Raw genomic sequence first — 56,328 nt, 5'->3', positions numbered from 1 at the left:
CTGCTGTGGCAGCAGGTTGCCGGCCGTGAAGACCAGCAGCAGAAAGAGGTTGAGGCGGAAGTCGAAGCGGCTGACGTAGAAGGCGACCATCGAGGACAGGAACAGCGTCAGCAGCACGGCCGGCACCGCGATCAGCAGGGTGTTGACGAAGTAGTGCGTCATGTCCGACTGCTCGAACGCGTTCTTGAAGTTGTCGAAGTTCAGGGTGTCCGGCCAGGACACATAGCCCTTGGCGCTGGTCTCGCCGTACGGGCGCAGGGCCGAGAACATCGCCCACAGCAGCGGGGCGAGCCAGGCCAGCGCGGTGCCGGCGAGGAAGACGTGCAGCAGGACGCGGGCGGGCCGGACGGGCGCGCGCCGCGCCCGCCCGCCGGCCGCGAGGGTGGGGGCGCTCACGATCGCCGCTCCTTCCGGAAGGTGGCCACCAGGTACGGGATGATCACGACGAGCGAGATGACGAGCAGGACCACCGCGATCGCGGAGCCGTAACCGATCCGGCTGGACTCGCCGATGATGTTGTTGGTCACCAGGATCGAGAGCAACTCGGTTCCCTGGGCGCCCTTGTTGAAGACGAAGACCAGGTCGAACGCGCGCAGCGACTCGATGATGGTGACGACCAGGACGACCGTGTTGGTGGGGCGCAGCGTCGGGAAGACGACGTGCTTGAACGTCTGCCACTCGTTGGCGCCGTCCAGCGAGGACGCCTCTCTGAGCGAGGGGTCGATGCCCTTCAGGCCGGCCAGGTAGAGGATCATCATGTAGCCGGTGTGGCGCCAGGAGGCCGCGACGAGGACGGCCCACAGGTTGAGCTTGGGGTCGCCGATCCAGTCGATGTAGTGGCCCGGCTTGTTGGCGCCGATGAGGCTGTTGATCAGGCCCGTGTCCGGGTTGTAGACGAGCTGCCAGACGAAGCCGATGCAGGCCATCGAGATGACGACCGGCAGGAAGAACGCGGTCTGGTAGACGCGGCTGAAGCGGATGTTCTTGTCGAGCTGGACGGCCAGGAAGAGGCCGAGCGGTGTCGGGATCAGGATGAGGACGACGAACCAGACGACGTTGTGCTGGAGGGCGGGCCAGAACTGCGGGTTGTCGGCGAAGAGTTGCCGGAAGTTCTGGAGGCCCACCCACTGGATGGAGTCGAACCCGATGCCGTCCCAGGTGGTGAAGGCGAGGGCGATGGAGGCGAGGGCGGTGACCCAGACGAGGGCCACGTGCAGGACCGTGGGCACGCCCGCCATGAAGGCGAGTGTGATCCGGTCACGGCGGGTCAGCAGGCGGCGGTGGCCCCGTGCGGCCCGCTTCGGAGCGGAGGCAGCACCCGAAGGCGGCGCGTCGGCCGCCTCCGGGGACTTCGTGGTGGTGTCGGTGGTCATGGTGTCGTTCACGCGGTCGCGAAGATCTGCTTCTTCTGGCGCTCGATCGAGGACAGCAGACTGTCCACGTCCTTGGGGTTCTGGAGGAACTTCTGGAGTCCGGGCTGCATCACCGTGGAGGTGAAGTCCGGGCGGGAGTCGCGGTCCATGAACTGGGTCAGGGACTTGGCACCCCCGATCATGTCGAACGCCTTCTTCTGGAGCGCCGAGTACGCGGAGGTGTCGGCCTTGCTGGAGGCGGCCACCACGCTCGGGTCGCCCTTGAGGTAGAGCTCCTCCGCGGCCGGACTGCCCATGTACTCCAGGAGCTTGAGGACGCCGTCGTGGTTCTTGGGGGCCTTGCTGACCATGAGACCGTCGGTGGGCGCCTCCACGGTGTCCTGCCCGTACGCGGAGTTGATCTCCGGGAAGGGGAAGAAGTCGAGGTCGTCCAGGTCGGCCTTGTTGGTGAACTGCTGGGCCACGAAGGTGCCGAGGAGGTACATGCCGGCCTTCTTGGCCACCAGTGTCTGGGCCGCGTCCTGCCAGGTGCGGCCCATGAAGCCGTCCTGGTGGTACGGGAGGAGTTCGGCCCAGTGGTCGAAGGCGGCCTTGACCTTGGCGTCGGTCCAGGATGCCTTGCCCGCCATGAGCTGGACGTGGAAGTCGTAGCCGTTGAGGCGGAAGTTGATCTGGTCGAAGGTGCCCATCGCGGGCCAGGCGTCCTTGTCGCCGAAGGCGATCGGGACGAGCTTGTCCTTCTTCATCTGCTTGCACAGGGCGACGAGTTCGTCCCAGGTGGTGGGGACCTTGTAGCCGTGCTGCTGGAAGACGCTCTTGCGGTAGAAGACCGCCCACGGGTACGTGGTCATCGGCACGAAGTAGTACTTGCCGTCCTCGCCCTTGCTGAGCTTCTTCATCGCGTCGGGGAAGTTGTCCCCGATCTTGGCCCACACGTCGTCGATGGGCGTCGCGAGCTTCTTGGCCGCGAAGAACTGCATGCGGTAGCCGGCGAACCAGTTGAAGACGTCGTCCGGGGTGCCTTGCAGATACGAGTTGATCTGCTCCTGGAAGGTGTTGTGGTCCTTCGTGTTGACGTCGACCGTGATGCCGGACTGCTTCTTGTAGGCCGCGTAGACGTCGGCGAAGGCCTTCTTCGGCACGGCGTCGGACGCGTTGGAGCCGACCGTGACCGTCTTGGGGTCCGACGCCGTGCCGCTGCTGCCGCAGGCGCTCAGCAGGGGTATGCCGGCGCCGAGGACGGCCGCGCCGCCGATTCCGCGGAGCAGGGTGCGACGGCTGGGGGTCGGGGCGGACGGACCCGAGAGGGGAAGGTACATGGCGGCTCCTGAGGGCAGGGTTCGGTCGAGTCGGACGGCGGGGAGGCCGGAAATCGATCAGAAACCAACTCGACCGAACAACGTGGGCGTAATGACAGCCTCATGTCGCCACCGCGTCAAGACCTCGCACTCGCCTTGCCCGAAACGTGACCGACACGTCACTGACCACCGGAGTCGGGTCTAACTGTCTGTACTGGCGCCCGAAATGAGGCGGGAGCGACGGGCGCGTGCCGTCCGGACCGGCACCTGGGCCGGTTGGCGAACCGGCGCGCGACAAGCCCCCGGGCCACGGACGACAGTGTTGGCTTTCGTGACGTCGGCAACCAAAAGCAAACAGGATCCGGTTGATTTTGTTTACAGGCAGCACAAATCAACTTGCGGGCCATTCACCGTCAAATGCGACAGACTGACGGCGGGTCATGGGGCTGTCCGTCCCCGGTCGGGCATGCGGCCGCCGTCCAGTCTCGCGCAACGTAATCGATTACGCCACCGTCGCTCGACATCGATCCGGCAAAGCCGCGGAACGGGAACAGACGTGGCGGGAGGGGCGTTTACCGGCCCGCGAGGGCGCCGGGCGGTGCGTGATTCGGCCAGGCGGCGGCCGGGCCGTGTCAGACCGAGCCGCGCGGCACGAAGACCGCGCCGACCCGCACGGTCCTTCTCGCCGTCCGGCCGTCGATCTGCTCCAGCAGCAGCCCGGCCGCCACCCGGCCCACCTCGCGCGCCGGGTAGCGGATGGTGGTCAGACGCGGCCGCACGAGCGAGGCGAACTCGATGTCGTCGTGCCCCACCAGTGACACATCGCCGGGGATGTCGAGCCCCAGGCGCTCGGCCGTGTCCATAGCGCCGACAGCCGTGATGTCGTTGCCGCACAGCACCGCCTCGGGCCGGAGCCCGGCGCGCATCAGCCGCTCGAAGCCCTCCGCCCCCGCCTCGCGCGTGTGCTCGCCGTGGACGATGTGCTCCGGCGCGATGCGCAGCCCCGCCTCGGCCGCGTGCCGCCGCACACGTTCCAGGCGGGGATCGCCCCCCGCGGCGTCCAGCGGCCCGGCGATGACACCGATGCGCCGCCGGCCGGTCGCCGCCACGTGGTCCAGCGCCTCACGGACCGCGCCGTCGGCATCGGGAGTCACCAGATCGACGTCGCCGAACGGGACGTCGGCGCTGACCACCGCCGGGATCCCCGCGCCGCGCAGCCCGTCGAAGGCGTCGGTCGCGAGGCGGAAGGGCGTCATCACCACGCCGGCGAACCGCTGGTGCACCGCTTCCTGGAGCAGCGCCTCCTCCTCGTCCCGCCGCGCCCCCGTGCTGCTCACCAGGACGTGGTAGCCCCGGCCGCGCAGTTCGTCCTGTATCGAGCGGGCGAGCAGCGCGTAGAAGGGGTTGGCGATGTCCGGAACGACGAGGGCGACCATGGTGGACTTGCCCGTCCGCAGGCTCCGGGCGACGGGGTTGAGGCTGAAACCGAGCCGGTCGATGGCGGATTCGACCGCTTCGCGCGTTTCGTCGGTGACCGGGCGTTTTCCGCTCAGTACGTACGAGACGGTGGCGGACGAGACTCCCGCGGCTCGCGCCACGTCGCTCATGGTCACCCGCTGCCGCATCCGCGTCCGCCCCTTCTCCGACCGCAACCCTACCGGCGCCGGCCGTCGGCGAGGTTCCGTCCGGTCGCGACCCGTCTCCCGTCCTCGCAGGTCCGCGCCCTCCGCGGACCCGGGGTCCGGAGCCGCCGGTCCGCGCGCGGCCCCGGACCCCGGCCGGGGGTGCCGTCCGGACGAGCCGGGCCCGCGATCGGCGGCGCGCTCCGGATTCCTCGCGATGGCCGCAATACGGTCGACCGTCAACGAAACGCCCATAGTCACCCGATGGCGGAGGTCCGTGATTCCAGGGGGCCTCGCCTCCCTGTTCGTGGCCAAAGGCGACCATACTGGGAGGGCACACCGCACCCCACCAGCAAAGTGACTCATGCCGAAGTCCTCCACAGAGCGTCCCATCGCCCCGGAAACAGTCTGGCTGGCCGCCGGGCGCCATACGGGCCCCGCGCCGCAGCACGCTCTCCGGGAGCACCTGCGGGAACTGAAGAACAGCGAAAGGATCCAGGATTTCCTGGAGAAGGAGAACGCCGCGACGCCGGACGGCCATGTCTTCGAGGCGCGGTGGTTCGTCGACGAGGACGTGACCGTACGGGCGCGGCTCGCGACCGACGGACGCGAGCAGGTGGACGGCGAGCGTCGCTGGACCCTGGCGGCCGAGGCGGAGAGGCCCTGGGATCCCGGGTGGCCCTCCCCCGCCTCGCTGCTCTGGCCCGAGCGGAGCGATCTGTCCTGGGAGCGTGACGCGGTGGCCGGACTGCTGCTCCAGGACATCAATCCGCTGCCGAAGGACGACGCGGCGCTGCGCCGGCTGGTCAAGGACGTCGCCCGGCACAGCTGGAGCATCAACGTCTTCGTGCACGAGGCGATGACCCCCGACGCCGAGGGCCGCCTCCCGCTGGTCCGGCTGCTGCCGCCCGCGCTGCGGCATCGTGTGGTCGAACACCGGGCCACGCCCGAGCAGTTCCACGCCGTCAACTGGGCGCTCGGCGACCTGGGGACGTCCGTGCCGCGCGGCGGGGCCGTGATCCTGTCCGGCAACCCCGCCCGGACCGGGTTCGACGAGCAGGCGTTCAGGGTGCGCAGCGTCTTCCTCGACGGTTCGAAGCCGACCGAACTCCTCGACAGGATCGTGCAGTTCGCCGCGCTGCCGTGGCCGTTGCCGGACGACGCGGCTGCGGCCTTCACGGCGCTGCGCGAGGACTGGCAGTTGCTCACCATGGAGGAGGAACTCGTCCGCGCGCGCACCCTGGTGGCCTCGTACTCCGAAGCGCTCGACGCGATGACGAAGTCGCGTGATCTGTACCGCGAGGCGACCGAGCTCGCCCACGCGGCGCTGGCCGAGATGGCCGAGTACCGCGACGCGGCCTCCGCCGCGCGGAGTTCGGCGACCGGGCAGGACAGACACCCGCTGACGAAGACGCTTCAGCGCGTCACGGACTCGCTGCTGCCCCGGCGGGCGCAGCGTGTCGACGCGCATCTCCAGGAAGCACGCGAGAGCGAGCGGCGGGCCCGCGAGGCCGCCGAGTGATCCCGGGCGCGGGACGGCGGACGGAGGTCAACCGCCGCCCCGCGCCGCCGGGTTCACCGTGTGCGCCCGGCCGTCGTGGGCTCCGGGCCGGCGCTCGTCCGCTCCGGGCCCGTGCGCGTGGACCCCTGGACGGTCCGCGCGTACCGCTGAGCCCCTCCTCGTCCGCTTCGGGCGGAGGCTCCCAGGACTCCGGAGCCGTCCGCTCGCGCCACAGGACCAGTCCTCGTACCGCTGGACCGGTCCGGCACGAAGCCTGAGCGACCGCGGGTCACGGTCGGGCCCGCGGCTCTCCGCGTGGGCGCCGGCAGCCCGTACCGCGGCACCCGCCGCCCGTCACGAAGCCTGGCCGACCGCGCATGACGGTCGAGCCTGCGGCTCATGGCGTGGGCGCCGTCAGCCCCGTACCGCGGGACCTGCCGCCCGTACCACTGCGGTCGGACGCCCGTACCGCCGCGGTCGATCACCTGCACCACCGGGGCCGGTCCGCCCGTGCCGCCGCGGCCGGTCACCCGTACCACTGTGGTCGGTCGCCCGTACCGTCGCGGTCGATCACCTGCACCACCGGGGCCGGTCTGCCCGTACCGCCGCGGCCGAGCGTCTCGTGCCGGCGCACCCGGCGCCTGACGGGCACCGCGCCGGGTCTGCCAGGCGCCGCGTCTGCCGGGTCCGTCAGGCGCCGCGCCAGATGTTGGCGAACGCCGCGTTCTCGATGGCCCGGCGCTGGCGGACGGCCTCCAGTTCCATCACCGCGTCGTGCACGGCGACCAGGACGGTGGTCACCGCCTCGTCCTCGACGGAGGAGGTGTCGTCGGTCTGGTCGGCGGGGATTCCGACGACCTCGGCGAGCGCGGCGAGGACGGGCTCGTCGGCCGCCCAGCGGTGCATCGCCCGGCTGCGGGCCGGCGAGTCCACCAACTCCATGCGCTCGCCGCCGAAGGGCAGCCTGCTCCGCCGCTGCCGGGTGAGCTGACCCGCCTGTTCGAGGTCGGTCTGATAGGCCTTGGCCAGGTCCCGCCCCCGGCGCCAGAGCCAGTCCTCGACCCGCTCGTACGGGACCTGCCGCACGAGCGAGGACGCCGCCTCACCCAGCAGCCGGTCGTCCGTCGCGGGCTGCCGCGCCGGTGTCATCCGGTCCCCGTCCAGGGTGATGACCTCGCCGGCGAGGAGGTCGATCACCTCGGCTCCGGCCAGGGCGAGCGACAGGTCGCCCTGGCCCACAGAACGTTCCGGTTCCTTGTCCATCGTGATGATGAACAAGTCCTTGGCCGTGGTCACGAACGGCTCCCTTCGGAGTACTTCGCCCGGCGCGACCGTCACGCATCGGATCCAGCGCGTCCACCGCACCGCCCTCCGCGGCGATCCGGTCGCCCGCGGAGGAAGGGCACGTCACGAACGTGATCGTAACTCCCGGCGGACCGGCGCGTCAGCGAGCCGCGGGCTCCGCCGCCAAGATGCCCGCCCGTACACGCGTCCGGTCCGGCCGGCGCGGGTGCGCCGGCCGGACCGGTTGCTCTCGCCCGCCGCGCCGTCAGCCCTGACGGGCCTTCAGCCGCGGGTTCTTCTTGTTCACGACGAAGACCACGCCCCGCCTGCGGACCACCTGGGCCCCCGGCTTGGACTTCAGCGAGCGCAGTGACTTGCGTACCTTCATGGCTCTGTCCTCCTCCTGCCGATCCCGGCCTGCTCCGGCGCTCAGTGCCGGTTCGGCGCGGTGCGGCCGTAGCGGCGCTCGAAGCGCTCCACCCGGCCGGCGGTGTCCAGGACCCGCGAGGTCCCGGTGTAGAACGGATGGCTCGCCGACGAGATCTCCACGTCGACGACCGGGTGCACCGCGCCGTCCTCCCATGCGACCGTCTCGCTGGAGTGCGCGGTGGACCGCGTCAGGAACGCGACGCCCGCGGCGCGGTCCCGGAAGACCACCGGTCGGGATTCGGGGTGGATGTGAGGCCTCATGCGGTTCCCTCCTCGGTTACGACAGGTGTGCCCTCGGTTGCGAAAGGCGCGTCCGCGGACACAACGGGTGCGTCCGCCGGGAAGACCCGGCGCACGGTCAGCGCTCCTCCCGGAACGCGACGTGCCTGCCCGCCTGCGGGTCGTACTTGCGCAGCACGAGCCGGTCGGGGTCGTTGCCGCGGTTCTTGCGCGTCACGTACGTGGCGCCGGTCCCGGCCGTCGACCTCAGCGTGACGACGGGGCGCGCGGTACTGCGTGCCATGAGGTCCTCCTTCGCCCACCCTGCGCAAACCTTTGATTCGCGCATGCCAATCAGTTACGTGAGCTGTAACAGCGCACCCGGTGTCCGCATTCCCGGCCTCCGGACGTGGTGTACGACACCCCCCGTTCCCTGGGTCCGGGCCGGGCCCGTTCCGCAGGTCCGGCGGAGGGGGTGCGGCCGGACACCGCGCGCGGGGCCGTGACACGCACGGCCCCGCTCCGGCAGCCTACGGACGGCTTCTCCGGGCGGCACACCCACCAGCGGTCAGGAAGGCTTCGACGCGGTGACCGCGGTGACCGTCACCTTGTTGTCGCACTCGGCCAGCACCCCGTCCTCCAGGGCGAGTTGGGTCGCTCCGCTGTCGGGCAGACCCACCACCAGGGTCGGGTACGAGACCGGGGTCGCCCCGGACACGCAGTAGCCGTCGGCCTCGCCCTGGACCTGGACGAACGTCAGCTTGACCCATGCCTTGGCGGCGGGGGCGAGCACCACCCGGGACGAGGGGCCCGACCGGGTCACGGTCAGCGGGTGGTTCTTCTCGGGGGAGCCGTTGGCCGCGCCCGCGACGGTCGGGTACCCCTGAAGGGCGCACTTCGCCCCGGACATGTTGGTGAACTCGACGATCGCGGCACCCGTTCCGGTGCCCGGGGGCCGTACAGCGGCCTGGTACATGAACGCCTTCAGGGACTCCGACGCACAGGTCTTCACCTTCGGCACCGGCGTCGCGGTCGCCGGCACCGATGCCGGCGCCTTCGTGGTGTGGTCGCCCGCGGGCTCGGCCGAGGCACCCGTACCGCCGGACGGCGCGGCGGACGCCGGGGTGCCCGAGGACGTGGCCGACGGCTTCTTCGCGGTGCCCGACGGCGAGGCGGCGGAGCCCGCGCTGTCCGGGCCCGGCTGGCAGGCGGTCATCAGAAGCGTGGCCGCCGACATGGCCGCCATGGCCAGCGCGGCTCCGCGGACACGCGGCCCGAAATGCGTCCCGTACTGCATGAGGTCCCCCGATTGCGATGTTCGGGTGCCGGACGTTCACCGGCACTCGTCGCTACAGATCGCCCGGCGGCCTCCGTGGTTCACGTGCGGACAGGGCTGTGACACGACGGTGACGGCGCGGCCACGGATCACCGGGGCCCACCGGTCCGCCGACCGGCTTCTAGCCGTTTCCCAAGGTCAGGGACAGGCGTTGCGCGGTGCTCGACGTCGCGGTGAACTCCCGGCAGTCGACCACGGCCCGGGTGACCCCGGTCGCGGCCCGGACGAGCTCCAGCCCGACCGTCGGACCGGCGCCCGTCAGACGGGCGTCCATCCAGGTCGTCGTCGCGCCGACGTCCGTGTGGCGCGTGCGCTTCCCGGTCAGCAGGCGTGTCGTGGCGTCGACCGACGTGGTGCGCAGGACGGGGACCTCGGGCAGGTCGGCCGCCAGCGTGCCGTCGCCGCGCAGTGTCCAGCGGGCACCGCGCAGCCGGGCGGCCACCTCCTGTGCCTGGGAACGGGTTCCCGAGAGGGGCTCGGCGGAGGTGACGGCGAGCGTGCGGAAGGTGCGCGGGCCGCGCGAGGGACCACCACCGGACGAGGGCTGCTTCCCGGGTGCGAAGGCCGGCAGGCCCGGCGGACGGCTCGGATCGGGCGGCGCGGAACGGCTGGGACACGCGGTCGCCCCGGACCCGGCATCGCTGCGGGTTCCCGTTCCCGTTCCGGTTCCGGTTGCGCCGCCGGGTGTCCGTGGGGCCGGGGCGGCCGGCCCCGCCGGTTCGTCGGCGAAGACACCGCCCGCCGGACGGGAGGCCAGGGGCAGCAGGCCGACGAGGAGCAGAAGGGCCGGGAGGAGGACGGCTGCCGTGTGGACCGTCGCGGCCCGGGCCGGCGCGGACGGGTCCCGCCCGGCGGGCCGGGTCACGGCCACCAGCGGCCGGACCAGCACGACGGCGAGGGTGGCCCACCACGCGGGCTGCCCCGCCAGCGACTCGTGGGCCAGTGCGAGGACCTGGCGGGCGGCCCGGTCGGCCGACGCGCCCAGCAGCACGTACGCGGGAAACGCCCCCAGCATCGTCAGGACCGACTGCGCGAGCAGCGCCAGGGGCCACAGCAGCGTCAGCAGAAGCCGGACCCGGGTGGTCTCCGCTCGCCGGACGCACCGGACACGCATCCCGACCGGCGGGTGGTGGAGCCGGGCGAGACCTCCGTGGTCGCCCTTCTCCAGGCGGTGCAGGGCGCGTACGACGGTGTCGGCGCCGGCCGCCCGGGCCGCGAAGCGGTCCGCGCCCAGCTCGGCCGACCACAGCGCCGCCACCACGAGGAGCAGCACCTTGGGCACCCCGCACAGGACCAGGACGACCTCGGCGAGCGTCAGGACCGCGGTCGCGTTGCCGGTGACGAACAGCAGGGTGACGGGAAGGACGACGAAGACCGCGAGGACGTACGGCCAGACGCGGACCAGGGTGGTGAAGGGACTCCCGAGCCCGGCGACATGGTGTTCTCCCCGGCGCAGATGGCCGATCTCGTGCAGGAGCACCGCTCGCGCCGCCTCGGTGTCCGTCTGCCACAGATGGACGAGCGGGGCGAAGACACCGATCCGGGCGGTGCGCGGGCCGCCCGGATAGACGCGGGCGGAGAGTCCGTCCCGTGTGCTCAGGCGGAGCCGGGCGCCCGGCGCGTGTTCCTGGACGAACGCCGCCATCTCGGCGGAGAAGTGCGGTGCGGGCCTCGGGTCACGGCTCCCCGGCGCGGGCGGCGCCATGAGCGGGTGGTCGGGGGCCAGGAGGCCGTACCGACGCTCGACGACGCGGCAGCGCGTCCGCGGTGCGAGGAGCGCGAGGACCGCCGCGAGCAGGAAGAACTGGGGCAGGAGCTGGACCAGGCCGAGCACCGCGGTCACCAAGGGGCCGCGTCCGGCCGCGCCGGACGGGTCGAGTCCCGTACCCACGTCCACGGCGTGTCCGAGCAGCGCGGGAAGCTGGGCGAGGAAGAGCGCAAGGGTCAGCCACAGCCAGGGCGGCGGCCCCCAGGAACGGGCGGTCTGGCGCGGACGGGCGGTCCGGAGCAGACGGGCGGTCCGGAGCGGCGGCGGCCTTCTCATGAAGCCCTGCTCATGAAGTCCTGCTCATGAAGTCCCGCTCACCGCTGGTTCGTCCCCTCGGGACCGGCCGACGGTCCGGGGCCCGTCGTGCGCGGGCGGCCGGCGCGGAGGAGCAGGCCCGACGCCGCCGAGCGCAGCCGCCGCAGTTTCCTGTACCGGGTGCCCCGCCCGTCCGGTGGCCGGGGCGGTTCGTCACCGATCAGCGCGTCGAGGAAGGCCGCGACCTCGGCGGGTTCGTCCTCGGTGACCAGCCGGGCCACGAGCCGGGCCGTCAGTTCGTCGGCTTCGCCGGGGTCCAGTCCCCGGGCCCGGAGCCGCGCGCTCATGCTCAGCGCGGCCCGGACGGTCTCCGGGGTGGGTGCGGCAGGACGGGGGTCGGCCGCGGCGGGCGGTGCGGGTGCGCCCTCACCCACCGGCCCGTCACCGTCGCCCGAGGGGGTGCCGTCCTCGCCGGGTCTTCGGGCCGCAGCCTCGGCGCTCCGCTGGGCTCGTAACCCGACCAGGAGTGCGGTGGCCGACAGGAGGTTGTTCAACTCGGGGCTCCCCAGGGCGGATCTGAGGGAGTCGGCGGCGTACGCCAGCCCGTCGAGCACGGCGGGAAGGAGGGAGACCGTTCCGCCGCCCATGCCGCCCGGAGCCCGTGCGGGTAACGAGAAGAGGTCGCGGCGGGAGGCGCCGCCCGCGGCGTACGCGCGAGCCGTCTGTGCCGCGAACGCCCTCTCCCCGGGAGCGGCCCGCTCGGCGATCCGCACGCTCCAGGTGTCCAGCGGGTCCGGTGTCGTCATCGGGTCTCCCCCGGTCCGGTCGCCGCGCGTTCGCCGGTCCCGGCCGCCTGCCGTTCCGCCCCGCGATCCCGCCGCCCCGTCGTGGTCGTTCCCGGGACGCGGGTCCGTAACGGCGTCACGACGCCGTGCCGTCGAAGGTGAACTTGAACGCGACCACGCCGTCGACGGTGCCGCCCTGGGCGGTGAGTGACGCGCCGGAGCCGTCCAGCCGGCCCGTGAACGTCGTGCCCGCGGCCAGTGCGTGCGGGAAGCCGCCGGGCATCTGGCCGAGGTCGGAGCGGCAGGCGACCAGCAGACCCGGCCAGTTGAGGAGGTTCAGGACGACTGCTTCACGGTCGTGCGGGTCCGTCAGCCTGGCGTTCAGCTCCCCGTCGGACCAGCCGATGTCCCAGTACGTCAGCAGGAGATTCGGATCCCGGTAGTGTCCCGCCAGGTCCTGGCTGGAGACGGTGCTGACCGACGACGACCTGAAGGACACCGCGCCCGCCTGGGCCGGATTGCCCGCCGCGAACAGCATCGAGAACGGGTTGTTCTCGGTCTGGTCGCCACCGGCCTGCGGCCTGCCCAGGTCCAGCGTGCTGTTCATGGAGTAGGTCCGGCTGCCCGCGAGGCGCCGGGAGCCGTCGGTGGTGCAGTAGTCGTAGACGTCGACCGAGATGCTGGCGGTGCCCGTGTATGCCTTGCCCCACAGGGCCGACGCGCCCGAACCGCCGGCCGCCACCGTCTCCTGCGCGGCGGCCGTCGTGGCCTCCTGCGTGGTCGGTGTGTCCGCCGGCGTCGACTGCTCGGCGACCGAGGGCGTCACCTCGGGCGACGACGCGGGCGCGGACGACGGCGCCGCGGACACCAGAGGATCGGCGGACGCCGTGGAGGCGTCGGCCGTCGCCGCTCCGCCGTGACCACATCCGGCCAGGCACGCGCACAGAAGCCCCGCGCCGACAGCCGCCGTCAGCCGGCCCCGGACGAACCGGGGCATGCTTCGAACTCGCGTCATGGCAGCCATGACACTCCCCTCCCAGCACCGGGTCACCCCCCACGAGCACCCAGGCAATGCGGGACATTACGCTGCGCCCACGTTCCTTGTTCCCGCCACGAAGTCCTTCGTTACCGTTTCGTGGCTGGCCGGATCCGGACAGGTGGACCGCGCCGGTCCGGGGGACGGACGGCTGGTGCACCATGGGCGACGAGACGGGCGGGACCGACCGGCCCGTTCCTCCGAGCTGGGGTGTGCTGATGGGCGGAGACCGGGGCCGGGTCCTCGTCGTCGACGACGACGCGGCGATACGGCGGTCACTCGAACGCGGGCTGCGGCTGGGCGGGTTCACCGTGGATCTCGCCGACGACGGGCGGCCCGCGCTGGACATCGCCCGGCGCACCCCGCCGGACGCGATCGTGCTGGACATCTCCATGCCCGGGCTCAGCGGGATCGAGGTGTGCCGGACGCTGCGCGAGGAGGACAACGACGTACCCGTGCTGATGCTCTCCGCGCTCGACGAGACCGCCGACCGGATAGCCGGGCTCCAGGCCGGTGGGGACGACTATCTGGTGAAGCCGTTCGCCCTCCAGGAGCTGGTGCTGCGGCTCCAGGCGCTGCTGCGGCGCCGTCCGCCGAGGGACACCGACCTCGTACGGGTGGGCGGGCTGTGTCTGGATCCCGCGGCGCGCACGGTGGACCTGGACGGACGCCGACTCGACCTGACTCGGCGGGAGTTCGAGCTGCTGCACGTCCTCGCGCGCAACGCGGGCATCGTCCTCACCCGTGACCAGCTCCTCGACCGGGTCTGGGGGTACGACTTCGACGTGCGCACCGACGCGGTGGACACGTTCGTGAGCTATCTGCGGCGCAAGCTGGAGGCGGCGGGCCGGGCCCGGATCATCCACACCGTCCGGGGCGTGGGCTTCGTGCTGCGCGACGACGGGCCGGAGGGCGGACGATGAGGCTCTCCACCCGCATCGCCCTGGCCGTCGGCGCGAGCGTGCCGGTCCTGGTGCTGGCCACCGGCTGGCTGCTGCTGCGGCTGGTCGCGGTGGATCTACACGACGAGCAGGACACGCACCTGCGCCGGAGCGCGGCGGCGGTGGCGAAGGACGCCCGCGGGCTGCTGCGCGCGAGTGCCGCGGAGCGGTCGGCCGCGGTCGAACGCACCCGTGAGAGGCGGCTGTTCACCTCCGCCCTGGACGTCGGGATCCGGCTGGTCGGCCCGTCGGAGACGTTCACGGGCGGCCCGCAGCCCGACGAGTCGGCGGCGCTTCCCGCGAGCGCGCCGGTGCCGGTCACGCTGCGGACCGGCGGACACTCCTGGCGGATCCTGTCCAAGCCGGTGTCCGGCACCAGGCCCGGAGTGCGCGGCACCCTCTGGCTCTTCGCGCCCGACACCGCCGCCGACACCCAACTGCGCCTGGTGCGACGGCGCGTGGTGATGGTGGCGCTGCTCGCCGCGCCGCTGTCGGGGCTGCTCGCCGGTGCGGTCGCCGGACGCGCGAGCCGTCCGTTGCGGCGGCTGCGGGACAGCGCGAGCGGTCTCGATCCGCGGACGACGTCCGCGCGCCTGGACCACTCGCCGGCCCGGATCGCCGAGGTCGACGATCTGGCGCACACCCTCCAGACGGTACTGAGCCGCTACGACGAACAGGCGGCGAGGACGGAGGAGGCGCTCGCGACCGCCCGTTCGTTCGCCTCGGCCGCCGCGCACGAACTGCGCACCCCGCTGATGAGCATGCAGACCAATCTGGAGATCCTCACCGAGCATCCGGCCCTTCCGGCCGCCGACCGCGACGAGGTCCTCGGCGACCTGCGTCTCGAACACGCCCGGCTGCTGGGCCTGTTGGTCATGCTGCGCGAACTCGGCCGCGGCGACCTGGTCGAGGCGGACGCGTTCGGTCCCGTGGACCTCGCGGACGTCGTCGAGGCGAGCGTGCGGGAGCAGCGGCGACGCCATCCGCTCGCGCACATCATCACGCACTGTCCGCCGGGGCCGCGGGTCCACGGCTGGGAGCCGGGACTGCGCACGGTCCTGGACAATCTCCTCACCAACGCGCTCGTGCACGGAGGGTGTGCCGACGGACGCCCCGCCCGCATCGAGGTCACGCTGTACGCGAGCGGCGACCGCGCCGTCCTGCTCGTGGACGACCGGGGACCGGGTATCGCGCCCGGGCGGCGGGCCACGGTGTTCGGGCGCTTCGAGCGCCGGCCGGACAGTCCGGGGTCGGGTCTCGGGCTCACGTTGGTCGCCCAGCAGATCGACCTGCACCGGGGCCGTGTCCGTGTCCTCGACGGGCCGGACGGGACGGGGACGCGGATCGAGGTCGTGCTGCCACTGCGGGACGGCGGGTCCGGCCCGGAGGCGACGCTTCCGGCGCAGCGCAACTGGGTGATCGCGACCGCCGGTGCCCGGCCACAAGAATTCCACAAAGAGGGCTCCTAGCGTGCCGGACGTGCGGGCAACCGCCCCGGAACGAAGAGGAGTTCAGCATGTCGAGGACACCGTCGAAGGCACCGAGGAAGCCGGCCGCGTCGAGGGCCAGGACCACCGTCGTCTCGCTGGTGGCGGCCGGCGCGCTGCTCGGCGCCGCGGGCGTCGCGTCGGCCGACGGCGCCGGGACGCATCCGTCGGGCGCGCCGACGGGTGACGGCGCCAAGGCGCTCTGCAAGCGCGCTCCGAAGATCGACCGGAGGATCGACCGCATCCTCGGCCGGCTGAACGGGGACGCCTCGCAGCGCGGCTCCGTGGCGCGTCTCGAACAGCGGGTGGCCAACGCCAAGTCCGCCGGGCACACGCAGGTCGAGACCTATCTCAACGACCGGCTGACGTTCCGGCGTTCACTCGTGCCGACGCTGGAGAGCCGCAAGAAGGATCTGGCGGACGTCGAGAAGTGGTGCTCGAGCCACGGCGACGGGGCCGCCTCGTGATGCGCGCCGCACGACTGGCCCTGGCCCTGGCCGTGAGCGCGCTGCTGCTGACCGCGTGCGGCGGATCCGGTGCCGCGGAGAACGCCCCGGCGTCGCCCGGCCCGGCCTCCACCGACGTCGCCCGTCTTCAGAAGATCGTCGACGGCGCGGAGTCCGCGGCCAGTTCGGCCGAGTCGGACATGGCCCACGACTGACGGCCCGGCCGCGGGCGCCCGTTCCCTGGAACGACCCCGTCCACCGGTCCGGCGCCCACGGCCGGCACGAAGGCGCGGAGCCGCATCGGCTTGCGGCTCCGCCACGCCGTAGAATGATGGTTTCGTGGACCAAAAGGACGTAAAGGACATGTCGCCCGACATGACCCCCTCCGGTGATCCAGCCGTCGACGTCGTCCCATGACAGCGGGGACGCCCGGCAGGACGCACGGCAGAGGTGATGTCCGGTGAACGCCGCCACTCCGCTGATGGTCGTCGACGGCGCGGGCGTCGTCGTCCGGTGGAGCCGCAGGGCACGCGAGATCTGGCTGCGCTCGGACTCCGAGGCGGTGGGCCGCACCGCCCTCGCCATGGTCACCCGCGACATCGGAGACTCCGGATCCGGCGAGGATTCCCGGTCCGGGCCCCTGGTCATCCACGACGTCGACGGAAACCCGGTCGACCTGCGGGTCCAGGTGGTGCCGCTGTCCGACGGCCTGGTCGCCTGGGGCGTCTACGAGGCGGACCCCGGCGACGCCCGCCACGGCATGCCGACCGCCGTCTTCGACATCCTGCACGCCAACACGCACGAGGCGTTCCTCGTCCTGGACCCGGCGCTGCGCGTCCTCAGCGTCAACGAGGCGGCCTGCTCGCTCTGCGGGGTCACGGCGGACAAGGCCCTGGACCGGCCCGTCGGCGAGGTGTGCCGGCTCTCCCGCCCGCAGGAGTTCGAGGACCTCCTGCGGGCGGTCCTCGCGGACGGCACGTCCGTCACCGACCACACCGTACGGCTCGATCCCGGGGACGGTTCGTCGCGGGAGCGCTTCGTGAACGTCTCGGCGTTCCCGCTGAGGGACGCGCGCGGTGTGGTGGTCTCCATGACCGACGTGACGCAGAGCCTGCGGTCCAAGAGGCGGCTGGACGCGCTCGGTTCGGTGCGCGAACGGGTGGGCCGGAGCCTGGACGTCGTCACGACCTGCCAGGAGCTGGTGGACGCACTGGTGCCCGGCTTCGCCGACATCGCGGTGGTCGAGGTGGTCGACGCGGTGGTCCGCGGCGAGGACCCTCCGCTCAGTCCCCTCGGGCGCGACATCCCGCTGCGCCGCGCGGCCTTCCGTATCGAGGGCCCCGTCGACCGGGCGCAGGCCCATCCCGTCGGCGACGTGCGGGCCGTGCCGACGCCGACGCCGTACTCGCAGGTCCTCAGCGATCTCCGACCGCGCACCGTCACGCTGGACAGCGGTGCCCCCTGGCTGGACGCCGATCCCGAGCGGGCCCGCGCCATCCGCGCCTCGGGCGCCCGGGTGCTGCTCACCACACCGCTGGCCCTGCGGGGCGCCGTACTCGGGCTGCTCAGCCTCTATCGCGTGGGACCGCACGACGCCTTCGACGAGAACGATCTCACCGTCGCCGACGAACTGGCCTCGCACACCGCGCTGAGCCTCGACAACGCCCGCCGCTACACCCGCGAGCACACCGTCGCGGCGGCGCTGCAACGCCATCTGCTGCCTCCGGAGCCTCCCTCGCGGACGGCCATCGAGTTCGCCCCGCTGCACGTCCCCTCCGACGTGGGAGCGGGCACCTGGTACGACGCCTTCGGTCTGCCCGGGGCCCGCACCGCCCTGGCGATCGGGGAGGTCGGCGGAAGCGGCATCGACGCCGCCACCGCCATGGGCCAGATCCGTACGGTGATCCACTCGCTCGCGGCGCTGGACCTGGATCCCGACGAACTGCTCGCCCGCCTCAACGACGCCGTCGTACGGCTCGCCCAGGAACGGGCGGCCCTGCCGTCGAGCGACCCGCTCCGCGGCCAGCCGCTCAGGGCCGGATGCGTCTACGCGATCCACGATCCGCTCCAGGAGACCTGTGTCATGGCCTCCGCCGGCCATCCCGCTCCCCTCGTGGCACATCCCGGGGGCCTGGTGGAGGTCCCGCAGATCCCCACGGGTCCGCTGCTGGGCAGCCGGGACGGACCGCCGTTCGCCACCGCCTCCGTCCCCGTGCCGCACGGCAGCGTCCTGGCCCTGCGCACCACGTCGTTCCCGGCCCCCGACGGTCCCGGCACCGACCCGGCGGACCCGCTGCGCGTGGCGCTGACCCGGCTGGACCGCCCCCTCGCCGAGCTGCGGGACGACGTGCTCTACAGGCTGCGCGACACGGCGGGCCTGCGCGACGTCCTCCTCCTGCTGGCCCGCACACGGACCTTTCCGCCGGACCGGGTCGCCACCTGGTCCCTGGACTTCGAGCCCACGGCCGCGGCGACCGCACGCCACCACGCCCGGGACCGGCTCCGCGTGTGGCGGGTGGGCGAAGAGACCGCCTACGCCACCGAGTTGATCGTCAGCGAACTGGTCACCAACGCCCTGCGGTACGGAGCGGCGCCGATCCGGCTGCGTCTCGTCAAGGACACCACGCTCACCTGCGAGGTCCGTGACGCGGGCGGGGCCGCACCGCGGCTGCGCCACGCCCGCACGGCCGACGAGGGCGGGCGCGGCCTGTTCATCTGCGCGCAGCTGAGCCACAACTGGGGCATCCGCTACTCCGCTCGGGGCAAGACGATCTGGACGGAACAGACGCTGCCCTAGACATCCCGGAGACCGAGGATCAGGGCTTCGCACGGCGCCTCACGAGACCGGACGGTGCCGCGCGGTGCCAGGCCGTGCCGCGGCTACCGTGCCAGGTCGGCCGCGACCTCGCGCGCCGCGCGGGCCCCCGACGCGAGCGCGCCCTGCACCGAGCCCGTGGCACGGTGGTCCCCGCACACATAGCGGCCCGGGGCCACCCGGGAGGACAGGCTCAGCGGCTGCGGGGGCGGCATCGCCGGCAGGGCGTCGGGAACGGTACGGACCGTGAGCAGGTCCCAGTCCCCGGTGTCGGTGCCGTACACCTCCGCGAGCGTGTCGCGCAGCCACCCCTCCTCGCCCTCCTGGTCGTGCCCGAGGACCGAGGTGGCGATCAGCGACATCCCCGGCGGGGCGTAGCCGCGGACCGCCTCGCTCAGGACGCAGGTGTTGAGGAAGCGCCTTCTCGTGTCCGTGACCAGGACGGGTTCGGCCAGCGGTGAACGGGTCGCGGCGTGGTAGTACGTCGTCACGACGCGGTACGCCGGAAGGCCGAGGCCGGGCAGCAGACGGGCGGCCGGTCCCGGCCCCGTGGCCACGACCACGGCCCGCGCCGCGAGTTCGCCCCCGTCGTCCATCTCGACCCCGCCGTCCGTGAGCCGCGTGACGGAGGTGCCGAGACGTACGACGCCTGGGGGCAGCGCCTCGGCCAGCAGCCGCGGCACGGCCCCGATGCCGGCGGCGGGCAGGCACAGGGTGCCGCGCAGCATGCTGCGCCAGACGAGATGGAACACCCGGCCGGACGTCTCCAGCTGGTCCTCGAGGAAGACCCCGGACAGGAAGGGCCGGAAGAACCGCTCCACGAACTCCTCGGAGAATCCGGCCGCAGCCAGCGCGGTGCGTGTCGTACGGTCCTCGCCGCGCTTGAGCCAGGAGGCGGGGGCGAGCATGTCCCGGCCCGACAGCGCGGCCAGCGCGATCAGGTCACGGGTCCCCGCGAGCCGCCCGGGGCGCAGGTCGCCCAGCCGCTTGCGCCCGCGGGTCGGGTCCTCGAAGCGCAGCGGCCCGTCCTCCGTGTGCACGAGGACGCCGGGCGTGAAGGGCCTCAGCCGCAGGTCGCGCAGCGCGAGCCGACGTCTGACCTGCGGATAGGACGTGTTGAAGACCTGGAAGCCGCGATCGACGACGAAGCCGTCGTGCGCGTCGGAGCGCATCCGGCCGCCCACCTCGTCCGAGGCCTCGAGGAGCCGTACCCCGAGGCCGTGCCCGACGAGGTCGCGGGCGCACGCCAGCCCGGCGAGCCCGCCGCCGACGATCAGGACATCGGGCACACCGCGCTTCGCGGTCATGGGAACCATCCTCCGAGCAGCCGGTCCGTGCGCGCGCCGGCGGGCGCGCGTGGGTGGTCCGGGCACGGGCCGACGGCACCGCGCCGTCGCACGCGCCCTCCTGAACCGATCTTCCCGCCGGGCCCGCCGGGCGGATGCGGGGCCACGCCGGTGGACGGGAGAGACGGGAGGAGTCGGGAGGGATCGGAGGGAATAGAACGGTAAGGCCCACTGTTCCCCGTATGTGACGCGGAGCGGCCTCCGCAACACCAGGTAAGCGGCCCCGGCTGGTCTCCCCCGTCCAGCCGGGGTCCCCTGTCTTCCCCCGCGGGTGCGTCAGTGGCCGGAGCCGTAGTGACCGCCCAGCTGGTCGCGGTAGCGCGGATCCCCGAGGTGCTTCTCCTCGTCGAATTCCGGTGCCGCCTTGATCTCGTCCTTGGTCAGGCCGACCTGGATCGTGCTGTCCTCGTGGCTGATCGCCGTGATCGTTCCGGCGGGCAGCAGGACCTGCTTGCCGAAGATCCAGACGCCGGTGTCGACAACGATGTACTGGGAACCGACCTCGTCGGAGTGCTTGTCGACCTTGCCGATATGGCCGTCGGAGGCCTCCACGCGGTATCCGGAGAGGTCGGCGTCGGGCGTGTGTCCGCTGGTCGGGCCGTAGCCCCAGAGATGCTCGTTCACGAAGAAGTCCTCCGACTCGTCCACTGAATCTCGGCTGAAGACCGACGGGTGTCCCGCTTCCCGGCCGCCGACACCCGCACACCGGGCGCGCGGCCGGGTTCTTCACATATCCGGCACACACCCGGTCTCGGCGTGGCCGAAAACCGATGCCGCAGCCGGAACTCGTCCCGGTATGGACCACGGGTACCCAGGAAGGGCGGATCCGAGCACTCCGGATCCAGTCCGGGCCGCACGGAGCAAGCACAGGAACGATTCACTGGGTAATCACTCGACCGCTCATGGTGACGATCGCGGCGCCCGGATCGGCCGCCGCTGGCCACTCGTTCGAGTTACACGCTTTTCCGTCACGTTTCGCATCGGGCGCACGAAAGCTCCACAGAGACACCACTATGTGACGCGACGAACGCGTGACGACCACGTCTGAGGGGGGCTGTGGCGTCACGTCAGGGGGTGACGGGCTCCATGAGAGCCGTGCTCACCCCTGCCCGGGGAGGGGACTTCACCGCATGAAGCGGACCATTCGCACGACTTCGCACGCCGTCGGCGTGCCCATCGACCCGTTCGGCTCGAACGACACCCGTCCGCCGGCGGACGCCACCGGGCGGACCGCCCACCGCGCGGACAACTGAGCCGCGCCCCGACCGAAGCTCCCGGCCGCCTCCTGTGCGGCCGGGACGGGCCCGACCACCCCAACCTCGGCCGTGGAGCACACTTCCATGCACGTTCCCCGCGACGCGCGCAGCCTCAACACGACGCGCGTCACGCTGCTCACCGAAGGCACCTACCCGCACAGTCACGGCGGCGTCAGTGTCTGGTGCGACCAACTCGTCGACGGCATGCCCGACTTCGACTTCGGCGTCATCGCCGTGACCGGCACCGGACGCGAACCGCTCGCGTGGGACATCCCCGCGCAGGTCCAGGACGTCGTCACGGTCCCCATGTGGGGGCCCGCGCCCGACGGCCGCCCTCCGCGCGGACGGCGCCGCAGGCAACTCGTCTCCGCCTACGAGCAGTTCCTGACCGCCCTGCTCGACCCGTGCGCCGAGGACCGGTTCGGCACCGCCCTGTACGCGATGGCGGGCTCCGCGGCGGACGGCACCCTGAGCGCCTTCCTGCGCGGCGACCGCGCGATCAGCGTGCTGACCGGGGTGTGGAACCGCCCGGGGCTGGCCGTGCGCGAGGCCCGGCCGACCCTGCACGACGCCGTCACCGCGACCGCCCTGCTGGAGCACGCGCTGCGCCCGCTGACCGCACCGCTGCCCGAGTACGGGGTGGCGCACGCCGTCAGCGGAGGGGTCGCCGTCCTCCCGGGCCTGGCCGCCCTCGAACGGCACGGCGTACCCCTGCTGCTCACCGAACACGGCGTCTATCTGCGCGAGCGCTACCTCGGCTACCGCACCGCCCCCTACCGCTGGCCGGTCAAGGCGCTGGTGCTCGGCTTCTTCCGGCTGCTCGCCGAGGAGACGTACCGGCGCGCGGCCCTGATCACCCCGGGCAACCGCTACAACCGGCTGTGGGAGGAGCAGGGCGGAGCCGCCCCCGGGGCGATCCGCACGGTCTACAACGGGGTGGACCCGGCGGCCTTCCCGCCGGCCGGTCCCGAGCCGGAGCGGCCGACGCTGAGCTGGGCCGGACGCGTCGACCCGATCAAGGACCTGGAGACCCTGATCCGGGCGTTCGCTCTCGTACGGGCCCAACTCCCCGATGCCCGGCTGAGGTTGTTCGGCGGCACGCCACGCGGCGGCGAGGGCTACCGCGAGCGCTGCGAGGCACTGGCCGCCGAGCTGGGCCAGGCGGACGCGGTCACCTTCGAGGGCCGCGTGGACGACATCAAGGACGCCTACGCGGCGGGCAACGTCGTGATGCTCTCCAGCATCAGCGAGGGCTTCCCGTTCACCCTGATCGAGGCCATGTCGTGCGGGCGGGCGACCGTGTCAACGGACGTGGGCGGGGTGCGCGAGGCCGTCGGCGACAGCGGTCTCGTCGTCCCGCCACGCGATCCGGAGGCCATGGCCGCCGCCGCGCTGGAACTGCTCGGCGACGCGGGACGGCGCGCCGCCATGGGCGAGACCGCCCGGCACCGCGTGATCGAGCAGTTCACCCTGCGGCAGACCGTCGACACCTTCCGGACCATCTACCTGGAACTGTCGACGCTCGGCCGGATCGTCCCGAGCGATCCCGGGCCGGACGACGCCCCGCTCGCGGTGCCCGGTGGCCGGGCGTCCGCGTCCAGGTCGAGGAGCCTGGCCGGATGAGCGGACCCATGGCTCTCGAACCGGGCGGCACGGGGGACGACACGCTCTCGCTGCGGCTCGCCGACCGCTCGCCCGCCCGGTCCGCACCCGGAAGGAGCGCGGACCGGGACGCGGTCGACCGGCTCGCCGCCGAACTGGCGGAGGGCATCGGCCCGGCGGTCCACCCGTACGAGGTGGCGGCCCTGCTGGAGTCGGAGGGGCTGACCGCCGAGGTCATCCGGGAGCGGTACGGCCATCCGAACCTCTTCTCGCTCGCCTCCGCGCTGTACGAGCGGGTGCCGCGCACCTTTCCCGAACCACCGCGGCCGGACAACCCATGGCGCCCGGACCATGTGCGCTGCGGGTTGCGCGGGGCGCTGTTCGCGCTCCCGGGCCTCGCCTATCTGCTGACCGGCGGGCTGTGGCACGCGGGCCGGGACCTCGACGTCCTGGTGCCGGCCGGTCTCGTCTCCTGGGCCTGGGGCCAGGCGCTCGGGCACCGCGCGTATCTGCGCATGGCCACGGGCCGCCGCGAGGCGGGCCTGACGCTGCTCAAGGGCGCACCGCTCGGCGCGCTCGCCGCGACGGGGTCGGGGGCACTGCTCGCCGGCTCCGGCACGGCGATCGAGGTCGCCGCGGCGCAGTCGGTGTACCTCTCGGCGGCGGGGGTGCTGCTCGTGCTGGGCGGGGAGCGGCTGCTGCTGGCCGCGCTGGCCCCGCTCGTCGCGGGTGCGGCGGCGCTGCCCTGGTGGGATCCCGGGACCGTGCCGCGCGTCGCCCTCCCTCTGCTGTCCGTGCTCGGCTCGGTCGCTGCGGCGGGCTGGGCGCTGCGGGCCGCGCTCGGAGTCTCCCCGGCTCCGGGCGGAGCACGCCCGTCGCCGCTGCGGTCGCTGCCGTACGGCGTGTTCGGGTTCTCCGCCGGGGTGCTGGTGCTGCTGGAGGGCCGGCAGCATCCGTACGCCGTGGTCGTACTGACCCTGAGCATGGGCCCGGCGGAGTGGCTGCTGTACCGGTACCGCGGGATGTCCGTGTCCGCGCTGCGGGCGACCGCGACCCCGGCGGCCTTCCTGCTGCGCTCGACCGGCGTCCTCGGGCTCTGTCTGCTGTCGTACGTGCTTCCGCTGCTGCCCGCGGCCCTGCTCACCGGCGCGGAGCCGGCCCCGCTGCTGCTGCTCGCGGCGACGTTGTGGACCGCTCTGCTGCTCCAGGCCTTCGGAGCGGCCTGGCAGCCGGCCGCGGTCTGTCTCGCGGCGGCCGTCGCCGCCGCCTCGGCCGTCGCGCTCCGTGCGCTGCCCGGCCCCGTCGTCCTGACGCTGTCCTGCGGCACCGCCTGCCTGTGTCTCACGGCCTGCGCCGTGCGGCTGCTGGGACGCCCGGCGCCGCACGCCTGAACCACCCCGCACGGCCCGCCCGGACACGTCCGGAGGGCCACCGTGCCTTCGTCCGCATCACCCATCACATGAGCAACCAACCGGAAGGACCAACGAGTTGACCACCCAACCGCTCGCCGCCGTCACCGGAGCCGAGGGTTTCATCGGCTCCCACCTCACCGAGGCACTGGTCGCCTCAGGGCACCGGGTGAGGGCCATGGCGCAGTACAACTCCTTCTCCTCGTACGGCTGGCTGGAGACACTGCACCCCGATGTCCTGGACCAGGTGGACATCGTCCTGGGCGACGTCCGGGACCCGGGTTCGGTCCGCGGACTGGCCGAAGGCGCCGACTGCGTCTACCACTTGGCCGCGCTCATCGCGATCCCGTACTCCTACCAGGCTCCGCACAGTTACGTGGACACCAACGTCACCGGCACCCTCAACGTGCTGGAGGCGGTGCGCGCGCTCGGCACACCGCGGCTCGTGCACACCTCGACCAGCGAGACCTACGGCACCGCGCAGACCGTGCCGATCACCGAGGACCACCCCATCAACACCCAGTCCCCGTACGCCGCTTCGAAGGCGGGCGCGGACCGGCTGGCCGACAGCTACCACGCGAGTTTCGGCACACCGGTGGTGACGCTGCGCCCGTTCAACACCTTCGGCCCGCGCCAGTCGATGCGCGCGGTCATCCCCACCGTCATCGGCCAGGTGGCCGCGGGCGAACGGGTCATCACCCTCGGCGATCTGCGGCCCACCCGCGACTTCACGTTCGTCGAGGACACCGCGCAGGCGTTCCTCGCCGTGGGCACGGCACCCGCGGACCGGGTCGTGGGCAAGACCCTCAACGCCGGTACGGGCGGCGAGATCTCGGTCGGCGACCTGGTGGCGCTCATCGGCAAGGTGATGGACACCGCCCTGGACGTGCGCGAGGACGCCGGTCGCATCCGGCCCGCCAACTCCGAGGTGATGCGGCTCGTCGCCGACGCGAGCCGGCTGGCCGCGGCGACCGGCTGGAGCCCCGGCCACGATCTGGAGCAAGGCCTCGCGCGGACCGTCGAGTTCTTCCGCGAACCGGCGAACCTGGCCCGCTACAAGACCGGCATCTACAACATCTGACCCGTCCAGCACCTCCCACGAAGGAAAAGAACCTCATGCACGCAGTGATTCTGGCGGGAGGCAAGGGCGTCCGGCTCCGGCCCTACACCACCGCCCTGCCCAAGCCCCTCGTTCCGATCGGCGACCAGCACGCCATCCTGGAGATCGTGCTCCGCCAGCTCGCCTCGTGCGGCTTCACGAGCTGCACCATCGCCATCGGTCATCTGGGCGAGATCATCCGCGCCTACGTCGGCGACGGCTCCCAATGGGGCCTGGCCGTGGACTACTCCACCGAGGAGAGTCCGCTCGGCACCATCGGACCGCTGCTGACGATGCTCGACCGGCTGCCCGAGTCGTTCCTCGTGATGAACGGCGACGTGCTCACCGATCTGGACTTCGGCGACGTCCTGAACGAACACCGCCGCGCGGGCGCGCCGTTGACCATCGCGACGTACGCGCGCAAGGTGCGCATCGACTTCGGCGTGCTGACCACCGACGACCGCAAGGTGGTCGCCTTCACCGAGAAGCCGAGCATGGACTACCGCGTCTCCATGGGCGTGTACGGCCTGTCGCGCTCCACGCTCGGGAACTACACACCGGGACTGCCGCTGGGCTTCGACGAACTGGTCCTCGATCTGCTGCGCACCGGCGACGAGCCGCACGCCTACGCGTTCGACGGGTACTGGCTCGACATCGGCCGCCCGGACGACTACGACCGGGCCAACGCCGAGTTCACCACCCGCAAGTCGCTGTTGCTCAAGGGAGCCTGACCACCGCATGCGCATTCTCGTCCTGGGCTTCACCGGCTATCTGGGCGGCCATGTCGCCGGGCACCTGCGCACCCTCTCGGGTGTGCGGGTGCTCGGCGGCGGGCGCTCGCCCGACGCGGAGTTCGGCATCGACCTGGCCACCGACCGCCGTGACCGGCTGGCCGCGACCCTGGCGGCGGCCGCGCCCGACGCCGTCATCAACTGCGCCGGCGCGACCGGTGGCGACGCCGTGACCCTCTCCGAGGTCAACTCCCGTGGTCCCGCGGTTCTTTGCGCGGCGCTGCGGGAGGCGGCACCGGCCGCCCGGCTGATCCATCTGGGGTCGGCCGCCGAATACGGTCCCGGTGTCCTGGACACCGCGGTGACCGAGTCCGGGGCCACCCGTCCCCTCACCCCGTACGGGGCCACCAAGCTGGCGGGAACGGTCACCGTCACCACCTCAGGGCTCGACGCGGTGGTACTGCGGGTGGGCAACCCCGTGGGTCCCGGGGCACCGTCCACGGGACTGCCGGGCAGGATCGCGGGGCTGCTCCACGAGGCCGGTCCCGACCCGGACGCGGTCGTCCGGCTGGGCGACCTCTCGGCGTACCGCGACTTCGTGGACGTACGTGATGTGGCCCGGGCCGCGGTGGCCGCGGCCACGGTGCCCGGGCAGCTGCCGCGGGTGCTCAACATCGGGGGCGGCAAGGCCGTCCCGGTGCGTGAACTGGTGACCGGCCTGGCGCGCGTGGCCGGGTTCCGGGGGCGCATCGAGGAGAACGGCGGCGGTTCGGCCCGCTCAGGCGAGGTGTCGTGGCAGTGCTCCGACATCGGCGCCGCCGAGGCGGCACTGGGCTGGCGTCCCGCGCTGACCCTCGACGACTCACTGGCCGCGCTCTGGGCGGCGACGGGGAGCGTCCCCGTCCCACGGGCCGAGGGCGACCGCACGCCATGAGCCTGCTGATCCCGCTGTACGTCCACCCGGGCGAGGACCCGGGCGCCTGGCACCGGCTGATCGGGGCGGCCGACCGGACGTACGGCGTCGTCATCAACCCGGCCGACGGGCCGGGCGACGGCCCGGATCCCGCGTTCACCGCGGCGACGGAGGCGCTGCGCTCGGCGGGGGCCAGGCTGCTCGGCTACGTCGACACCGACTACGGGGCGCGGGACCCGGACGTCATCGCGCGCGAGGTCCTGCGGCACCGGGAGTGGTACGGGACGCAGGGGTGTTTCCTCGACCGGGTGGCGCCGACCCCGGCGGCGCTGCCCGGCTGCCGGCGTCTGGTGCAGGGGCTGCGCCGGCTCGGCGCCGCTCCGGTGGTGCTGAACATGGGGGTGCACCCGGCGCCGGGGTACGCCCGGTTCGCCGATCTGCTCGTCACGTTCGAGGGGCACTGGTCCACGTATGTGTCGGCGTTCAGCAGACCGGTGTGGACCGCGCGGCACCCGCCCGAGCTGTTCTGCCACCTCGTCTACGGCGTCCCCGAGGCACTCGTCCCGCTGGCCGTCCGCACCGCGCGTGACCGCGGTGCGGCGGTGGCCGGGCCGGTGACGGGCGAACTCCCCAACCCCTGGGACCGATTGACTCCCGCCCTGAGCGAACGGGGGTCCTGAGCGGCAACGCCTCCCGGGCCGGCCGTGCGGCACCCCGGTTCCCGTGCGGCATCCCGGCGCCCGTGCGGGAACTCCGGCGCGGCCGCCCGGTCTCCTCCGCCGGAGTGATGGCATGTCTCGGTCAAATCTGCGAGGCTTTCCGGTGCCGTCGCCCTGACCCCAGGGTGACGGCACGGAAATCTCACCAGGCGACCGCGCGCACCCGCGCGCGGCCGCGGCCACCCAGCGGCGCACCCCAGTCGTCCCGGGCGGCCACCGAGCAGGCCGGAATCCCGGCCGCCTCAAAGGAGTTTCGTGTGAGACCGACCCCCCTCAAGGCCCTGGCGGCACGCGTCCTCACCGTCGCCGCCCTGGCCGCAGTCTCGCTCCCCGGCACCCCCGCGGCAGCCTCGCCGGGCACGGCACCGGCCGCCGCGGCCGCCTGCACACCCGCCCAGGTCGTGACCAACGGCGGCTTCGAGAGCGGCACTTCGCCCTGGACCCAGTCCTCGACGACCGTCATCACCAGCCGCACCGGCCAGAGTGCCCACGGCGGAACCAGCTTCGCCTGGCTGGACGGCACCGGTGGCACCCACACCGACACGCTCTCGCAGAGTGTCACGATCCCGTCCGGGTGCAGCAGTGCCAGCCTGACGTTCTGGCTGCACATCGACACGGCGGAGACGACCTCGTCGACGGCCTACGACAAGCTGACGGCGAAGATCGGCAGCACGACCCTGGCGACGTACTCGAACCTCAACAAGGCGTCCGGGTACGCCCAGAAGACGTTCGACGTCTCGGCGTTCGCCGGCCAGACCGTCACGGTCGCCTTCACCGGCACGGAGGACTCCAGCCTCCAGACGAGCTTCGTGCTCGACGACGTCGCCCTGAACACCTCGGGCGGCACGACCCCGCCTGCCGACTCCACCCGCACCCCCGCCGCCCCCGGCTACACGGTCAGCCTGACCAGCAACACGAGCGGGACCAGCTGGAGCGGTCACGAGAGCGTGACCTTCACCAACGCCTCCTCCACCTCCCTCAGCGAGGTGTATCTGAGGCTGTGGGACAACTACCACGGCACCTGCTCCGCCATGCCCATCACCGTGAGCAACGTCAGCGGCGGCACAGCCGGTTCGCTGTCGGTGGCCTGCACGGCTCTCCAGATCAGCCTGTCGTCACCGCTGGCGCAGGGCCAGAGCACGACGATCGGCTTCGACCTGGCCATCACCGTGCCCAGCGGCGCCGACCGCTTCGGCTACGACGGGGCCTTCGTCAACATCGGCAACGCGCTGCCGGTGCTCGCGGTCAAGGACGGCTCCGGCTGGCACCTGGACCCGTACACCAACAACGGCGAGTCCTTCTACTCCCTGGCCGCCGACTTCAAGGTGACGCTCGACCACCCGACGAGCCTGCTCGTCCCGGCCACCGGCACCTCGGTGGACACCGCCGGATCGAGCGGCCGCACGGTCACCACGGCCACGGCCTCCAAGGTCCGTGACTTCGCCTGGGCCGCGGGTCCGTTCACCAAGATCTCCGGCACCTCCCCCGCCGGCACCGCGATCAACATCTACTCCGTGACGGGCATCAGCTCCTCCAGCGCGCAGTCGATGCTCACCACCGCCAAGTCCGCCGTCGACGCCCACGCCGGGCGCTTCGGCGCGTACCCGTACGGCGAGCTGGACGCCGTGATCGACAACAACTACTGGTTCGGCGGCATGGAGTACCCCGGGTTCGTCCTCGACCTGGTCAGCACCACGGCGCTGACCCACGAGATCGGGCACCAGTGGTTCTACGGGATCGTCGGTGACGACGAGTACAACAGCCCGTGGCTCGACGAGGCGTTCACCGACTACGCCACCGACCTGGCGCAGAACATCACCGGCACCAACTGCTGGAACAACGTCTCCTGGGCCTCCTCGGCGGAGAACATCACCAACTCCATGGCGTACTGGGACGCGCACTCCTCCCGCTACTCCACCGTCGTCTACACCTACGGCAAGTGCGCCCTGCACGACCTGCGGCGTGTACTCGGCGACACCGCGATGGCCAACCTGCTGAAGAGCTACGCCACTTCGCACTGGTACGGCGTCTCGACCACGGCCGAGTTCAAGGCGGCCGCGCAGGCCGCCACGACCACGGACCTGACGTCGTTCTGGACGACCCACCGCATCGTGGGCTGACCCGCCTCACCGGTCCCTGTCCGTCGCGGTGGCGCCCTCGGGCGTCACCGCGGCGCGCATGCCCGGCCGAGTCGCGGGCAGGTTCCGCCGTACGGCGGCTCCCGGTCCGGGAGCACGGCGCCCGATCATGGGATCAGGGAGCCGCCGGGCTCGGTGCGAGGAGACGTCATGCTGTTGGTACCGCCCCCGTTCGACCCCGAACTGGACGCCGCCCTCGCCGCGGTCGGGCCCTCCGTGCCGTCCGGGCCGACCCTGGCGGACATCGCCGCCCTGCGCGCCGTACAGCGGGCCGCCGAACCCGCCTACGACCTCACCGACGGCGGCGCCTTCACCACCATGGATGTGACGGTGCCGGGGCCGGCCGGCGCTCCCGACGTCTCGCTGCTCGTCATCACGCCCGTGGGGCCGGCCGAGCAGGGGCCGCGCCCGGTGATCTACCACTCCCACGGCGGGGGCATGGTCCTCGGCACGAACCGGGCCGGGGTGGAGGTCGTCCTGGAGTGGGCGAGGGAGCTGGACGCGGTCGTGGTGTCCGTCGAGTACCGGCTGGCCCCCGAACACCCTTACCCGGCAGGAGTGGAGGACGTCTACGCCGGTCTGCTGTGGACGGCCCGGCACGCCGCGGAGCTCGGCGGCGATCCCGGGCGCGTCGTGGTCGCGGGCGCCAGCGCGGGCGGTGGCCTCACCGCGGCGCTCGCCCTGCTCGCCCGGGACCGTGGAGGCCCCCGGCCGCTCGGACAGGTCCTGATGTATCCGATGCTCGACGACCGCAACGACACTCCGTCCGCCCACCAGATGGCGGGCGTCGGCGCCTGGGACCGTACGGCCAACGAGACCGCCTGGACCGCCGTCCTTGGCGAGGCCCGCGGCGGTCCCGACGTGCCCGCCTACGCCGCACCGGCCCGGGCCACGGACCTGTCCGGGCTGCCCCCGGCCTTCCTCGACGTCGGTTCCGCGGAGACCTTCAGGGACGAGGTCGTCGACTACGCGACCCGGATCTGGCAGGCGGGCGGGATCGCCGAACTGCACGTGTGGCCGGGCGGCTTCCACGGTTTCGACGCCTTCGCCCCGCACACCGTGCTCGCCAGGACCGCCCGTGCGGCCCGGATGAACTGGCTGCGCAGGCTGCTGGCCCCATGAGGGCGCGGCGCACGGTGAGGGCCCCCGTACGACGGGAGCCCGGTGCGGTGAGGACACGGTGCGGTGAGGGCACGGGGCGGTGACGACCGGTCGGCCGAGGGGTCCGGCGTCGTTCAGACGGGCAGCAGCCGTCCGATCAGCGCGCTGAGCTGCTGGGCGTTGCGGCACTCGTGCATCTCCACGAGTTCGGCGTAGGCGAGGGCCGCCGAGTCGCCCGTGCCCCACTGCGAACGCCCCTCGGGGTTCAGCCAGTAGAGGCGGCGGGCCTGCCGGGTCAGCTGCCGGACGGCGGGCAGGTTGGGGTCGCTCATGTTCGTCCGCGCGTCGCCGAGCACGAAGACGGTCGTACGGGAGCCGACCGCGCCGGTGTACCGCTCGGCGAACTCGCCGAACGCGACGCCGTAGTCACTGCTGCCGTGCCAGCCCGTGATCTCCGCCTCGGCGCGGATCCGGGCGCTCAGTCCCTCGGGGTCGGCCGCGCCGGGCCCGATCAGACCCGTCACCTCGTCGACCCGGTTGACGAAGGCGAACACCCGGACCTTGCTGAACTGGTCGTGCAGGGCCTGGACGAGCAGCATGGTGAAGTCCGAGAAGCCCGACACCGACCCCGACACATCGCACAGCAGCACCAGTTCGGGCCGCACGGGACGGCGTCTGCGCAGCACGGGGCGCATCGGCACCCCGCCCGTGGACAGCGATCCGCGCAGGGTCCGGCGCAGATCGACGGTGCCGCGCCTGGCCCTGCGGCGGCGCGCGGCGAGCCGGGTGGCCAGCTTGCGCGCGAGCGGCTGCACGGCCCTGCGCAGTTCGGCGAGGCGGTCGCGGCCGGCGAACAGGAAGTCGACGCGGTCGGCGGTCGGGGCGATCGCGCGCCGGGCGATCTCGTCACGGTCGCGCCGCTCCGCGACCCGGCGCCTCGCCTCCGTCGCGACCTGCCTCCTGAACACCTCGACGCGCCTGCGGATCTCGTCGTCGAGCAGCCGGTCCGTGAACCCGTCCGCACCGCCGCCCGCGCGGACGGTGTCCCGCACCCGGGCGATCAGCGTCTGCGGCCGCAGCCGGTCGAGCGTCTGGTACGACGACCAGCCGTCCGACGCCGTCGTGCCTCCGTAGCCGCCGAAACCGTCGACGGCCTCGATCGCCAACTGCCCGATCAGGGCCTGGTCGTTGGCCGCCAGGGCGGCGGCGAGCCGATCGCGCAGATCGTCCCGGTCGGCGGGCGCGGTCCCGTCCGGGCCCCCGACGCCGTGCGGGAAGTACACGTCGAAGACGGGGTCGAACACCCGGCGCTGTCCCGGGTTGTGCAGCAGGGTGGCGGCCAGCCCCTCGCGCAGCAGCTCGCGGTCGGCGAACCCCAGCGCCTCCACCGCCCGCGCGGCGTCCACGGTCTCGCCGGTGCCGATCCGCACGCCGTGCGAGCGCAGTGCGCCGACGAGTCCCGTGAGCCGGTCCGCGACACCGTCCGCCCGCGCGTCCCCGTCCTTGGGCACGACGGCGTTCACACGGCGCCCAGGTCGAGCTTGGCCGCCGCCTTCGTCACGTCGTCCTGGTGCTTGAGGATCACGCCGAGGGTGTCCCGTACGAGCTTCTCGTCGAGGGTGCCCGCGCCCAGGGCGAGCAGGGTGCGGGCCCAGTCGATGGTCTCGGCGACGGAGGGGACCTTGCGCAGGTCCATCTCGCGCAGCGCCCCGACGACCCGCACCACGGACTCGGTGAGCGCCGTGTCGAGCCCCGGCACCTTCAGCCGTACGATCCGGCGCTCCAGTTCCTCCTCGGGGAACCCTATGTGGAGGAAGAGGCAGCGGCGGCGCAGGGCCTCGGAGAGTTCGCGGCTCGCGTTCGAGGTGAGGACCACGAAGGGGCGGCTGGTCGCGGTGATCGTGCCCAGTTCGGGGACGGTGACCTGGAAGTCGCTGAGCACTTCGAGGAGCAGGCCCTCCACCTCGATGTCGGCCTTGTCGGTCTCGTCGATCAGCAGGACCTTCGGGTCGTCGCCGCGGATCGCGGTGAGCAACGGACGCGGCAGCAGGAACTCCTCGGAGAAGATGTCCGTGCGCGTCTCGTCCCACGTCTCGTCGCGTCCGGCGGTGATGCGCAGCAGCTGCTTGGCGTGGTTCCACTCGTACAGCGCGCGCGACTCGTCGACGCCCTCGTAGCACTGGAGGCGCACGAGCCGGGCTCCGGCGACCTCGGCGACGGCCTTGGCGAGTTCGGTCTTGCCGACGCCGGCGGGACCCTCCACGAGGAGGGGCTTGCCGAGGCGGTCGGCCAGGAAGACCGTGGTGGCGACGGCGGGCGAGGCGAGATAGCCCGCGTCCGCGAGGCGGGCGGAGACGTCGTCGACGGATGTGAACAGCAACGGGGCCTCCAGCACGCGCGGACGAGGTCGGGCTCACTATCTAAGCGCTTGTTCACCCTCGCTGTCACGTGTGACGGCCCCCACGGATCAGCGGCGCCCGTCCGGGGCGTGCCGGGCGCGGCACGCGCCCCAGGCCCTAGGAGACCCGCAGGACGATCTTGCCCCGTCGGTGCTCGCGTTCGAGGGCCGCGTAGGCGCCCGGGGCGGTCTCCAGGGGAACGATCCGGTCGACCTGCGGGATCAGCCTGCCCTCGTCGACGAGCGCATTCAGCTCCTCAAGACCGGCACGGTCGGGCTCGACCACGAAGAACACCGCGCGGGCGTCCGCGTCCTCGGGCGGTTCCGGCGGCGCGACGACGCTGACCAGGACCCCGCCCGGACGCAGTACCTGCCAGGAACGGGCCTGTACGTCCCCGCCGACGGTGTCGAGGACGACGTCCGCGTCCTTCACCTCGTCCTCGAAGCGCTGCCCGGCGTAGTCGATCACGGTGGCCGCGCCCAGGCCCCGTACGAAGTCCGTGTCCCGGTCCGCGGCGGTGGCCGTCACCTCGGCCCCCAGTGCCGCCGCCACCTGGACGGCGAACGAGCCCACGCCACCCGCGCCGCCGTGCACCAGCACACGCTGTCCGGGCGTGACGCCGGCGTGCGTGACCAGGCCCTGCCACGCGGTCAGGCCGGCGAGCGGCAGCGCGGCCGTCCGTTCGTGGTCGAGCGACCCCGGCTTGGCGGCGAGAACGGCCGCGGGGACGGTCACGTACTCGGCCGCGGCTCCGTCCCGGGTGAAGGGGATCAGCCCGTAGACCGCCTCGCCGGGCCTGAGGCCGCTGACCCCGTGGCCGAGCTCGGCCACGACACCGGACACCTCCTTGGACGGCACGACCGGCAGGCGCGGGCGCCCGCCGTCGAGGCCGTCGGTCCAGGTCGCGTCCCAGTCGAGCTCCCCCGGGGTCACCGACGCCGCCCGCACCTCGACCAGCACGTCACCGTGACCGGGGACCGGCTTCGGCGCGACCTCGTAGATCAGCTCCTCGGGACCGCCCCGGCGATGACCGCGTACCGCGTGCATGGTGCCGTTCATCGGGTGCCTCCTCGTCGGGACGGCACGCGGCCGCCGTGGACCCGGTCCCGGCCCGGGCCCTCGGGGCTCCGGCACAAAGGGGCCGCTCTCACGATAGTTCCGGGACCGGCGGCTTTCCTGCCGGGCGGCGTACGGGCGAAGGCACCGCGGGCGGCGGAAGGAGAAGAGGTCTGACCCGTCACCACGGGGGGAGCGACGGGCCAGACCCTGCGTCCACGGTGCCACGCCGGAACCGCCTCGCGCAGTCCCTTCGCGAAGTCCCGGGCGCCGCTCAGTCCCTGAGCCGGTCGATCTGCCGGATCTTGTTGGTCGCGTCGAGCGCTGCGACCTTGTAGGACTCGGCGAGCGTCGGGTAGTTGAAGACGGCGTCGACGAGGTAGTCGACCGTTCCGCCGCAGCCCATGACCGACTGGCCGATGTGGATGAGCTCGGTCGCGCCCGTGCCGAAGCAGTGGACGCCGAGGAGCTTGCGGTCCTCGGGCGAGACCAGCAGCTTCAGCATGCCGTGCGAGTCGCCGATGATCTGCCCCCGGGCGAGCTCGCGGTAGCGGGAGATGCCCACCTCGAAGGGCACGCACTCCTCGGTGAGCTGGTCCTCGGTCCGGCCGATGAAGCTGATCTCCGGAATGGTGTAGATGCCGATGGGCTGCTGGTCGAGCATCCGGTTCACCGGCTCCCCGCACGCGTGGTACGCCGCCGTACGGCCCTGTTCCATCGAGGTGGCCGCGAGGGCCGGGAAGCCGATGACGTCACCGACCGCGTAGATGTGCGGCACCTCGGTGCGGTAGTGCTCGTCCACGCTGATGCGCCCGCGCGGGTCGGCCGACAACCCCGCCTTGTCCAGGTCGAGTTCATCGGTCAGGCCCTGCCGGCCCGCCGAGTACATGACCGCGTCGGCGGGTATCTTCTTGCCGCTCTCCAGGACCGTGAGCGTGCCCCGGGCATGGCGCTCCACGGCGGCGACGGTCTCGCCGAAGCGGAAGGTGACGGCCAGGTCGCGCAGGTGGTACTTGAGCGACTCGATCACCTCGACGTCACAGAAGTCGAGCATGGCGGACCGCTTCTCGACCACCGTGATCTTGGAGCCGAGGGCGGCGAACATGGAGGCGTACTCCATGCCGATCACACCGGCGCCGACGATGACCATGGAGCGCGGCACCTGCTCCAGGTTCAGGACGTTGTCCGAGTCCATGACCGTCCGCCCGTCGAACGCGACGGTGTCGGGCCGCGCCGGGCGTGTGCCCGTGGCGATGACGATGTGGTCGGCGCTCAGCCGCTTCTCGTTGCCGTTCGCCTCGACCAGGGCGACCGTGTGGTCGTCCACGAACCGGCCGACACCGGCGAACAGGGACACGTGGTTGCGGGAGAGCTGGTTGCGGATGACGTCCACCTCGCGGCTGACCACGTGCTCGGTGCGAGCGGTCAGATCGGCGACGGTGATGTCCTCCTTCAACCGGTAGCTCTGGCCGTAGAGATCACGCTGGCTGAGGCCGCTGAGGTACAGCACCGCCTCACGCAGCGTCTTGGAGGGGATGGTCCCGGTGTGGATGGAGACCCCGCCGACCATGTCGGGGCGGTCGATGACGGCGACCCGACGGCCGAGTTTGGCCGCTGCGATCGCGGCTTTCTGTCCACCCGGGCCGGATCCGATGACAAGCATGTCGAAGTCGCGCACCAGCGGAGTCTTTCAGCACGGCACCGCTTACCGAAAGGGTGAACGGCCGATCGTTCGCCCGAGCCGTGGAGCACCGGCCCGGCGGCGGGCGAGCGCATACGCGAATAGGGCACGGGCCGCGCCCCAGTGGGCTACATTCGTGAATCCTTGGCATCGGCGCCTCCGGGGGTGAGGTCGCGTCGAGGAGAACTCCGGAGCGGCGAATGCATCAGTCCCACCTTTCTGCACCGCCAACCACGCGCACGCAGGGGGGACTTGCCGACAGCCTTCGCGAAGCGGCGCTCAACACGCCCGATCTGCCGCAGCTCGCGCGCCGCGCCGAGGGCCGCTCGGGTGACTGGATCCCGGTGACGGCGGCCGAGCTGTGGGACGAAGTCGTCGACGTGGCACGGGGGTTCATGCGGTCCGGCATCCGTCCGGGCGACCGTGTGGCCATCATGGCGCGCACCCGCTACGAGTGGACGGTGCTCAGCTACGCCCTGTGGTCGGTGGGCGCCGAGATCGTGCCGGTCTACCCGACGTCCTCCCACGAACAGGTGGCGTGGATCCTCCGGGACGCGCACTGCGTGGGCGTGGTCGTCGAGGACGAACAGGGCATCATGACCGTCGGCTCGGCATGCGCCACGCTCCCGTTCCTGCGCCACGTCTGGCAGTTGGACTCCGGGGCGCTGGCCCAGCTGGTGGAGCGCGGCCGGACGATACCCGCGACCGCGGTCGACTCGCTGCGCCGGATCGTGCTGGCCGACTCCACCGCGGTCGTCGCCTACACCTCCGGCACCACCGGACAGCCCAAGGGCTGCGCCCTGACGCACCGCAGCCTGGCGAGCCCCTGCGACACACTGCTCCAGGGCTGGCGCCAGACGGCGGCCCCGCCGGACACCCAGCCGGCCGTGCTCGCCTTCCTGCCCTTCTCCCACGCCTACGGGCTGATGATCCAGGGGATCTGTCTGCGGGGCGGCATCCTGATGGGACACGAGCCGGATCTGCGGGAGGAGACCCTCTCCGAGGCCATGCTCTCGTTCCGGCCGACGTATCTGTACGCCGTCCCGTCCGTCTTCGAGCGGATCTACAAGAACTTCGTGCGGGCCTCCCAACGCGCCGGTCGCGGTGTGCTGTTCGAGCGCGCCGTGCGCACGGCGCAGGACTTCGCCCTGGCCGAGGAGCAGCACCGGCTCGGCACCGGCTCCGGCCCCGGATTCGACCTTCGGCTCCAGCACTCCCTCTACGAGAAGACCGTGTACAAGCGGCTGCGCGCCGCGCTCGGCGGCCGGGTCTGCGGCGCGGTCTCGGGCGGCTCGCCGCTGAACCGTGAACTCGCCCTGTTCTTCGCGGGAATCGGCATCTTCATCCACGACGGATACGGGCTCACCGAGACGAGCGGGGGGATCACCGCCCAGCCGGTCGGCCGGGAGAAGTTCGGCACGGTCGGACAGCCGCTGCCGGGCACCGAGATCCAGGTGTCCGACGACGGGGAGATCCTCGTGTGGGGACCCTCCGTGTTCCAGGGCTACATCAACGACCCGGCGGCGACCGCGGCCTCGTTCCGCAACGGCTGGCTGGCGACCGGGGACATCGGCCGGGTCGACTCCGACGGGTATCTGACGATCACCGGACGCAAGAAGGACATCATCATCACCAGCGGGGGCAAGAGCGTGGCCCCCGCGGCTCTCGAGGAGCGGTTGCGGGTCCATCCGCTCATCCATCAGGCGGCCGTCGTGGGCGACAACAGGCCCTGTGTGGGCGCCCTGATCACCCTGGACCCGGAGTTCGTGTCGCACTGGCGCGCCGCCCGGGCCAAGGGCGACTCACCGGCCCGGGACGCGCGGGAGGAGAACGAGCTGCGCGAGGAGGTCAGACGGGCGGTGGCGGCGGCCAACAGCACCGTCTCCCGCTCCGAGTCCATCCGCGTCTTCCGTGTCCTGCCGGAGCCCTTCGACCTGTCCAACGGACTGCTGACGCCTTCGCTGAAGCTGCGCCGGGACGCGATCGCCCAACGGTACGCGGCCGAGATCGAGGCGATGTACCAGACCTCGACGCGCCTCCCGCGGGAGGCGGCGATCGGCGACCCCTCCATCCTGGACGACTCCGACAACGTCTTCGGGTGACCCGGCGCGGTCCCTCACGACTCCGTCGTCGCGGGACCGGGGGCGGGGCCGGCGGGCGTTCGCGCGGCGGGGAGCCGCAGGGTGAAGGCCGAGCCGGTGCCGGGTTCGCTGGTGACGGTGACGGTTCCGCCGTGGGCCGCGGCCAGCTGCCGGACGATGGCGAGGCCGAGGCCGCTGCCGCCGGTGCGCCGGCTGCGGGACTTCTCCGCCCGCCAGAACCGGTCGAAGACGTGGGCCAGGTCCGCGGGGGCGATGCCGGTTCCGGTGTCGGCCACCGTGAACACGGCCTCGTCCTCCTCGCGGTGCGCGCGGAGCGTGACCGTGCCGCCGGCCGGGGTGTGGCGGATCGCGTTGGACACCAGGTTGCCGAGCGCCTGCCGCATCCGTACGGGGTCCGCGTCCAGCCGGGGCCCGGCGTCCGTCCCGGTCAGCAGCCGGACGCCGGCGGCCTCGGCGCCGACCCGGTGTGCCGCGGCGACCTGGTCGAGGAGTTCGTCGGCGCGGACCTCCTCGCGGCGCAGCCGCAGCGTGCCCGCGTCGGCAGCCGCGAGGTCCTGGAGGTCGTCGATGACCCGTTGCAGGACCACGGCCTCCTCGTGGAGGGAGGACAGGAGTTCCCGGTCCGGTTCCACGAGGCCGTCGCGGGCCACCTCCAGCCAGCCGCGGATGTTGGTGAGCGGAGTGCGCAGTTCGTGCGCGATGTCGCTGACCATGGCCTTGCGCTGCGCCTCCATGCGCTCACGGCGTTCGGTCAGTTCGTTGAAGGCGAGCGCCAGGATGCCGGTCTCGTCCTGCGTGGTGACGGGCACGCGCACATGGCGTTCGGGAGGCTGCCGCGCGGCCTGGGTCAGCGCGCGCAGGGGCCGTACGAGCCGGGTGGCGACCAGCGCCGTCACGGCCACCGTGAGGGCGAGGACGAGTCCGGCGACGCCGAACACCTTCGCCTTGTTGGCGGCGGACATGTCGAAGCGGGGCACGGGCCGGTCCCCCGTGCCGAGGAAGAGTTCGGCGACCGGGGCGACGTAGGGGTCGAGCTGGGTGCGCCGGGCCTCGGCGACACAGGCGTTCGCGGTCCGCGCGAGGGCCCCGTCACGGTCGGCCGGCCTCTTGCCCGTCAGGTACGGCAGCGGGGTCGTCGCGTCGACGGCCTCCAGCGGCAGCGCCAGGGAGTGGCCGAGGTGCGCCCCGTGGCGGTCCAGGCAGGTCCGGCTGAGCGCCGACAGGACGTCCAGGGCCTTCTGTTCGGTCGGGGTGGGGGTGTTGAGCCGTCCGTCGGCGCACTCGGCCGGCACGAACCCGGGGTCGAGCGTCCCGTCGACGCCCCGCAGCACGGTCCGGCCGCTCGGCGTCTCCTCCGTACGGGTCCTGACCCCCGCGCGGGCGAAACAGAGCCCGCGCACGACGGCCAGCTTGGCCACGGTCAGGCGCTCGTTCCGGGTCAGCCGGTACGGTCCCACGGCCCGTGGGTCGACGCCGGTGAGCTGCGCTCCGGGCTCCGTGTAGGTGTCGGTGCGCAGCGGGTCGACGGTGGCGGCGGCCCGGGGCGGGAGGGAGGTCCCGCGGGCGGCGGAGTCGGCCAAGGGGGTGCGGTCGCCCGCTGTCAGGGCGATGCGCCGGCCCGTCCGGTGCGAGAGCGCGCGCAGGGTCCCGGCGACCCCGGACCAGTCGGGGTGGGTGGCCGCGTAGCCGCTGAGCTGCCGGAGGATGTCCATGTCCTCGGCGAGCACCTGGCCCTGCTCCTCCTGGATGGCCCGGGTGGTGGTCTGCACGGCGAGCCAGGCGGTCGCGGCCACGGAGCACAGGGCGATGAGCACGGAGGTGATCAGCATCCGCACCAGCAGACTTCTGCGCAGGGGCAGGGCCCGGCTCACGGCCCCTCGCTCCTGAGCTTGTAACCGACGCCGAACACGGTGACCAGACGCGTGGGCCGGCGCGGGTCGGCCTCGATCTTCCGGCGCAGGTTCATGATGTGCACATCGATGGCCCGCTCGGTCGAGGCCCGGTCGAGACCCCGGGCGTGGTGCAGCAACTGCCTCCGGGAGAAGACCCGTTCAGGTTCGCGGGCCATCGCCAGCAGGATCTCGTACTCGCCGGGGGTGCAGTCCACCGGCGAGCCGTCGCACAGGACCGTGTGCCGTCGCGGGTCCACGACGAGCCCTCCCGCCCTGACGACCGGATCGGGCCGCCCCGTCTCCGTGGGCCGTCCGCCGCGTCTGAGGACCGTACGGATCCGGGCCATCAGCTCGCGCGGGCTGTACGGCTTGGTCATGTAGTCGTCCGCGCCGAGCTCCAGGCCGAGCAGGACGTCGTCCTCGGTGGAGCGGGCGGTCAGCATCAGGACGGGGATGTCGTCGTTCTCCCGCAGCGCCCGGCAGACCCCGAAGCCGTCGAGCACCGGGAGCATCAGGTCCAGGACCACGAGGTCGGGCCGGCGCCGCCGTACCTCGTCGAGCGCGGCCGCGCCGTCGTGGACCACGGCCGCCGTATGCCCCTCGCCCAGCAGCGAACGGCGTATCAGCTCCGCCTGTTTCTCGTCGTCCTCCGCGACCAGCACATGTGCGCACACGCGGCCGATCGTAGGGGCTGCCGACCGCGGACCGGCCGGTGAGAGGGGCTTCCCACACCCTGACACCTTCCTGACGACCTCGGGGGACACTGCGGCGGAGCCCCGACGCGACCGGCGGCTCCCGGCTCAGCGTGCCAGCGAGGCCGCGTCCCCCATGACCACCACGGGGCGCAGGCCGGGGTCCAGCGCGCGCATCAGCTCCACCAGGTCCTCCTCGCGCAGGCCGACGCATCCGTGGGTGGGGCCTCCGTGGTCCACGTGCAGCCAGATGCCGCCGCCACGGCCCGCGCCCATGGGCCGGGTCCAGTCCAGGGGTGTGGTGCCGGGCTTGCGGTTGTAGTTGACGGCGACCACGTAGTCGAAGGAGCCGTCCAGCGGCTCGCCCTCGAAGCCCGTGCCGGGCGAGGTGAAGGCGCCCGAGCGGTCGTACGGGAGCCGGGTGCCGGGGTCGGGCCGCAGCCCGCCCGCGTCCGTCAGGGTGAACACGCCTATGGGGGACCGCAGGTCACCGGCGCGATGGTGGTGCGTCCAGCCCTTCAGGGCGTTGTGCGCTGGCAGGCTCGGACCGGGCCGCCAGCCCGCCTCCGTCCGCTCGTACAGCACCACGGTGGACCGGGAGGAGTTCCTGCCCCTGCCGGTCACCACGACGGCCTGACGGGTTCGCGCGGGGATCGCGGCCAGGGTCCGGGGGCCGAGGCCCGGCAGCCGCCCCGGTGCCGCGTTGCGCGAGGCGCTCGGAGCGGGGGCCGCAGTCGCCTCGCCGTGCCGCCCCGCGGAGCCGCCGGCGCCGAGCTTCCCGGCGGGGGCGCCGCCGCAGCCGGCGAGGAGCAGGAAGGAGGCGGCGAGGAGCGCCGCCCTGGGACGGTGTGCGGAGTTGATCATGCCTCGACCCTGGCCGACACATATGAGGAACTCGTCAGGTCATTCACGGTTCGCCGCGTACCCGGGATACGGCGGATCACCGGGTCGGCGCCGGATCGAGGGTTCGACACCGCTCCCGCGGCCCCCCGCCGAATCCGCGATCCGCCGCCCGACGGGCGGTATCACCCGGCGGCCGGACGGCCCGTCACCTCACGCGTGATCCACCCGCTCGGGAGGGGCGACGGCGGCCCGCGCGTTCACCCAGCCCAGCAGGGTCACCGAGACCACCGCCGCGCACGCGCACCACGTCGAGACGAACTCCAGCTCCCACAGCGACCAGCAGATCGCCGCGCCCGCCCCGGTCAGGACGCCGAGCAGCACGAGCCCGCGGTCGCCGGAGAGCAGCAGCGCGCCGACGGTGGCGAACAGGTAACCCGCGACGACCAGTTCGGGCCGGGGCAGGTCGACGGTGTAGCCCATGGTGTGGCCGCGGATCTCGGCCGTGACGGGACGCACGGCCAGGGCATGGGCCAGCGCGGCGGCGGTCGCGAGCCCGGCCGCGAGCGGGAGCAGCAGCCGGCGCCGGGCGCGGGCGGGTGCCGCGCACAGCACACCCGCCGGCACCCACACGGCGAGCAGGGGAAGGGCGATCACGGCCCAGAGCACGGTGGCGGGTCCCGTACCGCCGCCGGTGTCCCAGACCCGGGCCTCGACGATCTGGTGGGCGCCGAGGAGCAACGGAAGCGCGGCCAGCGGGAGATCCGCCCGGCGCCGGGCCCGGAGCACACAGGCGGCCCCGACCGCGGCGATCCCGGCACCGGCCGCCAGATCGGCCGTCGCACTCCAGCACATCGCGCCCCCTGCGTCAGCCGTCGCGACTTCCCTTCCTCCGCGTCCACGCTACGACGCCCCGGCCGGACCGCCCCTCGGGCCCGCCGTCAGGGCGCCTTCCCCGTACGACACTTCATGAATTTTCAACAAAGGTCTCCCCGAAATCCGGTTCGCCCCTGTGCCGCGGCCACGAAGGGTGATTGGGTGGGCCCGGCCATGCCATCCGACACGCAGGAGAGCTCCACAACCATGAGCACCCCCTACACCTTCGAATACAAGGTCGTCACGTTCCGCGAATCGCTGATCGGTGACGCGCTGGACAGCGACAAGCTGGAAAAGGTCCTGAACAAGCACGCCGAGGACGGGTGGGCGCTCAAGGCGATCACGGCCGCGGACGTCAAGGGCCGCATAGGTCCCGGCGCCGTGGAGGGCCTCCTGCTCACCCTGGAGCGGCCGCGCGGCTGACCGCCCCGTGGCGCACGCGGCCGGCGGCCGCGTGGTGCGCGCTGCGCCGAAGCGGGAGATGCTGTTCGTGATGGGACAGCGGATCCGCAGGTGCTGCTGACGCCGTCGGAGGCCTTCCGGCACGGAGGGCCTCCCACGGCTGAACGCACGTCCGGGAACCCGACCAGGTTCCCGCACCCCGCGAGACCGCTGCCGACCACTCTGGCCAGGACGGGCGGCGATGAAGAGCGACGGAACACTCAACACCGATGTCGTGACCAGCCAGTCGGTGTTCGGCGCCCCGTGCTGGGTCAGCCTCACCACCCGCGAGCTGCGGACCGCGCAGAGCTTCTACAGCGCGGTGCTGGGCTGGAGGTGGACGCCGGGCACCCGGATGGGCGACCAGTACCGCGTCGCCAGCGTCAACGGAGTCCCGGTCGCGGGGGTCGCCGAGGTCGACTTCGTGGCGAAGACGGCGGTCGCCTGGACCGCGTTCTTCGCCGTGGCCTCCGCCGACGAGACCGTCGCCCGCAGCCAGGAACGGGGCGGCACGACCGCGGTGGGCCCGATCTCCCTGCCCCCCGGCCGGGCCGCGCTGCTGGCCGACCGGGACGGCGCGGTCTTCGGGATCTGGGAGGGCGACCTGGTCTCCGGCTGGGAGCGCTGGCGCAACGCGGCCCCCTCCTTCATCCGTCTGCACACCCGTGACGCCTTCGACGCGGCCATCTTCTACGGCGAGGTGCTGGGCTGGGCGAGCGCGGTCCCGGGCTGCTGCGAGGTCGACTACGAGGAGAACGAGGTCGTCCTGCGCAGCTTCGGCGACGTGGTGGCCCGGATCCACTCCGGCGCGCTGGGGGCCGCGCCCGACCCGGCCCTGCGGCCGCACTGGCAGATCCACTTCGCGGTCGACGACGTGGAGACCTGCGTCCGCGCCGCGCGCGCCCACGGCGGTACGGCCCATCAGCAGGGCATCGGCTCGGTGGAGGCCGTCATCGTCGACCCCGACGGGGCCCGCTTCTCGGTGACCGCCCGGAACGCCGGATGACGGCGCGCGGGTGCGCGCACGGCCCTCCCGCGGGAGAACGGTCCGGCCCACGACGCGACGGATTACGCCGTTCGGGCTCCAATGGAGGATGACGGGATACCCCCGGTACGACAGGCGCCGCCGCCCGCGTGGCCGGGCGACGACCCGATGGAGGTCCGCGATGCCCACTGCTCTCCGGCTCCTGCCCTCGCTCTCGCCCGAACACCGCGATCGGCTGATGAGCGTGGCCCGCGAGGTGTCCTTCCCCGCGGACGGGCAGATCTTCGAGGCGGGTGGCACCGCCGACCGCTTCTGGGTGGTCCGTTCGGGAACGGTCTCCCTGTACCAGCGGGTGATCGCCGACAGACGGATCACCGTCGCCCAGCTCGGACCCGGTGACCTGCTCGGCTGGTCCTGGCTGTTCCGCCCGCACACCTGGGACTTCGGCGCCGAGGCGTTCAGCCCGGTACGCGCCTACGAGTTCGACGCCACCGAGGTACGGACCCTGTTCGACCAGGATCCGACGCTGGAGCTGTCCCTGACCCGGACGATCGGCGCCATCCTGGCCCACCGTCTGGAGACGACCCGGGCGGCGCTCATCGAGCACTACGCACGCCACGGCGGCGGCCGCTGAGACGGCGCGGCGGCGCCGGGCCTCGGTCACGCCCGCTGTCGGACCCGGCTGCGACAGTGATCTCTTATGAACGACATCCACGGTTCCCCGGACGTCCCGGACTCCCCCGGCTCCTTCGCGCTCCTGCCCGGAGCGGCCCACTCCCCCGTGATCCTGCACGTGCCGCACTCCGCCCGGGAGATCCCGGCGCGGGTCCGTGACGGCATCCTCCTGGACGACACCGCGCTGGACGGCGAGTTGGACCACATCACCGACGCGTACACCGCCGAACTGGCCGCCGCCGCGGCCGAGGCCGCCGGGCTGACACCGTGGCGGTTCGTCAACCGGCTGTCCCGGCTGGTCGTCGACCCCGAGCGCTTCACGGACGAGCGGGAGGAGATGCTCGCCGTCGGGATGGGCGCGGTCTACACCCGGACGACGCACCGGGCGCCGCTGCGGCCCGCGGACGCCGATCCGCGACCGCTGACCGACCGCTTCTTCCACCCCTACGCGCGGGCGATGACGGAGGCCGTGACCGGCCGGCTGGCCGCCACCGGACGGGCCGTGATCATCGACGTCCACTCGTATCCGACGGCCCGGCTGCCCTACGAACTGCACGGTGACGGGCCCCGGCCGCCGGTGTGCCTGGGGACCGACTCCTTCCACACCCCGCCGGAACTGGTCGCGCTCGCGGAGAAGGCGTTCGCCGGGCTGGGCGGCGTGGGGATCGACAGCCCGTTCTCGGGCGCGTACGTCCCCTTGCGGTACTACGAGCGGCAGCCGGAGGTCACCGCGCTGATGGTGGAGATCCGGCGGGACACGTACATGAAGGAGCCGGGCGGCCCGGTGGGCCCCGGATTCCCGCGTCTGGTCTCGGCGCTGACCACGCTCGTGGACGCGGTGGACGAGTGGACCCGCAGCGTCGACACGCCGTAGGCCGTGTCCAAGTCCCCGCGGCTGCCGTCCTGATCGGTCCGGGTGCGGACCCGATCAGGACGGCGGCCCCCTGGCGACGGAGCACCCGACGCCCTAGGGTCGGCGGTAAGCAAGCGCTCAGCCACTTAGCGGGAGGGCAGGACCATGCCGGTCGTCGACGCGTGGATGCAGCACCCCACGCTCCGTCACTCCAACCACGAGATGTTCGCGCCACTGCGCCGCTGGACCGGCATGCAGACGCTGAAGGAGGAGCTGCCGGTCGAGGTCACCTTGGACGCGCTGGCGCGGGCCGGCGTGGACACCGGCCTGTCCTCGGCCTGGTACGGGCCCCAGGGCGCGCTCATCACCAACGACGAGGTCGCCGCGTTCGTGGCCCGGTCGGACGGGCGGCTGCGCGGGGTGGCGGGCGCCGACCTCACCCGGCCCGTCGCCGCGGTGCGCGAACTGCGGCGCGCTGTGCAGGAGTTGGGCTTCGTGGCGCTGCGGATCATCCCGTGGCTGTGGCAACTGCCGCCCACGGACCGGCTCTACTACCCGCTCTACACCGCCTGCGTCGAACTCGGCGTCCCCTTCTGCACGCAGGTCGGGCACACCGGGCCGCTGCGCCCCTCCGAGACCGGCCGGCCCATCCCGTACATCGACCAGGTCGCGCTCGACTTCCCCGAACTGACCATCGTCTGCGGGCACATCGGCTACCCCTGGACCACGGAGATGATCGCGGTCGCCGACAAGCACGCGAACGTGTACATCGACACCAGCGCCTACACCGCCCGCCGCTACCCCCCGGAGCTGGTCGCGTATCTGCGCGGCCGGGGACGCGAGAAGGTCCTGTTCGGCTCCAACTACCCCATGATCGAGCCGAGTCGGGCCCTGGAGCACCTGGACGAGCTGGGCCTGGACGAGGAGACCACCGCGCTGTTCCTCGCGGGCAACGCCCGGCGCGTCTTCCGCCTGGACGATCATTCGTGGATGCTGGAGCCCTGACCAGCGTCGACCCCGAGGTGAGGGCAGCCCGGCCATGGCTTTGCGGATCAGCGCCACCAACGCGGAGCATCCCGCGCTCCTGCTCGAACTGCCGTGGCAGCTGCCCCTGGAGGAGTGGCCCGAGCACCATCTGGTGCCGCTGCCGCGCGGCATCTCCCGGCACGTCGTGCGCTACGCGCGCGCCGGGGACGAGGTGGTCGCCGTCAAGGAACTCGCCGAACGGCCCGCGGTGCGCGAGTACGAGCTGCTGCTCGGCCTGGACCGGCTCGGGATACCCGCGGTCGACCCGCTCGCCGTCGTGACCGGCCGCACCGACGCGGCCGGTGAGCCCCTGGAGCCGGTGCTCATCACCCGGCATCTGGGCGGCTCACTGCCGTACCGGTCGATGTTCGAGACGACCATGCGGCCCGCCACCATGCACCGGCTGATGGACGCGCTGGCCGTCCTGCTGGTGCGGCTGCACCTGGCCGGCTTCGCCTGGGGCGACTGCTCGCTGTCCAACACGCTGTTCCGGCGCGACGCGGGCGCCTACGCCGCGTACCTGGTGGACGCCGAGACCGGCGATCTGCACCCGCGGCTCAGCGACGGCCAGCGGGACTACGACCTCGATCTGGCCCGGGTGAACATCAGCGGCGAGCTGCTCGACCTGGAGGCGGCCGGCGCCCTGCACCCCTCGGTGGACCCGATCGAGTTCGGCCGGGAGATCTGCGCCCGCTACCAGGGCCTGTGGGAGGAGCTGACCCGCACCTCCGTCTACCCGGCGGGCAAGTACCACTACATCGACCGCCGCATACGGCGCCTCAACGACCTCGGCTTCGACGTCGCCGAGATGCAGATCGCGAGCTCGTCCAACGGCGACACCGTCACCTTCGTGCCCAAGGTCGTCGACGCGGGCCACCACCAGCGCCAGCTGCTGCGCCTGACCGGACTCGACACCGAGGAGAACCAGGCACGGCGGCTCCTGAACGACCTGGAGAGCTGGATGGCCACCCAGGACGACTACGCGCCGGGCCCGGCCGCCTCCGGCACCAGGAGCGGCCGGGGCGAGGCGCGCGGGCCCGCCGCCCGTCCCGAGGTGCTCGCCCACCGCTGGGTGCGGGACGTGTTCCGGCCCGCGGTCCGCGCGGTGCCGCAGGACCTGCGCGGCTCCATGGACCCGGCCGAGCTCTATCACGAGCTGCTCGAACACCGCTGGTTCCTGTCCGAGCGCGCCCAGCACGACATCGGCCTGGACGCGGCCGTGAAGGACTACGTCACGAACATCCTCCCCGGGGCCCGCGCCCCGCTGCCGGCCCCCGCGGACGCGCCGCAGGCACCCGGTGCGTCCCCGGTTCCCGAGCAAAGGTGACCGATCGTACATACGATTGGCTCTGTATCCGCCCCGGGGCGCCCTCGGCGTCCACCGGGCCGGGACGCAACTGACCTGCTCGGGGTGGGAGAGGTATGACCCAGGCCGCCAGTCCGGCGCGGACCGTCATTCTGACCGTCGACGACGACCCCGGGGTGTCGCGGGCCGTCGCCCGTGACCTCCGGCGCCGCTACGGCGAGGGCCACCGGATCGTGCGCGCGGAGTCCGGGGAGGCCGCCCTCGACGCCCTGCGCGAGCTGAAGCTGCGCGGCGACCAGGTGGCGGTGATCCTCGCCGACTACCGGATGCCGCAGATGAACGGCATCGAGTTCCTGGAACAGGCCCTCGACGTGTATCCGGGCGCCCGCCGGGTGCTGCTCACCGCGTACGCGGACACGAACGCGGCGATCGACGCGATCAACGTGATCGACCTCGACCACTACCTCCTCAAGCCCTGGGACCCTCCGGAGGAGAAGCTCTACCCGGTCGTCGACGACCTCCTGGACGCCTGGCGGGTCAGCGACTACCGGCCGGTGGGCGCGTGCAAGGTGGTCGGGCACCGCTGGTCGGCGCGCTCGTCGGGCGTCAGGGAGTTCCTGGCCCGCAACCAGGTGCCCTACCGGTGGTACTCGTCCGACACCCCCGAGGGCAAGCGGCTGCTGAGCGCGGCCGGGCAGGACGGTGAGCGGCTGCCGCTGGTGGTCACCCCGGACGGCACCCCGCTCGTGGAGCCCGAGGACCCGGAGATCGCGGCGCACGTGGGGCTCGCCACGACCCCCACCTCGGAGTTCTACGACCTCGTCGTCATCGGCGGCGGCCCGGCCGGGCTCGGGGCGGCCGTGTACGGCGCGTCCGAGGGGCTGCGCACCGTGCTGGTGGAGCGGTCCGCGACCGGCGGACAGGCGGGCCAGAGTTCCCGGATCGAGAACTACCTCGGCTTCCCGGACGGGGTCTCCGGGGGCCAGCTCACCGACCGGGCGCGGCGCCAGGCGGCGAAGTTCGGCGCCGAGATCCTCACCGCGCGTGAGGTGACGGGACTGGAGGTCACCGGGGCCTCGCGCACCATCCGCTTCTCCGACGGCTCCGCGATCTCCGCGCACGCGGTGATCCTCGCGACCGGGGTCTCCTACCGCCAGCTCCAGGCGCCCGGTCTGGCCGAGCTGACCGGCTGCGGTGTCTTCTACGGCTCGGCGCTGACCGAGGCCGCCGCCTGCCAGGGCCACGACGTGTACATCGTGGGCGGCGCGAACTCGGCCGGCCAGGCGGCGATGTACCTGGCCCGGGGCGCCAAGTCCGTCACCATCCTGGTGCGCGGCTCCTCGCTTTCCGCCTCCATGTCGCACTATCTGATCGAGCAGATCGCCGACGCGCCGAACATCTCGGTGCGCACCGGCACGGTCGTGGACTCCGCGCACGGCGACGGCCACCTGGAGCAGCTGACCCTGCGCGATGTGGAGAGCGGCCACACCGAACTCGTCGACGCGCAGTGGATGTTCGTCTTCATCGGCGCGGCCCCGCTCACCGACTGGCTGGAGGGCACGGTCCTGCGGGACGCCCGGGGATTCATCGTCGCGGGTCCGGACATGACACCCGACGGGCAGCCTCCGCACGGCTGGGAGCTGGACCGGCCTCCGTACCACCTGGAAACCAATGTGCCCGGCGTGTTCGTGGCCGGGGACGCGCGCGCCGAGTCGGCGAAGCGGGTCGCGTCCGCGGTCGGAGAGGGAGCCATGGCCGTCATGCTCGTCCACCGTTATCTGGAGCAGTCGTGAGCGGGCGGCCGGTGCCGTGCGACGCGGCCGAACTGAGCACGCTGTTCCTGTTCGAGAAGCTCGACTCCGAGCAGCTCGACCGGCTGTGCAGGGAGGGCCGGACCGAGCAGTTCGACCCCGGTCCCGTGTACACCGAGGGCGATCCCGCCACCTGCTTCTACGTGCTCCTGGAGGGCACGGTCGTGATGTCCCGCCGGGTCGGCGCGGACGACGTGGAGATCAGCCGCACCTCGCAGCGCGGGGTGTACGCGGGCGCGATGCAGGCGTACCTCAGCGCCCCGGGCGACGCGCAGTACAAGGGCTCGATGCGGGTCACCGAGCCGTCCCGGTTCTTCGTCCTGCCCGCCGCGACGTTCTCGGCCATCCTGCGGGACTGGTTCCCGATGGCCGTCCATCTGCTGGAGGGCATGTTCTTCGGCAGCCAGAACACCCAGCGCACGATCGGGCAGCGCGAGCGGCTGCTGGCGCTCGGCTCGCTGTCGGCCGGGCTCACGCACGAGCTCAACAACCCGGCCGCGGCGGCCGTGCGGGCCACCTCCGCGCTGCGCGACCGGGTGGCCCACATGCGGCAGAAGCTCGGGATGATCGCCTCGGGGCCGTACGCGCGCGACGCGCTGGAGACGCTGGTGGAGATCCAGGAGCGGACGGCCGAGCAGGTCGCCAAGGCCACCCCGCTGAGCCCGCTGGAGGCCTCCGACCGGGAGGACGCGCTGGCCGACTGGCTCGACGACCACGAGATCGCGGGCGGCTGGCAGCTGGCGCCGACCTTCGTGCAGGCCGGTCTGGACACGGACTGGCTGGACCAGGTCGCGGCGGCCGTGGACGGGCCGACCCTCGAAGGCGCGGTCCGGTGGCTGAACTACACGGTCGAGACCGAACTCCTGATGAACGAGATCGAGGACTCCACCACCCGGATCTCGCACCTCGTGGACGCGGCCAAGCAGTACTCGCAGATGGACCGCGCGCCCTACCAGGTCTCCGACGTGCACGAACTGCTCGACAGCACCCTGATGATGCTCGCCGGGAAGATGGGCTCCGGCATCAAGGTCGTCAAGGAGTACGACCGTACGCTGCCCCGGATCCCCGCCTTCCCGGGCGAGCTGAACCAGGTGTGGACGAACCTCATCGACAACGCCGCCTCGGCGATGGCCGGCGAGGGGACGCTGACGGTGCGCACCGCGCTCGACGGGGACCATGTGCTCGTCGAGTTCCGCGACACGGGCCCCGGCGTGCCCGAGGAGATCCGCGACCGCATCTTCGACCCGTTCTTCACCACCAAGCCGGTGGGCGAGGGCACCGGTCTGGGCCTGGACATCTCCTGGCGGATCGTCGTGAACAAGCATCACGGCAGTCTGATGGTGCAGTCCGTGCCCGGCGACACCCGCTTCCAGGTGCGTCTCCCCCTGACCGCCGCGGATTCCTCCGAGGAGCCGTCATGACCACACCGAACGGAATCGACCCGTCCGTACCGCCGAGCGGCACCGGCTGCACCGAGTGCGACGCCGCCGGCGGCTGGTGGGTCCATCTGCGGCGCTGCGCCCAGTGCGGGCACGTCGGCTGCTGCGACGACTCCCCGGCCAAGCACGCCACGGCGCACGCGCGGGGCACCGGGCACCCGATCATCCAGAGCTTCGAGCCGGGCGAGGACTGGTTTTGGGACTACGACACCTCGGAGCTGTACGAGGCCGGTCCCGCGCTCGCTCCGCCGGTGAGCCACCCGCTGGACCAGCCCGCGCCCGGCCCGGCCGGGCGTGTTCCGGCGAACTGGGCCGAGACCCTGCGCTGAGGCCCCGGCCGCTCCCGCGGGTTCAGAGGACCTTGTTGCCGTACATCTCGCCGAGCGGATCGGCGAGCAGTTCGATCCGGGCGCCGTCGGGGTCACGGAAGTAGATCGAGGTGCCGCTCTCTTCCATGTACTCGACCCCGGCGGCGTCGAGCCGCTCGCGCAGTTCGCGCCAGGTGCCGGGGTCGACGGAGATGGCGAGGTGGTGCAGTCCGCCGAGGACCTCCGCGTAGGGGCCGAGGTCGAGGCCGGGGAAGTCGAAGAACGCGATCAGGTTGCCGTTGCCGAGGTCGAAGAAGAAGTGGGTCGAGCCCTTGTAGTCCCGGTTCTCGATCATCTCGGTGAGCGGGAAGCCGAGGACGCCCTGGTAGAACCGTACGGTCCGCTCCACGTCCGCGGAGAGCAGCGCGACATGGTGCACGCCGCGGGCCGTGCTGGGCGGCCGCTCCGTCTTCAGATGGGCGTCCCTGATCCGCTGACGCTCCGCCTCGATCGCCTGCTCGTCCGTCGCACTCATCGAAAGCTCCTCACCCGGAGAACCCGCTACGCGTTCCGTACCGCATACAACCACTCTCACACCGTCCTGCGACCGGTGTCCGCCCGTGTCCGTCCGCCCGTGTCCGCCCCGCCGGGATGCGCGGCGGGGCGCGAAGGACGATCCTGGATACATGTCCGGACGGGCTCCTTTGGTTGTGCATCCGGCCCTGGATACCAGCGGCCGTGAGGTGACCGCGCGCGGTGAGAACCTCGGCGTGGCGTTCTCCGACGAGGATCTCCTGGAGTTCCTCGGCCGGGCCGGACTCCCGGACGCCGAGGATCTGCTGGACGACCCGGCCTGGGTGAAGTGGCGCGGAGGACAGGCGCACTTCTACGGGACCGGGTGACCGACGCGGATCTCCTGCGGGCCGGGTGACCGGACCGATTCTCGGGCGTGCCCCTGAGGCCGGGCCCCGCGAGCGGTGACGTCTACTCCCCCACCGGTGGCGCGAGCACGGCGAGGGTCCCGTTGGCCTGCCGCAGCGCCAGCTCCAGGGGCAGTGCGGGGTGCAGCGCACCCGTCCCGTCCGGCGGCACGATCCACTCCAGCGGTCCCGCCGAGCGGTACGGCGGCGGTACGGCGATCCACGAGCCCCTGCCGAGATGGCGCAGCCCCGACCCCTCCCACCTGCTCTCGGGGTCGGGCGGCAGGAAGAAGCCCACCCGCCGTGCGGCGCAGTCGACGAGGGTGGGCCCCGGTACCCGGAGCGGTTCGGACCACAGGATGTCGAGGGCGAGCAGGCCGAGTTGCTCGGGCACGCTCAGCACGTCCCAGTAGCGTCCGGCTTCCAGGAGCACACCGCCCGTGCCCTGGTCCCACTGGCGTTTGCACGCCCTCGGATTCGTGGCGGCCGCCGCGAGCCATTCCACGCTCCGCGTCCACATCAGGTTCGTCATGCATCACCCCGGAGATGGTTCCCTCCGCCCGTCGGGCGCGCGGGCGGGGCGGGTCGAAGGCCCGCCGCGCCCCGTCAGGACCTCGGCATATGCATGGTGGTGGATATCTCTACGTGGCGGAAGGGGTGGCGAGGTGTGGCGTTTTCCGGGGACCGGTTGACGGCGCCCGCAGGGAGTCCAGGGAACGGGCGTGGAGCGGGGTCGTGTGCCAGCGGGCCGTGAAGGTGCCGCCAGGAAGGGCGCACTCCACGGTCAGCCGGTGCGGGGTCTCCAGGAAGATCACGTCGATCCGAAGGGTGCCCGGGGCGGTCCAGCCCCCGCCGACCGCCATCGGCGTCGGACCGGGATCGACGCTCCAGTCCGGTCCTTCGAGCCGCAGTTCGAGCCGCCGCTCCCCCTCGACCAGGGTGACGCGGGTGTCCTTGCCCGCCTCGGCGACGAGCACGCCCGTCAGTGTCCTGTGGGCCGCGCAGACGCCGCCCGCGGGCGTGAACTCCGCCCGCGCCCAGGCTTCCGTGTGCTCCGGAGGCTCGGCAGCGGCCTCCACCGGGGGCAGGGCGAGCCGGGAGAGCCGTCGGCTCAGCGCCTCGTCGCGCTCGTCCGCGTCGGGCAGGGGCACCGTCCCGAACGCGGGCAGCAGATGGCGCCACATCAGGTTCAGCAGTTCCTGCATCCGGTCGGTCGCCGCGGTCGTGACGATCACGGCGTCGTGTTCGGGCAGGACGACGCAGAACTGTCCGAAGGCCCCGTCCCCGCGGTATCCGTGCCGTCCGCGCCAGAACTGGAGTCCGTAGCCCTGCTGCCAGTCCGAACGGGCGCCCTCGGGGCTGCCGTCGGCGTTCGGCACGTGCACCCGGGTCGCCTCGGCGATCCAGGAGGCCGGCAGGAGCCTGCGCCCCTCCCAGACGCCTTCGTCCAGATACAGCTGCCCGAGCCGGGCGACGGCGTCGGTCGCGGCGTGCAGCCCGCTGAAGCCGATCTCCCGGCCGGCCCGGTTGCGTGTCCAGGCGGTCTCCCCGATGCCCAGCGGGTCGAACAGGCGGGGCCGCAGATAGTCGGTCAGCGACACCCCGGTCACACGCTGGAGGATCGAAGCGAGGGTGTAGGTGGCGGACTGGTTGTAGGCGAAGACCGTGCCGGGCTCACGGTCCGGCGGGATCAGCAGGAAGCCGCGTACCGCCTCCGTGCGGTCGGTCCGCATCGCGTCGGCCCAGGTCTCGGCGAGATGACCGCTCGCCATGGCGGCGACGTGCCGGACGAGCATCGCGCGGCTGCGCGGATCGGTGATGTCGGCCTCGAACTCGGGAAAGTACGAGATCACCGTGCGGTCGAGGTCCAACAGGCCCTCGCCCACGGCGAATCCGGCGGCCGTCGAGGTGAAGCTCTTGCTGAGCGAGTAGAGCAGCTGGACGCGTTCGGGGGTGTACGGCGCCCACCAGCCGGAGGCGACCAGGTGTCCGTGGCGCAGGATCATCAGACTGTGCGGTTCGATGTCCGGGTCCGCCTCGACGGCGTCGAGGAAGGCGGTGATGCCCGAGGCGTCGACCCCCTGCTCTGCGGGCGGGCTGACGGGCAGCGGTCGGGCACTCATACGAACGGCCTCCGGATGGCTCGGGCGGTGGGGACGGCGGAACACGGCGGACGGCGAGCATTGTGTGCATCTGGCATCTTTCCCGGGCCGCTCTCCGGTGTCGAGGTGCCGAGAGCGGGTGAACCGGCGGGAAACACCGGCCCGCGTTGTTCGTACGCGCGCGCGACGACACCGCGCCCGGGTAAAAACACACATCTCCAACCGTCTCCCGTTGAACACTCTTCGTCACGTCCCGCGTACTTCTGGGAAAGGCGGTGCCGGTAGACGACGAGGGATGACGATGGCCAAGGCGCAAGACTCCCCGGGCGAGTTGATTGCCGGGAGATACCGGCTGCTCGACGTCTTCCTGCGCGAGGAGGGCCGGGCCCTGTGGCACGGCGAGGACACCGCCTTCGGACGGCCCGTCGTCCTGACCCGGTCACGCGCCGCCGACCACCCGGGCGAGGAGAAACCGGAGCCCGCGGCCGACCGGATCCTCCGCACGGCGGGGATCCTCGGTCCCGCCTGTCACGGAGGAGTGGCCGCGGTCCTGGACGTGGCCGAGGAGCCCGGGTTCGTGTGGACGGTCACGGAGCGGCCCCCGGGCGCCCCTCTGGCCGAACTCCTCGGGAACGGTCCCCTCGATCATGTGCGCGCCGCCGCGATCGGGCTCGGCGCCCTCGACGTCCTCACCTCGGCCCACCGGGAGGGCGTCGTGCACGGCGAACTCGGCCCGAGCCAGGTGTGGGCCGACGAGCACGGCACCGTCACCGTCACCGGCTTCGGGCTGAAGCCGGCCGCCGCCGCTCCCCGCGTCACCGCTCCCTCGTACGCCTCCCCCGAACAGGCCCGCGGTGAGGCGACCACGCCCGCCGCGGACCTCTGGACGCTGGGCGCGATGATGTACGCGCTGGTCGAGGGGCGGCCGCTCGTGCAGGACCGGGGCGACCCGGAGGCCACGCTCCGGGCCGTCGACCGTCTGCCGGTCAGGCCGCCGCGGAGCGCGGGCCCGCTCGCTCCCGCCATCCTGGGCCTGCTGCGCTGGGACCCGGTGGAGCGGGTGCCCGAGGCCGTGGTGCGCGAGGCGCTGACGCGCATCCTGCGGCAGAACTTCGAGGAGGTCACGCCCCCGGAGCCGCTGCCCGACCTCCTCGGCCCGGCCGGGGACCACCGCGAGGGCGGCGGCGAGGACGAGGGCTCGGAGGGGGGACGCGCCGGACGCGGCCGGGGAAACCTGCCGGCGGCCCGGCCGCTGCTGCTGGGCGCGGCCCTCACCCTCGCGGTCGCCGCCGTCGGGACGGCCGTCCTGATGGGCGGGCTGCCGGGCGGGAGCGACGCCGCGGCGTCCGGGCCCGCCCCGTCACGGGCCGCCACCGGGACACCGACGACGGCCCCCACCGCCTCGGCCGCGCCCACCGGCCGGACGCCCACGGCGTCCTCGAAGCCGTCCCCCTCCCCTTCGCGCACCTCCGCTACGACGCTGCCGTCCGGCTTCTCCCTCTACCGGGCGCCGCAGGGGTTCGCGGTCGCCCTGCCGCTGGGCTGGAAGCCGGTGGAGACGCAGTCCTCGGACGACCTCGCCTACCGCGTGACCTTCGGGGCGAGCGGCGATCCGCGCACCCTGGCCGTCACCTACAGCACCCAGCTGGGTCCCGACCCGGTCGCCGTCTGGAGCGCCCTGGAGCCGAACCTCCGTGCCGTGTCCACCGGTTACGAACGGGTGGGCGCCATCCAGCCGGTGACCTACCGCGGCCTGAAGGGCGCCGACATGGAGTGGTACTCCGTGTCCGGGGGCGTGCGGATGCGCACCCTCGGCCGGGGGTTCCTCATCGGCGGTCACCGGGGCTTCTCGCTGCGCTGGACGACTCCGGCGGACGACTGGGACAGCGCCGCGAACCGGCGGGCGCTGAAGGTCTTCTTCGACTCCTTCCGGACGGGCGTGGGGTGACCGGCCGTTCACCGAGTGCTCATGTCAGTGTCCTTCCGGGATGCGCAGGCCCGGCCTTCGCTGCGCC

Annotated in this window: 53 protein-coding genes (2 of these 53 only partly in view); 27 read left to right on the top strand and 26 right to left on the bottom strand. The window is 72.6% G+C overall.

Features of this window, described 5'->3' with window-relative positions; genetic code table 11:
- The 4 genes from WJM95_RS30235 to WJM95_RS30220 all read right to left on the bottom strand — a co-directional run.
- Positions 1-396, bottom strand: the 5' portion of a protein-coding gene (locus tag WJM95_RS30235; RefSeq protein ID WP_339133473.1) for a carbohydrate ABC transporter permease. It extends 501 nt beyond the left edge of the window; only the first 396 of its 897 coding nucleotides appear in the window; the start codon lies at positions 394-396; the stop codon falls past the left edge of the window.
- Positions 393-1,373, bottom strand: a complete 981-nt coding sequence (locus WJM95_RS30230; protein ID WP_339135948.1) for a sugar ABC transporter permease — start codon at positions 1,371-1,373, stop codon at positions 393-395. Before WJM95_RS30230 ends, WJM95_RS30235 begins: the two co-directional genes overlap by 4 nt.
- An 8-nt stretch (positions 1,374-1,381) precedes the next feature.
- On the bottom strand, positions 1,382-2,692 hold the full coding sequence (locus tag WJM95_RS30225) for an ABC transporter substrate-binding protein (RefSeq protein ID WP_339133471.1): 1,311 nt from the start codon (positions 2,690-2,692) through the stop codon (positions 1,382-1,384).
- 611 nt (positions 2,693-3,303) lie between these two features.
- Positions 3,304-4,296 (bottom strand): LacI family DNA-binding transcriptional regulator, encoded by a 993-nt coding sequence (locus WJM95_RS30220; protein ID WP_339133469.1) that lies wholly within the window; start codon positions 4,294-4,296, stop codon positions 3,304-3,306.
- A 361-nt stretch (positions 4,297-4,657) separates the two neighbouring features.
- On the opposite strand from WJM95_RS30220, the gene WJM95_RS30215 reads away from it, so the two are divergent.
- A complete protein-coding gene (locus tag WJM95_RS30215; protein ID WP_339133467.1) occupies positions 4,658-5,815 on the top strand; it encodes a hypothetical protein in 1,158 nt (385 codons plus the stop codon).
- 669 nt (positions 5,816-6,484) lie between these two features.
- Here WJM95_RS30215 and WJM95_RS30210 read toward each other — a convergent pair.
- The 8 genes from WJM95_RS30210 to WJM95_RS30175 form a co-directional block, all read right to left on the bottom strand.
- Entirely contained in the window at positions 6,485-7,090 is a 606-nt protein-coding gene (locus WJM95_RS30210) for a GPP34 family phosphoprotein (RefSeq protein ID WP_339133465.1), read from the bottom strand.
- Positions 7,091-7,343: 253 nt separating this feature from the next.
- The gene (gene ykgO / locus WJM95_RS30205; protein ID WP_037617513.1) at positions 7,344-7,466 is read right to left on the bottom strand and encodes a type B 50S ribosomal protein L36; all 123 of its coding nucleotides are present in this window, start codon (positions 7,464-7,466) and stop codon (positions 7,344-7,346) included.
- Positions 7,467-7,507: 41 nt separating this feature from the next.
- The gene (locus WJM95_RS30200; RefSeq protein WP_339133460.1) at positions 7,508-7,768 is read right to left on the bottom strand and encodes a type B 50S ribosomal protein L31; all 261 of its coding nucleotides are present in this window, start codon (positions 7,766-7,768) and stop codon (positions 7,508-7,510) included.
- A gap of 97 nt (positions 7,769-7,865) precedes the next feature.
- Positions 7,866-8,030, bottom strand: coding sequence for a 50S ribosomal protein L33 (gene rpmG / locus WJM95_RS30195; RefSeq protein ID WP_164372232.1), 165 nt, complete (start codon positions 8,028-8,030; stop codon positions 7,866-7,868).
- A 264-nt stretch (positions 8,031-8,294) separates the two neighbouring features.
- On the bottom strand, positions 8,295-9,023 hold the full coding sequence (locus WJM95_RS30190; protein WP_339133453.1) for a DUF4232 domain-containing protein: 729 nt from the start codon (positions 9,021-9,023) through the stop codon (positions 8,295-8,297).
- 160 nt (positions 9,024-9,183) lie between these two features.
- The gene (locus WJM95_RS30185; protein WP_339133451.1) at positions 9,184-11,106 is read right to left on the bottom strand and encodes a M48 family metalloprotease; all 1,923 of its coding nucleotides are present in this window, start codon (positions 11,104-11,106) and stop codon (positions 9,184-9,186) included.
- A gap of 38 nt (positions 11,107-11,144) precedes the next feature.
- The gene (locus WJM95_RS30180; RefSeq protein WP_339133449.1) at positions 11,145-11,891 is read right to left on the bottom strand and encodes a hypothetical protein; all 747 of its coding nucleotides are present in this window, start codon (positions 11,889-11,891) and stop codon (positions 11,145-11,147) included.
- Positions 11,892-12,006: 115 nt separating this feature from the next.
- Positions 12,007-12,885, bottom strand: coding sequence for a hypothetical protein (locus WJM95_RS30175; protein WP_339133447.1), 879 nt, complete (start codon positions 12,883-12,885; stop codon positions 12,007-12,009).
- A 239-nt stretch (positions 12,886-13,124) separates the two neighbouring features.
- On the opposite strand from WJM95_RS30175, the gene WJM95_RS30170 reads away from it, so the two are divergent.
- From WJM95_RS30170 to WJM95_RS30150, 5 genes are all read left to right on the top strand, one after another.
- A complete protein-coding gene (locus tag WJM95_RS30170) occupies positions 13,125-13,829 on the top strand; it encodes a response regulator transcription factor (RefSeq protein ID WP_339135946.1) in 705 nt (234 codons plus the stop codon).
- The gene (locus WJM95_RS30165; RefSeq protein ID WP_339133445.1) at positions 13,826-15,316 is read left to right on the top strand and encodes a HAMP domain-containing sensor histidine kinase; all 1,491 of its coding nucleotides are present in this window, start codon (positions 13,826-13,828) and stop codon (positions 15,314-15,316) included. The genes WJM95_RS30170 and WJM95_RS30165 overlap by 4 nt, the downstream gene beginning before the upstream one ends.
- A 47-nt stretch (positions 15,317-15,363) precedes the next feature.
- Positions 15,364-15,801: a hypothetical protein gene (locus tag WJM95_RS30160; RefSeq protein WP_339133443.1), complete on the top strand. Its 438-nt coding sequence runs from the start codon at positions 15,364-15,366 to the stop codon at positions 15,799-15,801.
- Positions 15,801-15,995, top strand: a complete 195-nt coding sequence (locus tag WJM95_RS30155) for a hypothetical protein (protein WP_339133441.1) — start codon at positions 15,801-15,803, stop codon at positions 15,993-15,995. Before WJM95_RS30160 ends, WJM95_RS30155 begins: the two co-directional genes overlap by 1 nt.
- Positions 15,996-16,240: 245 nt before the next feature.
- Positions 16,241-18,577 carry a SpoIIE family protein phosphatase gene (locus tag WJM95_RS30150; protein WP_339133439.1) on the top strand — a complete coding sequence of 779 codons (2,337 nt, stop codon included), beginning with the start codon at positions 16,241-16,243 and terminating at the stop codon, positions 18,575-18,577.
- Between the two features lie 83 nt (positions 18,578-18,660).
- On the opposite strand, the gene WJM95_RS30145 is transcribed toward WJM95_RS30150, so the two are convergent.
- Together WJM95_RS30145 and WJM95_RS30140 are read right to left on the bottom strand one after the other, a co-directional pair.
- Positions 18,661-19,902 (bottom strand): NAD(P)/FAD-dependent oxidoreductase, encoded by a 1,242-nt coding sequence (locus WJM95_RS30145; protein WP_339133437.1) that lies wholly within the window; start codon positions 19,900-19,902, stop codon positions 18,661-18,663.
- Positions 19,903-20,217: 315 nt separating this feature from the next.
- Entirely contained in the window at positions 20,218-20,565 is a 348-nt protein-coding gene (locus WJM95_RS30140; RefSeq protein WP_339133435.1) for a PRC-barrel domain containing protein, read from the bottom strand.
- A 506-nt stretch (positions 20,566-21,071) separates the two neighbouring features.
- On the opposite strand from WJM95_RS30140, the gene WJM95_RS30135 reads away from it, so the two are divergent.
- From WJM95_RS30135 to WJM95_RS30095, 9 genes are all read left to right on the top strand, one after another.
- On the top strand, positions 21,072-21,194 hold the full coding sequence (locus WJM95_RS30135) for a hypothetical protein (protein WP_339133433.1): 123 nt from the start codon (positions 21,072-21,074) through the stop codon (positions 21,192-21,194).
- Between the two features lie 87 nt (positions 21,195-21,281).
- On the top strand, positions 21,282-22,820 hold the full coding sequence (pelF, locus tag WJM95_RS30130; protein ID WP_339133431.1) for a GT4 family glycosyltransferase PelF: 1,539 nt from the start codon (positions 21,282-21,284) through the stop codon (positions 22,818-22,820).
- On the top strand, positions 22,817-24,190 hold the full coding sequence (locus tag WJM95_RS30125) for a hypothetical protein (protein ID WP_339133429.1): 1,374 nt from the start codon (positions 22,817-22,819) through the stop codon (positions 24,188-24,190). Before pelF ends, WJM95_RS30125 begins: the two co-directional genes overlap by 4 nt.
- A gap of 97 nt (positions 24,191-24,287) precedes the next feature.
- Positions 24,288-25,289, top strand: a complete 1,002-nt coding sequence (locus tag WJM95_RS30120) for a GDP-mannose 4,6-dehydratase (RefSeq protein WP_339133428.1) — start codon at positions 24,288-24,290, stop codon at positions 25,287-25,289.
- A gap of 35 nt (positions 25,290-25,324) precedes the next feature.
- A complete protein-coding gene (locus WJM95_RS30115; RefSeq protein ID WP_339133426.1) occupies positions 25,325-26,038 on the top strand; it encodes a sugar phosphate nucleotidyltransferase in 714 nt (237 codons plus the stop codon).
- A 7-nt stretch (positions 26,039-26,045) separates the two neighbouring features.
- Entirely contained in the window at positions 26,046-26,972 is a 927-nt protein-coding gene (locus tag WJM95_RS30110) for an NAD(P)-dependent oxidoreductase (RefSeq protein WP_339133424.1), read from the top strand.
- Entirely contained in the window at positions 26,969-27,631 is a 663-nt protein-coding gene (locus tag WJM95_RS30105) for a spherulation-specific family 4 protein (RefSeq protein WP_339133422.1), read from the top strand. The genes WJM95_RS30110 and WJM95_RS30105 overlap by 4 nt, the downstream gene beginning before the upstream one ends.
- Positions 27,632-27,927: 296 nt before the next feature.
- Complete coding sequence (locus tag WJM95_RS30100; protein ID WP_339133420.1) at positions 27,928-29,790, top strand: M1 family aminopeptidase; 1,863 nt, start codon at positions 27,928-27,930, stop codon at positions 29,788-29,790.
- A gap of 168 nt (positions 29,791-29,958) precedes the next feature.
- Positions 29,959-30,930, top strand: a complete 972-nt coding sequence (locus WJM95_RS30095; protein ID WP_339133418.1) for an alpha/beta hydrolase — start codon at positions 29,959-29,961, stop codon at positions 30,928-30,930.
- 113 nt (positions 30,931-31,043) lie between these two features.
- Here WJM95_RS30095 and WJM95_RS30090 read toward each other — a convergent pair whose 3' ends face one another.
- The 4 genes from WJM95_RS30090 to sthA all read right to left on the bottom strand — a co-directional run bounded on the left by WJM95_RS30090 (position 31,044) and on the right by sthA (position 36,042).
- Entirely contained in the window at positions 31,044-32,432 is a 1,389-nt protein-coding gene (locus WJM95_RS30090) for a VWA domain-containing protein (protein ID WP_339133416.1), read from the bottom strand.
- Entirely contained in the window at positions 32,429-33,286 is an 858-nt protein-coding gene (locus WJM95_RS30085; protein WP_339135944.1) for a MoxR family ATPase, read from the bottom strand. Before WJM95_RS30085 ends, WJM95_RS30090 begins: the two co-directional genes overlap by 4 nt.
- 139 nt (positions 33,287-33,425) lie before the next feature.
- Entirely contained in the window at positions 33,426-34,367 is a 942-nt protein-coding gene (locus WJM95_RS30080; RefSeq protein ID WP_339133414.1) for an NADP-dependent oxidoreductase, read from the bottom strand.
- A gap of 271 nt (positions 34,368-34,638) precedes the next feature.
- Positions 34,639-36,042, bottom strand: coding sequence for a Si-specific NAD(P)(+) transhydrogenase (gene sthA, locus WJM95_RS30075; RefSeq protein WP_339133412.1), 1,404 nt, complete (start codon positions 36,040-36,042; stop codon positions 34,639-34,641).
- Positions 36,043-36,245: 203 nt separating this feature from the next.
- Here sthA and WJM95_RS30070 point away from each other — a divergent pair, with 203 nt between their 5' ends.
- Positions 36,246-38,147, top strand: a complete 1,902-nt coding sequence (locus tag WJM95_RS30070) for an AMP-dependent synthetase/ligase (RefSeq protein ID WP_339133410.1) — start codon at positions 36,246-36,248, stop codon at positions 38,145-38,147.
- A gap of 14 nt (positions 38,148-38,161) precedes the next feature.
- On the opposite strand, the gene WJM95_RS30065 is transcribed toward WJM95_RS30070, so the two are convergent.
- From WJM95_RS30065 to WJM95_RS30050, 4 genes are all read right to left on the bottom strand, one after another.
- Positions 38,162-40,018: a HAMP domain-containing sensor histidine kinase gene (locus WJM95_RS30065; protein ID WP_339133408.1), complete on the bottom strand. Its 1,857-nt coding sequence runs from the start codon at positions 40,016-40,018 to the stop codon at positions 38,162-38,164.
- The gene (locus WJM95_RS30060; protein ID WP_339133406.1) at positions 40,015-40,713 is read right to left on the bottom strand and encodes a response regulator transcription factor; all 699 of its coding nucleotides are present in this window, start codon (positions 40,711-40,713) and stop codon (positions 40,015-40,017) included. Before WJM95_RS30060 ends, WJM95_RS30065 begins: the two co-directional genes overlap by 4 nt.
- 126 nt (positions 40,714-40,839) lie before the next feature.
- On the bottom strand, positions 40,840-41,595 hold the full coding sequence (locus WJM95_RS30055; protein WP_339133404.1) for a L,D-transpeptidase family protein: 756 nt from the start codon (positions 41,593-41,595) through the stop codon (positions 40,840-40,842).
- A 189-nt stretch (positions 41,596-41,784) separates the two neighbouring features.
- Positions 41,785-42,426, bottom strand: coding sequence for a DUF6629 family protein (locus tag WJM95_RS30050; RefSeq protein ID WP_339133402.1), 642 nt, complete (start codon positions 42,424-42,426; stop codon positions 41,785-41,787).
- 228 nt (positions 42,427-42,654) lie between these two features.
- Here WJM95_RS30050 and WJM95_RS30045 point away from each other — a divergent pair, with 228 nt between their 5' ends.
- The 9 genes from WJM95_RS30045 to WJM95_RS30005 all read left to right on the top strand — a co-directional run bounded on the left by WJM95_RS30045 (position 42,655) and on the right by WJM95_RS30005 (position 51,312).
- The gene (locus WJM95_RS30045; RefSeq protein WP_261706275.1) at positions 42,655-42,870 is read left to right on the top strand and encodes a DUF4177 domain-containing protein; all 216 of its coding nucleotides are present in this window, start codon (positions 42,655-42,657) and stop codon (positions 42,868-42,870) included.
- A 220-nt stretch (positions 42,871-43,090) separates the two neighbouring features.
- A complete protein-coding gene (locus tag WJM95_RS30040) occupies positions 43,091-43,894 on the top strand; it encodes a VOC family protein (RefSeq protein ID WP_339133398.1) in 804 nt (267 codons plus the stop codon).
- 160 nt (positions 43,895-44,054) lie between these two features.
- Complete coding sequence (locus WJM95_RS30035) at positions 44,055-44,507, top strand: cyclic nucleotide-binding domain-containing protein (RefSeq protein WP_339133396.1); 453 nt, start codon at positions 44,055-44,057, stop codon at positions 44,505-44,507.
- A 66-nt stretch (positions 44,508-44,573) separates the two neighbouring features.
- A complete protein-coding gene (locus WJM95_RS30030; RefSeq protein ID WP_339133394.1) occupies positions 44,574-45,422 on the top strand; it encodes an N-formylglutamate amidohydrolase in 849 nt (282 codons plus the stop codon).
- A 144-nt stretch (positions 45,423-45,566) separates the two neighbouring features.
- Entirely contained in the window at positions 45,567-46,406 is an 840-nt protein-coding gene (locus tag WJM95_RS30025; protein WP_339133392.1) for an amidohydrolase family protein, read from the top strand.
- A gap of 34 nt (positions 46,407-46,440) precedes the next feature.
- Positions 46,441-47,754 carry a DUF4032 domain-containing protein gene (locus tag WJM95_RS30020; RefSeq protein ID WP_339133390.1) on the top strand — a complete coding sequence of 438 codons (1,314 nt, stop codon included), beginning with the start codon at positions 46,441-46,443 and terminating at the stop codon, positions 47,752-47,754.
- A gap of 95 nt (positions 47,755-47,849) precedes the next feature.
- On the top strand, positions 47,850-49,526 hold the full coding sequence (locus WJM95_RS30015) for an FAD-dependent oxidoreductase (protein ID WP_339133388.1): 1,677 nt from the start codon (positions 47,850-47,852) through the stop codon (positions 49,524-49,526).
- Positions 49,523-50,965, top strand: coding sequence for an ATP-binding protein (locus WJM95_RS30010; protein ID WP_339133386.1), 1,443 nt, complete (start codon positions 49,523-49,525; stop codon positions 50,963-50,965). Before WJM95_RS30015 ends, WJM95_RS30010 begins: the two co-directional genes overlap by 4 nt.
- Positions 50,962-51,312, top strand: coding sequence for a UBP-type zinc finger domain-containing protein (locus WJM95_RS30005; protein WP_339133384.1), 351 nt, complete (start codon positions 50,962-50,964; stop codon positions 51,310-51,312). The genes WJM95_RS30010 and WJM95_RS30005 overlap by 4 nt, the downstream gene beginning before the upstream one ends.
- Before the next feature lie 22 nt (positions 51,313-51,334).
- On the opposite strand, the gene WJM95_RS30000 is transcribed toward WJM95_RS30005, so the two are convergent.
- Positions 51,335-51,826 (bottom strand): VOC family protein, encoded by a 492-nt coding sequence (locus WJM95_RS30000; RefSeq protein ID WP_339133382.1) that lies wholly within the window; start codon positions 51,824-51,826, stop codon positions 51,335-51,337.
- A 151-nt stretch (positions 51,827-51,977) separates the two neighbouring features.
- Between WJM95_RS30000 and WJM95_RS29995 the strand changes: the two genes are divergently transcribed.
- Positions 51,978-52,193: a hypothetical protein gene (locus tag WJM95_RS29995; RefSeq protein WP_037617573.1), complete on the top strand. Its 216-nt coding sequence runs from the start codon at positions 51,978-51,980 to the stop codon at positions 52,191-52,193.
- An 82-nt stretch (positions 52,194-52,275) separates the two neighbouring features.
- On the opposite strand, the gene WJM95_RS29990 is transcribed toward WJM95_RS29995, so the two are convergent.
- Positions 52,276-52,743 (bottom strand): hypothetical protein, encoded by a 468-nt coding sequence (locus tag WJM95_RS29990; protein WP_339133377.1) that lies wholly within the window; start codon positions 52,741-52,743, stop codon positions 52,276-52,278.
- Positions 52,744-52,852: 109 nt separating this feature from the next.
- Positions 52,853-54,334 carry a serine hydrolase domain-containing protein gene (locus WJM95_RS29985; RefSeq protein WP_339133375.1) on the bottom strand — a complete coding sequence of 494 codons (1,482 nt, stop codon included), beginning with the start codon at positions 54,332-54,334 and terminating at the stop codon, positions 52,853-52,855.
- A 280-nt stretch (positions 54,335-54,614) separates the two neighbouring features.
- Here WJM95_RS29985 and WJM95_RS29980 point away from each other — a divergent pair, with 280 nt between their 5' ends.
- Complete coding sequence (locus WJM95_RS29980) at positions 54,615-56,261, top strand: serine/threonine protein kinase (RefSeq protein ID WP_339133373.1); 1,647 nt, start codon at positions 54,615-54,617, stop codon at positions 56,259-56,261.
- Between the two features lie 24 nt (positions 56,262-56,285).
- Here the strand turns inward: WJM95_RS29980 and tgmB are convergent, their stop codons facing one another.
- Positions 56,286-56,328: the 3' portion of an ATP-grasp ribosomal peptide maturase gene (gene tgmB, locus WJM95_RS29975; protein WP_339133371.1), read on the bottom strand. Its footprint extends 911 nt past the window's final position; the window shows 43 of its 954 coding nt (coding positions 912-954); the start codon falls outside the window, past its right edge — the gene reads right to left on this strand; the stop codon is at positions 56,286-56,288.

Origin of the sequence: Streptomyces sp. f51, assembly GCF_037940415.1 — a bacterium.
Classification (GTDB): Bacteria; Actinomycetota; Actinomycetes; order Streptomycetales; family Streptomycetaceae; genus Streptomyces.
Note: the sequence above shows the minus strand (reverse complement) of the source record. Positions and strands in the feature narration are given on the sequence as shown.

Bases quoted from the DNA above. Each gene is read 5' to 3' on its own strand.
- WJM95_RS30155 (WP_339133441.1), top strand. From the start codon at position 15,801: ATGCGCGCCGCACGACTGGCCCTGGCCCTGGCCGTGAGCGCGCTGCTG.
- WJM95_RS30040 (WP_339133398.1), top strand. From the start codon at position 43,091: ATGAAGAGCGACGGAACACTCAACACCGATGTCGTGACCAGCCAGTCG.
- WJM95_RS30190 (WP_339133453.1), bottom strand. From the start codon at position 9,023: ATGCAGTACGGGACGCATTTCGGGCCGCGTGTCCGCGGAGCCGCGCTG.
- WJM95_RS30020 (WP_339133390.1), top strand. From the start codon at position 46,441: ATGGCTTTGCGGATCAGCGCCACCAACGCGGAGCATCCCGCGCTCCTG.
- WJM95_RS30220 (WP_339133469.1), bottom strand. From the start codon at position 4,296: ATGCGGCAGCGGGTGACCATGAGCGACGTGGCGCGAGCCGCGGGAGTC.
- WJM95_RS30095 (WP_339133418.1), top strand. From the start codon at position 29,959: ATGCTGTTGGTACCGCCCCCGTTCGACCCCGAACTGGACGCCGCCCTC.
- WJM95_RS30035 (WP_339133396.1), top strand. From the start codon at position 44,055: ATGCCCACTGCTCTCCGGCTCCTGCCCTCGCTCTCGCCCGAACACCGC.
- rpmG (WP_164372232.1), bottom strand. From the start codon at position 8,030: ATGGCACGCAGTACCGCGCGCCCCGTCGTCACGCTGAGGTCGACGGCC.
- WJM95_RS30170 (WP_339135946.1), top strand. From the start codon at position 13,125: ATGGGCGGAGACCGGGGCCGGGTCCTCGTCGTCGACGACGACGCGGCG.
- WJM95_RS30110 (WP_339133424.1), top strand. From the start codon at position 26,046: ATGCGCATTCTCGTCCTGGGCTTCACCGGCTATCTGGGCGGCCATGTC.
- WJM95_RS30180 (WP_339133449.1), bottom strand. From the start codon at position 11,891: ATGACGACACCGGACCCGCTGGACACCTGGAGCGTGCGGATCGCCGAG.
- WJM95_RS30005 (WP_339133384.1), top strand. From the start codon at position 50,962: ATGACCACACCGAACGGAATCGACCCGTCCGTACCGCCGAGCGGCACC.
- WJM95_RS30160 (WP_339133443.1), top strand. From the start codon at position 15,364: ATGTCGAGGACACCGTCGAAGGCACCGAGGAAGCCGGCCGCGTCGAGG.
- WJM95_RS30175 (WP_339133447.1), bottom strand. From the start codon at position 12,885: ATGACGCGAGTTCGAAGCATGCCCCGGTTCGTCCGGGGCCGGCTGACG.
- WJM95_RS29980 (WP_339133373.1), top strand. From the start codon at position 54,615: ATGGCCAAGGCGCAAGACTCCCCGGGCGAGTTGATTGCCGGGAGATAC.
- WJM95_RS30105 (WP_339133422.1), top strand. From the start codon at position 26,969: ATGAGCCTGCTGATCCCGCTGTACGTCCACCCGGGCGAGGACCCGGGC.
- WJM95_RS30125 (WP_339133429.1), top strand. From the start codon at position 22,817: ATGAGCGGACCCATGGCTCTCGAACCGGGCGGCACGGGGGACGACACG.
- WJM95_RS30050 (WP_339133402.1), bottom strand. From the start codon at position 42,426: ATGTGCTGGAGTGCGACGGCCGATCTGGCGGCCGGTGCCGGGATCGCC.
- WJM95_RS30145 (WP_339133437.1), bottom strand. From the start codon at position 19,902: ATGACCGCGAAGCGCGGTGTGCCCGATGTCCTGATCGTCGGCGGCGGG.
- WJM95_RS30055 (WP_339133404.1), bottom strand. From the start codon at position 41,595: ATGATCAACTCCGCACACCGTCCCAGGGCGGCGCTCCTCGCCGCCTCC.
- WJM95_RS30200 (WP_339133460.1), bottom strand. From the start codon at position 7,768: ATGAGGCCTCACATCCACCCCGAATCCCGACCGGTGGTCTTCCGGGAC.
- WJM95_RS30025 (WP_339133392.1), top strand. From the start codon at position 45,567: ATGCCGGTCGTCGACGCGTGGATGCAGCACCCCACGCTCCGTCACTCC.
- WJM95_RS30225 (WP_339133471.1), bottom strand. From the start codon at position 2,692: ATGTACCTTCCCCTCTCGGGTCCGTCCGCCCCGACCCCCAGCCGTCGC.
- WJM95_RS30030 (WP_339133394.1), top strand. From the start codon at position 44,574: ATGAACGACATCCACGGTTCCCCGGACGTCCCGGACTCCCCCGGCTCC.
- WJM95_RS30000 (WP_339133382.1), bottom strand. From the start codon at position 51,826: ATGAGTGCGACGGACGAGCAGGCGATCGAGGCGGAGCGTCAGCGGATC.
- ykgO (WP_037617513.1), bottom strand. From the start codon at position 7,466: ATGAAGGTACGCAAGTCACTGCGCTCGCTGAAGTCCAAGCCGGGGGCC.
- WJM95_RS29990 (WP_339133377.1), bottom strand. From the start codon at position 52,743: ATGACGAACCTGATGTGGACGCGGAGCGTGGAATGGCTCGCGGCGGCC.
- WJM95_RS29985 (WP_339133375.1), bottom strand. From the start codon at position 54,334: ATGAGTGCCCGACCGCTGCCCGTCAGCCCGCCCGCAGAGCAGGGGGTC.
- WJM95_RS29995 (WP_037617573.1), top strand. From the start codon at position 51,978: ATGTCCGGACGGGCTCCTTTGGTTGTGCATCCGGCCCTGGATACCAGC.
- WJM95_RS30045 (WP_261706275.1), top strand. From the start codon at position 42,655: ATGAGCACCCCCTACACCTTCGAATACAAGGTCGTCACGTTCCGCGAA.
- pelF (WP_339133431.1), top strand. From the start codon at position 21,282: ATGCACGTTCCCCGCGACGCGCGCAGCCTCAACACGACGCGCGTCACG.
- WJM95_RS30070 (WP_339133410.1), top strand. From the start codon at position 36,246: ATGCATCAGTCCCACCTTTCTGCACCGCCAACCACGCGCACGCAGGGG.
- WJM95_RS30135 (WP_339133433.1), top strand. From the start codon at position 21,072: ATGAAGCGGACCATTCGCACGACTTCGCACGCCGTCGGCGTGCCCATC.
- WJM95_RS30185 (WP_339133451.1), bottom strand. From the start codon at position 11,106: ATGAGAAGGCCGCCGCCGCTCCGGACCGCCCGTCTGCTCCGGACCGCC.
- WJM95_RS30215 (WP_339133467.1), top strand. From the start codon at position 4,658: ATGCCGAAGTCCTCCACAGAGCGTCCCATCGCCCCGGAAACAGTCTGG.
- WJM95_RS30230 (WP_339135948.1), bottom strand. From the start codon at position 1,373: ATGACCACCGACACCACCACGAAGTCCCCGGAGGCGGCCGACGCGCCG.
- WJM95_RS30080 (WP_339133414.1), bottom strand. From the start codon at position 34,367: ATGAACGGCACCATGCACGCGGTACGCGGTCATCGCCGGGGCGGTCCC.
- WJM95_RS30115 (WP_339133426.1), top strand. From the start codon at position 25,325: ATGCACGCAGTGATTCTGGCGGGAGGCAAGGGCGTCCGGCTCCGGCCC.
- WJM95_RS30165 (WP_339133445.1), top strand. From the start codon at position 13,826: ATGAGGCTCTCCACCCGCATCGCCCTGGCCGTCGGCGCGAGCGTGCCG.
- WJM95_RS30015 (WP_339133388.1), top strand. From the start codon at position 47,850: ATGACCCAGGCCGCCAGTCCGGCGCGGACCGTCATTCTGACCGTCGAC.